Annotated in this window: 46 protein-coding genes and 3 pseudogenes (2 of these 49 cut by a window edge); 26 read left to right on the top strand and 23 right to left on the bottom strand. The window is 60.1% G+C overall.

The features are described from left to right. From J7E41_RS01595 to J7E41_RS01550, 10 genes and pseudogenes are all read left to right on the top strand, one after another. Positions 1-166, top strand: the end of a protein-coding gene (locus J7E41_RS01595) for a choline ABC transporter substrate-binding protein (RefSeq protein WP_214989663.1). Its footprint begins 782 nt before the window's first position; the window shows 166 of its 948 coding nt (coding positions 783-948); its start codon lies beyond the left edge, outside the window; its stop codon occupies positions 164-166. Between the two features lie 155 nt (positions 167-321). Beyond that, entirely contained in the window at positions 322-1257 is a 936-nt protein-coding gene (locus tag J7E41_RS01590; RefSeq protein ID WP_214989662.1) for an alpha/beta hydrolase, read from the top strand. Positions 1258-1360: 103 nt separating this feature from the next. After that, positions 1361-2332: a prolyl aminopeptidase gene (pip, locus tag J7E41_RS01585; RefSeq protein ID WP_214989661.1), complete on the top strand. Its 972-nt coding sequence runs from the start codon at positions 1361-1363 to the stop codon at positions 2330-2332. Beyond that, positions 2329-2766 (top strand): D-aminoacyl-tRNA deacylase, encoded by a 438-nt coding sequence (gene dtd / locus J7E41_RS01580; protein WP_214989660.1) that lies wholly within the window; start codon positions 2329-2331, stop codon positions 2764-2766. Before pip ends, dtd begins: the two co-directional genes overlap by 4 nt. Before the next feature lie 267 nt (positions 2767-3033). Beyond that, positions 3034-4794 carry a glucan biosynthesis protein gene (locus tag J7E41_RS01575; protein WP_214989659.1) on the top strand — a complete coding sequence of 587 codons (1761 nt, stop codon included), beginning with the start codon at positions 3034-3036 and terminating at the stop codon, positions 4792-4794. After that, positions 4787-7377, top strand: a pseudogene (mdoH, locus tag J7E41_RS01570) (glucans biosynthesis glucosyltransferase MdoH). Before J7E41_RS01575 ends, mdoH begins: the two are co-directional and overlap by 8 nt. Positions 7378-7597: 220 nt before the next feature. After that, entirely contained in the window at positions 7598-8398 is an 801-nt protein-coding gene (locus tag J7E41_RS01565; RefSeq protein ID WP_214989657.1) for a transporter substrate-binding domain-containing protein, read from the top strand. A gap of 220 nt (positions 8399-8618) precedes the next feature. Beyond that, complete coding sequence (locus J7E41_RS01560) at positions 8619-9416, top strand: transporter substrate-binding domain-containing protein (protein WP_214989656.1); 798 nt, start codon at positions 8619-8621, stop codon at positions 9414-9416. Positions 9417-9555: 139 nt separating this feature from the next. Next, positions 9556-10515: an amino acid ABC transporter permease gene (locus J7E41_RS01555; protein WP_214989655.1), complete on the top strand. Its 960-nt coding sequence runs from the start codon at positions 9556-9558 to the stop codon at positions 10513-10515. Then, the gene (locus tag J7E41_RS01550) at positions 10508-11242 is read left to right on the top strand and encodes an amino acid ABC transporter ATP-binding protein (protein WP_088423043.1); all 735 of its coding nucleotides are present in this window, start codon (positions 10508-10510) and stop codon (positions 11240-11242) included. The genes J7E41_RS01555 and J7E41_RS01550 overlap by 8 nt, the downstream gene beginning before the upstream one ends. 4 nt (positions 11243-11246) lie before the next feature. On the opposite strand, the gene J7E41_RS01545 is transcribed toward J7E41_RS01550, so the two are convergent. The 11 genes from J7E41_RS01545 to ubiE all read right to left on the bottom strand — a co-directional run bounded on the left by J7E41_RS01545 (position 11247) and on the right by ubiE (position 21494). Then, a complete protein-coding gene (locus J7E41_RS01545) occupies positions 11247-13151 on the bottom strand; it encodes a methyl-accepting chemotaxis protein (protein ID WP_214989654.1) in 1905 nt (634 codons plus the stop codon). Positions 13152-13322: 171 nt separating this feature from the next. Continuing rightward, positions 13323-15239 (bottom strand): methyl-accepting chemotaxis protein, encoded by a 1917-nt coding sequence (locus tag J7E41_RS01540; protein ID WP_214989653.1) that lies wholly within the window; start codon positions 15237-15239, stop codon positions 13323-13325. Between the two features lie 223 nt (positions 15240-15462). Beyond that, positions 15463-16170, bottom strand: a complete 708-nt coding sequence (locus J7E41_RS01535; protein ID WP_214989652.1) for a 16S rRNA (uracil(1498)-N(3))-methyltransferase — start codon at positions 16168-16170, stop codon at positions 15463-15465. Then, positions 16167-16958 carry a twin-arginine translocase subunit TatC gene (gene tatC, locus J7E41_RS01530; protein WP_169357484.1) on the bottom strand — a complete coding sequence of 264 codons (792 nt, stop codon included), beginning with the start codon at positions 16956-16958 and terminating at the stop codon, positions 16167-16169. The genes J7E41_RS01535 and tatC overlap by 4 nt, the downstream gene beginning before the upstream one ends. Further along, on the bottom strand, positions 16955-17392 hold the full coding sequence (tatB, locus tag J7E41_RS01525; protein ID WP_214989651.1) for a Sec-independent protein translocase protein TatB: 438 nt from the start codon (positions 17390-17392) through the stop codon (positions 16955-16957). Before tatB ends, tatC begins: the two co-directional genes overlap by 4 nt. A gap of 10 nt (positions 17393-17402) precedes the next feature. Further along, complete coding sequence (locus tag J7E41_RS01520) at positions 17403-17681, bottom strand: twin-arginine translocase TatA/TatE family subunit (RefSeq protein WP_214989650.1); 279 nt, start codon at positions 17679-17681, stop codon at positions 17403-17405. Positions 17682-17706: 25 nt separating this feature from the next. Further along, on the bottom strand, positions 17707-18039 hold the full coding sequence (locus tag J7E41_RS01515; RefSeq protein WP_149411274.1) for a phosphoribosyl-ATP diphosphatase: 333 nt from the start codon (positions 18037-18039) through the stop codon (positions 17707-17709). A 2-nt stretch (positions 18040-18041) separates the two neighbouring features. Continuing rightward, the gene (gene hisI, locus J7E41_RS01510; protein WP_155582909.1) at positions 18042-18434 is read right to left on the bottom strand and encodes a phosphoribosyl-AMP cyclohydrolase; all 393 of its coding nucleotides are present in this window, start codon (positions 18432-18434) and stop codon (positions 18042-18044) included. A 65-nt stretch (positions 18435-18499) separates the two neighbouring features. Beyond that, positions 18500-20104, bottom strand: coding sequence for a ubiquinone biosynthesis regulatory protein kinase UbiB (ubiB, locus tag J7E41_RS01505; RefSeq protein WP_214989649.1), 1605 nt, complete (start codon positions 20102-20104; stop codon positions 18500-18502). Further along, on the bottom strand, positions 20101-20724 hold the full coding sequence (locus J7E41_RS01500) for a ubiquinone biosynthesis accessory factor UbiJ (protein ID WP_214989648.1): 624 nt from the start codon (positions 20722-20724) through the stop codon (positions 20101-20103). The genes ubiB and J7E41_RS01500 overlap by 4 nt, the downstream gene beginning before the upstream one ends. Then, positions 20724-21494, bottom strand: a complete 771-nt coding sequence (gene ubiE, locus J7E41_RS01495; RefSeq protein WP_003209306.1) for a bifunctional demethylmenaquinone methyltransferase/2-methoxy-6-polyprenyl-1,4-benzoquinol methylase UbiE — start codon at positions 21492-21494, stop codon at positions 20724-20726. The genes J7E41_RS01500 and ubiE overlap by 1 nt, the downstream gene beginning before the upstream one ends. Positions 21495-21637: 143 nt before the next feature. On the opposite strand from ubiE, the gene J7E41_RS01490 reads away from it, so the two are divergent. The 3 genes from J7E41_RS01490 (at position 21638) to J7E41_RS01480 (ending at position 23467) form a co-directional block, all read left to right on the top strand. Beyond that, complete coding sequence (locus J7E41_RS01490; protein ID WP_214989647.1) at positions 21638-21913, top strand: polyhydroxyalkanoic acid system family protein; 276 nt, start codon at positions 21638-21640, stop codon at positions 21911-21913. Positions 21914-22018: 105 nt separating this feature from the next. Further along, positions 22019-22441, top strand: a complete 423-nt coding sequence (locus J7E41_RS01485; RefSeq protein ID WP_214989646.1) for a phasin family protein — start codon at positions 22019-22021, stop codon at positions 22439-22441. Between the two features lie 12 nt (positions 22442-22453). Further along, on the top strand, positions 22454-23467 hold the full coding sequence (locus tag J7E41_RS01480) for a phasin family protein (protein ID WP_214989645.1): 1014 nt from the start codon (positions 22454-22456) through the stop codon (positions 23465-23467). A 136-nt stretch (positions 23468-23603) separates the two neighbouring features. Here the strand turns inward: J7E41_RS01480 and J7E41_RS01475 are convergent, their stop codons facing one another. The 10 genes from J7E41_RS01475 to J7E41_RS01430 all read right to left on the bottom strand — a co-directional run bounded on the left by J7E41_RS01475 (position 23604) and on the right by J7E41_RS01430 (position 36475). Beyond that, a complete protein-coding gene (locus J7E41_RS01475) occupies positions 23604-24224 on the bottom strand; it encodes a TetR/AcrR family transcriptional regulator (protein WP_214989644.1) in 621 nt (206 codons plus the stop codon). 33 nt (positions 24225-24257) lie between these two features. Further along, the gene (phaC, locus tag J7E41_RS01470) at positions 24258-25940 is read right to left on the bottom strand and encodes a class II poly(R)-hydroxyalkanoic acid synthase (RefSeq protein WP_214989643.1); all 1683 of its coding nucleotides are present in this window, start codon (positions 25938-25940) and stop codon (positions 24258-24260) included. Positions 25941-26111: 171 nt separating this feature from the next. Beyond that, positions 26112-26957 (bottom strand): poly(3-hydroxyalkanoate) depolymerase, encoded by an 846-nt coding sequence (gene phaZ / locus J7E41_RS01465; RefSeq protein WP_214989642.1) that lies wholly within the window; start codon positions 26955-26957, stop codon positions 26112-26114. Positions 26958-27074: 117 nt separating this feature from the next. Continuing rightward, positions 27075-28754 carry a class II poly(R)-hydroxyalkanoic acid synthase gene (gene phaC / locus J7E41_RS01460; RefSeq protein WP_214989641.1) on the bottom strand — a complete coding sequence of 560 codons (1680 nt, stop codon included), beginning with the start codon at positions 28752-28754 and terminating at the stop codon, positions 27075-27077. A 249-nt stretch (positions 28755-29003) separates the two neighbouring features. Next, positions 29004-29381, bottom strand: coding sequence for a gamma-butyrobetaine hydroxylase-like domain-containing protein (locus J7E41_RS01455; protein WP_214989640.1), 378 nt, complete (start codon positions 29379-29381; stop codon positions 29004-29006). 137 nt (positions 29382-29518) lie between these two features. Then, on the bottom strand, positions 29519-30856 hold the full coding sequence (gene hslU / locus J7E41_RS01450) for an ATP-dependent protease ATPase subunit HslU (protein WP_214989639.1): 1338 nt from the start codon (positions 30854-30856) through the stop codon (positions 29519-29521). Positions 30857-30894: 38 nt separating this feature from the next. Beyond that, entirely contained in the window at positions 30895-31425 is a 531-nt protein-coding gene (gene hslV, locus J7E41_RS01445) for an ATP-dependent protease subunit HslV (RefSeq protein ID WP_155582897.1), read from the bottom strand. Between the two features lie 249 nt (positions 31426-31674). Next, entirely contained in the window at positions 31675-32385 is a 711-nt protein-coding gene (locus tag J7E41_RS01440) for an SPOR domain-containing protein (RefSeq protein WP_214989638.1), read from the bottom strand. A gap of 1 nt (position 32386) precedes the next feature. Continuing rightward, positions 32387-34123 (bottom strand): arginine--tRNA ligase, encoded by a 1737-nt coding sequence (argS, locus tag J7E41_RS01435; RefSeq protein WP_214989637.1) that lies wholly within the window; start codon positions 34121-34123, stop codon positions 32387-32389. Between the two features lie 132 nt (positions 34124-34255). Next, entirely contained in the window at positions 34256-36475 is a 2220-nt protein-coding gene (locus tag J7E41_RS01430; RefSeq protein ID WP_214989636.1) for a primosomal protein N', read from the bottom strand. Positions 36476-36697: 222 nt separating this feature from the next. Between J7E41_RS01430 and rpmE the strand changes: the two genes are divergently transcribed. The 3 genes from rpmE to J7E41_RS01415 all read left to right on the top strand — a co-directional run bounded on the left by rpmE (position 36698) and on the right by J7E41_RS01415 (position 39199). After that, positions 36698-36928: a 50S ribosomal protein L31 gene (gene rpmE, locus J7E41_RS01425; protein ID WP_155582893.1), complete on the top strand. Its 231-nt coding sequence runs from the start codon at positions 36698-36700 to the stop codon at positions 36926-36928. 14 nt (positions 36929-36942) lie between these two features. Beyond that, positions 36943-37749, top strand: a complete 807-nt coding sequence (locus J7E41_RS01420; protein ID WP_214989635.1) for a thermonuclease family protein — start codon at positions 36943-36945, stop codon at positions 37747-37749. A 181-nt stretch (positions 37750-37930) separates the two neighbouring features. Beyond that, complete coding sequence (locus tag J7E41_RS01415) at positions 37931-39199, top strand: malic enzyme-like NAD(P)-binding protein (protein ID WP_214989634.1); 1269 nt, start codon at positions 37931-37933, stop codon at positions 39197-39199. 213 nt (positions 39200-39412) lie between these two features. On the opposite strand, the gene J7E41_RS01410 is transcribed toward J7E41_RS01415, so the two are convergent. Continuing rightward, on the bottom strand, positions 39413-41878 hold the full coding sequence (locus J7E41_RS01410; RefSeq protein WP_435304109.1) for a penicillin-binding protein 1A: 2466 nt from the start codon (positions 41876-41878) through the stop codon (positions 39413-39415). Between the two features lie 222 nt (positions 41879-42100). Between J7E41_RS01410 and pilM the strand changes: the two genes are divergently transcribed. From pilM to hemE, 10 genes and pseudogenes are all read left to right on the top strand, one after another. Continuing rightward, complete coding sequence (gene pilM / locus J7E41_RS01405; protein ID WP_214989632.1) at positions 42101-42754, top strand: type IV pilus biogenesis protein PilM; 654 nt, start codon at positions 42101-42103, stop codon at positions 42752-42754. Beyond that, entirely contained in the window at positions 42754-43305 is a 552-nt protein-coding gene (locus J7E41_RS01400; protein WP_214989631.1) for a PilN domain-containing protein, read from the top strand. The genes pilM and J7E41_RS01400 overlap by 1 nt, the downstream gene beginning before the upstream one ends. Further along, positions 43302-44423: pseudogene (locus J7E41_RS28500) on the top strand (pilus assembly protein PilP). Before J7E41_RS01400 ends, J7E41_RS28500 begins: the two are co-directional and overlap by 4 nt. 141 nt (positions 44424-44564) lie before the next feature. Further along, a pseudogene (locus tag J7E41_RS01385) lies at positions 44565-45830 on the top strand (type IV pilus secretin PilQ); the annotation flags it as partial. Positions 45831-45834: 4 nt separating this feature from the next. After that, on the top strand, positions 45835-46353 hold the full coding sequence (gene aroK, locus J7E41_RS01380) for a shikimate kinase AroK (protein WP_003187914.1): 519 nt from the start codon (positions 45835-45837) through the stop codon (positions 46351-46353). A 148-nt stretch (positions 46354-46501) separates the two neighbouring features. Further along, positions 46502-47602: a 3-dehydroquinate synthase gene (gene aroB, locus J7E41_RS01375; protein WP_214989629.1), complete on the top strand. Its 1101-nt coding sequence runs from the start codon at positions 46502-46504 to the stop codon at positions 47600-47602. 10 nt (positions 47603-47612) lie between these two features. Then, positions 47613-49169 carry an SPOR domain-containing protein gene (locus J7E41_RS01370; protein WP_214989628.1) on the top strand — a complete coding sequence of 519 codons (1557 nt, stop codon included), beginning with the start codon at positions 47613-47615 and terminating at the stop codon, positions 49167-49169. Positions 49170-49517: 348 nt separating this feature from the next. Beyond that, positions 49518-53963 (top strand): glutamate synthase large subunit, encoded by a 4446-nt coding sequence (gene gltB, locus J7E41_RS01365; RefSeq protein ID WP_214989627.1) that lies wholly within the window; start codon positions 49518-49520, stop codon positions 53961-53963. 32 nt (positions 53964-53995) lie between these two features. Then, positions 53996-55414, top strand: a complete 1419-nt coding sequence (locus tag J7E41_RS01360; RefSeq protein ID WP_003209353.1) for an FAD-dependent oxidoreductase — start codon at positions 53996-53998, stop codon at positions 55412-55414. 243 nt (positions 55415-55657) lie between these two features. After that, on the top strand, positions 55658-56725 hold the full coding sequence (gene hemE, locus J7E41_RS01355) for a uroporphyrinogen decarboxylase (RefSeq protein ID WP_087692524.1): 1068 nt from the start codon (positions 55658-55660) through the stop codon (positions 56723-56725). Between the two features lie 54 nt (positions 56726-56779). Here hemE and J7E41_RS01350 read toward each other — a convergent pair whose 3' ends face one another. After that, on the bottom strand, positions 56780-57671 hold the 3' portion of the coding sequence (locus J7E41_RS01350) for an MFS transporter (RefSeq protein WP_251029303.1). Its footprint extends 335 nt past the window's final position; 892 of the gene's 1227 nt are visible here — the last part of the coding sequence; its start codon lies beyond the right edge, outside the window; it ends in the stop codon at positions 56780-56782.

The following is a 57671-nucleotide window of genomic DNA, read 5'->3' as shown; positions in this document are numbered from 1 at the left end:
GGAAAGCCAACTGATGGTACCGATCATGGACCGCAAGACGCCTCAGGACGTGGCCAAGCAATGGCTGCGCGATAATCCTGAGGATTTGCAGCGCTGGTTGGTGGGCGTGACGACGCTTGACGGGAAAGATGGCGTAGCGGCCGTACAGGCCAGCCTCAAGCCCTGATCGAATGAGGACAAAATGTGGGAGCGGGCTTGCTCGCGAAGGCGGTGTATCAGTTGATACGTGTGCAAGCTGACACACCGCCTTCGCGAGCAAGCCCGCTCCCACATTGGATCTGTGGTGGCTGTTAAATCTTTGTCTTCAGGACGATCTCTTTCATGTCCCATTACCCGATATCACAGCAACTCTCAGCCTTCATCGAAAAAACCGAATCCTTCACCAGCAGCGATACCTCCCTGGCCGGTTTGCGCCAGGGTTACGACCGCATGTGCCGAGCCTTCACCCCGAGCCAGCCCGAAGGGTTGCAGGTGTCAGACTTTTCCTTGGCCGGTATCGGTGTTCGCGGCTATCAACCATCGGCACCAACGCCTCCCTCCGGCTGGCCCTGCATCCTTTATATGCACGGCGGCGGCTGGGTGGTTGGTGGTCTGGACTCCCATGACTTCATCTGCCTTGAACTGGCCAGTGCGTTACACGTTCTAGTGATCGCTATTGACTACCGGTTGGCCCCTGAACATCCGTTTCCAGCCGCGTACGAGGATTGCCGGGCCATCTGGCAGGCCATTCAGTTGTGCGAAACGCCCTACAAGATCGACCTCCAGCGGCAGGTGGTTGTCGGCGACAGTGCCGGTGGCAACCTTGCAGCGGCCTTGTGCCTTGGTTTACGGGATGACCGGCAACCGCTGCCTCGGGGCCAGGTGCTGATCTATCCGGGCCTGGGCGGCGCTGCCGACTTACCCTCCCGGCGCGATTGCTTTGATGCGCCGCTACTCAGTACCAGCGACACCGAGTGTTACCTGGCGCTCTATCTGCGAGGCCCGGGAAAACCGTCACCTTACGCCATGCCGCTGCTGGCCGAGGACTTCAGCGGCTTGCCTGCGGCGCTGATCGCCGTGGCGCAGTTCGACCCGCTGCGCGACGACGGCATGCTCTACGCCGAACGCCTGCAGGGGGCAGGCGTGGCCGCTACGTTGTATCCGGGGAAAGGGTTGATTCATGGCTGTTTGCGAGCAAGGGGGCAGGTGCCTGAGGTGGATCGGTTGTACGAATATCTGCTGGGCTACCTGCGCGAGGTTCTGTTGACGCAGGTCTGAAGCGTCAAGGACATGCTCATTGCACCATTCGGGTTTATGATGCCAGACGGCAAAATAATAGATGTCCCCTCAGGGATGAACTCGACCCCTTACGGAGCGCGCAATGCAGACTTTGTACCCGCAGATCAAACCCTACGCCCGGCACGATCTGGCCGTCGACGAGACCCACGTGCTGTATGTCGACGAAAGCGGTTCCCCGGAAGGTTTGCCCGTTGTGTTCATCCATGGCGGCCCCGGTGCCGGGTGCGACGCCAACAGCCGCTGCTATTTTGATCCCAACCTGTACCGCATTGTCACTTTCGATCAGCGTGGTTGCGGGCGTTCCACCCCGCGGGCCAGCCTGGAAAACAACACCACCTGGGACCTGGTGGCCGACCTTGAGCGGATTCGCGAGCACCTGGGTATCGAAAAGTGGGTGTTGTTCGGTGGCTCGTGGGGTTCGACCCTGGCCCTGGCCTACGCGCAAACTCACCCGGAGCGCGTGCATGGCCTGATCGTGCGCGGCATTTTCCTTGCCCGTCCCCAGGATATTCAGTGGTTCTACCAGGCTGGCGCGAGCCGTCTGTTTCCGGATTACTGGCAGGACTACCTCGCCCCGATCCCCCAGGAAGAGCGCCACGACCTGCTCAGTGCCTACCACAAACGCCTCACCGGTAATGACCAGATTGCCCAGATGCACGCCGCCAAGGCGTGGTCCACCTGGGAAGGCCGTATGTTGGGCCTGTGCCCGAACCCACAGTTGATCGAGCGTTTTTCCGAGCCCCAGCGCGCCTTGTCAATTGCCCGTATCGAATGCCACTACTTCACCAACAACTCGTTCCTTGAACCGAACCAGTTGATTCGCGACATGCACAAGATCGCCCATTTGCCTGGCGTAATCGTGCATGGCCGCTACGATATGATCTGCCCGTTGGATAACGCTTGGGAGTTGCATCAGGCTTGGCCCAACAGCGAGCTGCAGATTATCCGCGAGGCTGGCCATGCGGCTTCCGAGCCTGGAATCACCGATGCGCTGGTGCGTGCGGCCAGTGAAATGGCACGACGCCTGCTTGATCTACCGCCTGAAGAAGCATGAAAGGGCTTTTGCAACGGGTGCGAGGTGCCCGGGTCGAGGTAGAAGGGGAGGTTGTGGGGTCGATTGACCAGGGTTTGCTGGTGCTGGTGGCCGTCGAACCTTCAGATACTCAGGCTTGTGCCGACAAACTGCTGCACAAGCTGCTTAACTATCGGGTGTTCAGCGACGACGAGGGCAAGATGAACCTGTCCTTGAAGGACATTGGTGGCGGTTTGCTGCTGGTGTCGCAGTTCACGTTAGCCGCAGACACCAAGAGTGGCCTGCGCCCCAGCTTCTCCACGGCGGCTCCACCTGCCTTGGGAGAGGCACTTTTCGACTACCTGCTGTTACAAGCGCAACAATTGCATGGCACGGTGGCGTCGGGACGTTTTGGCGCGGATATGCAGGTGCATTTGGTCAATGATGGGCCAGTCACCTTCCTGTTACAGACCTGAATGTACTAAAAACGACGTTTAATGCCTAAAAACACAGGTTTTCGCTACAAATACTTCGCTGTCCCTGATGCGTTGTCTCGCGGCCTACTAGATAATCGCGCGCTACGGGGATCAGCGTTGTTTGGTCCATTTTTGACTTAAGTAGAGCCTTGTCTGACAGCCTTTGGGGAATCATTTAGCCTCATCGGAGTCGGAACATTGCTCGCCAACCTGGCATATAGATAGCTGGCCGTTGGTTTTTTGATCTGTTTTCGGCGAGGGTTGCTCGTGATTGTTAGTCCCTGTAATGCACCAAAATTGTCTGCCAAACGGTTACGAAATGCACTGGTAGCGGGCTCCGCCCTGTTTTGCCTGTTCGGCGCCGGTCAACTGTGGGCATTCAGTCTGGATGATGTGTCGGCCAAGGCAAAAGAGCTGGCCGGGCAGAAATACGAAGCCCCGCGCAGCAATTTGCCTAACGAATTCCGCGAAATGAAATTCGCTGATTACCAGAAAATTCGTTTCCGCAACGAGAAAGCCGAGTGGGCCGATCAGAAAACCCCGTTCAAGCTGTCCTTCTATCACCAGGGTATGCACTTTGATACGCCGGTGAAGATCAACGAAGTCACCGCCGATAGCGTCCACGAAATCAAGTACGATCCGGCACGTTTCGATTTCGGCGACGTCAAGGTTGATCCCAAGGCTACCGAACAGTTGGGTTATGCTGGCTTTCGCGTCCTGTACCCGATCAACAAGGACGACAAGCAAGACGAAATCATGACCATGCTCGGCGCCAGCTACTTCCGCGTCGTGGGTAAAGATCAGGTGTATGGCTTGTCCGCCCGTGGCATGGCTATCGACACCGCCTTGCCGTCCGGCGAAGAATTCCCGCGCTTCACCGAGTTCTGGATCGAGCGTCCAAAACCGGGTGACAAGCACCTGGTGATCTTTGCCTTGCTGGATTCGCCGCGAGCCACTGGCGCCTACCGTCTGATCCTGCGTCCAGGCACCGATACGGTGGTCGACGTCAAATCCCAGATGTTCCTGCGTGACAAAGTCACCAAGCTGGGCATCGCTCCGCTGACCAGCATGTTCCTGTTCGGCGCCAATCAGCCGTCCAAGGTCCTCAACTACCGTCGTGAACTGCACGACTCCAGCGGTCTGTCGATCCATGCCGGTAACGGCGAGTGGATCTGGCGCCCGTTGAACAACCCTAAACACCTGTCGGTCAGCAACTTCACCGTGGAAAACCCGCGTGGTTTCGGCCTGTTGCAGCGTGGTCGCAACTTCAGCCACTACGAAGACCTCGATGACAACTACGACAAGCGCCCAAGCGCCTGGATCGAGCCTGAGGGCGATTGGGGCAAGGGTTCCGTCGACCTGGTGGAAATCCCGACCGCCGATGAAACCAACGACAACATCGTTGCGTTCTGGAGCCCGGAAAAACTGCCGGAGCCAGGCAAACCGCTGGATGTCAGCTACCGCCTGCATTGGACCCTGGACGACGCGGCCTATCACTCGCCTGAAAGCGCCTGGGTCAAGCAAACCCTGCGCTCGACCGGCGACGTCAAGCAGTCGAACCTGATTCGCCAACCGGATGGCAGCGTGGCTTACCTGGTGGACTTCGAGGGACCTGCTCTCAAGAAACTGCTGGCAGATGCTCCGGTACGTAGCCAGGTCAGCGTCGGCGACAACGCCGAGATCGTCGAAAACAGCGTGCGCTACAACCCGCACACCCAAGGCTGGCGCCTGACCCTGCGCTTGAAGATCAAGGACGCGGGCAAGCCTACCGAGATGCGTGCGGCCCTGGTGCAGGACATCGTCATCCCTGAGCCCGAGAAGGCTTCAAACCAGGTGCTCAAGGCTGACAAGGTCTTGGCCAAGCAGCACGAGAAGCAGGCCAAGAAAGACGCCAAGGAAGCTAAAGACGCCAAGGTCAAGGACGCCAAGCAGCCTGAAGAGGCTGCTCCAGCCACAACACCAGAACCGAACAAGACCGAACAAGTCCTGAGCGAGACCTGGAGCTATCAGTTGCCTGCCGATGAGTAATTTACAAGCCCAGCCAGAAACTCTTGCCGAGTACCTGGCGCACCTCCCGATGACTGATGAGCAGCGCGCCGAACTGGCGGGCTGCACGTCCTTCTCCGAACTGCACGAGCGTCTGTCGTCGAGCACCTTCGACGCGCCTGTCGACGCGGCTCAAGCGTCGGTAGGCCGTCGGCTGACCCTGAACAGCGCCGAAGAACTGCAAGATGCCGAAATGCTGGCGTTAGACGCCAGTGGTCGGGTCTGCCTCAAGGCCACGCCGCCGATCCGTCGGACCAAGGTGGTGCCTGAGCCGTGGCGTACCAATATTCTGGTCCGTGGCTGGCGTCGCCTGACCGGTCGCACCAATCCTCCGGCACCGCCGAAGGACGAACGTGTGTTGCCGGCTGCCCGCTGGCGCACCGTCGGTTCGATTCGTCGCTATATCCTGCTGGTGTTGATGCTCGGTCAGACCATCGTCGCGGGCTGGTACATGAAAGGCATCATGCCCTACCAGGGCTGGTCCTTCGTCGACCTGGACGAGATCCGCAATCAGACCTTGCTGCAGACGGCCACCCAGGTGCTGCCTTATGCCCTACAGACCAGCATCCTGATTCTGTTCGGGATTCTGTTCTGCTGGGTCTCGGCCGGTTTCTGGACCGCGCTGATGGGCTTCCTGGAACTGCTGACCGGTCACGATAAGTACCGTATCTCCGGGAAAAGTGCCGGTAACGAGCCGATTGCGAAAGAAGCGCGCACCGCCTTGGTAATGCCGATCTGCAACGAAGACGTGCCCCGGGTATTTGCCGGCTTGCGTGCGACCTTCGAGTCGGTTGCCGCTACCGGTAACCTGGATCGCTTCGACTTCTTCGTCCTCAGTGACAGTAACGACGCCGATATCTGCATCGCCGAGCAACAAGCCTGGCTCGACGTGTGCCGCGAGGCCGGTGGGTTCGGCAAGATTTTCTATCGCCGCCGTCGACGTCGCGTCAAACGCAAGAGCGGCAACCTCGATGACTTCTGCCGTCGTTGGGGTGGTGACTACAAGTACATGGTGGTCCTCGACGCCGATAGCGTAATGAGCGGCGAATGCCTGACCAGCCTGGTGCGCTTGATGGAAGCCACGCCGGACGCAGGGATCATCCAGACCGCGCCACGGGCGTCGGGCATGGACACCCTGTATGCGCGCATGCAGCAGTTCGCCACTCGCGTTTATGGCCCGCTGTTCACCGCAGGCCTGCACTTCTGGCAGTTGGGTGAATCCCACTACTGGGGGCACAACGCCATTATCCGCATGAAGCCGTTTATCGAGCACTGCGCCCTGGCGCCGTTGCCGGGTAAAGGCGCGTTTGCGGGGGCGATCCTCTCCCACGACTTCGTTGAAGCCGCGCTGATGCGCCGTGCCGGCTGGGGCGTGTGGATTGCCTATGACTTGCCGGGCAGCTACGAAGAACTGCCGCCGAACCTGCTGGATGAACTCAAGCGTGACCGTCGCTGGTGCCACGGTAACCTGATGAACTTCCGCCTGTTTCTGGTCAAGGGCATGCACCCGGTGCACCGTGCGGTGTTCCTGACCGGGGTGATGTCGTACCTGTCGGCGCCGCTGTGGTTCTTCTTCCTGGTGCTGTCGACGGCACTGTTGGCGGTCAACACGCTGATGGAGCCGCAGTACTTCATGGCCCCACGGCAGTTGTACCCGCTGTGGCCGCAATGGCACCCGGACAAGGCGGTGGCGCTGTTCTCCACCACCATCGTGCTGCTGTTCCTGCCTAAATTGCTGAGCATCATCTTGATCTGGGCCAAGGGCGCGAAAGAGTTCGGTGGCAAGTTCAAGGTGACCCTGTCGATGCTGCTGGAGATGTTGTTCTCCATGCTGCTGGCGCCGGTGCGGATGATTTTCCACACCCGCTTTGTGCTCGCCGCGTTCCTCGGCTGGGCCGCGACCTGGAACTCGCCGCAGCGTGACGACGACTCCACACCATGGAGTGAAGCGGTCAAGCGTCACGGCCCACAAACCTTGCTCGGTTTTTTCTGGGCATTGTTGGTGGTGTGGTTGAACCCAAGCTTCTTGTGGTGGTTGGTGCCGATTGTCGGCTCGCTGATGCTGTCGATCCCGGTGTCGGTGATCTCCAGTCGGGTCAAGCTGGGTCTCAAGTCTCGCGACGAGAGCCTGTTTCTGATCCCTGAGGAGTACAACCCGCCGCAGGCGCTGCTGTCGACTGACCAATACACCCACGAAAACCGTTGGCACGCGCTCAATGACGGCTTTGTGCGGGCGGTGGTCGACCCTCAGCAAAACGCCTTGGCCTGCGCCCTGGCGACCTCCCGTCATGGTCAGGCCGAGCCGATTGAGTGGCTGCGCATCGAGCGTGTTCGTCATGCGTTGAAAGTCGGCCCCGCCGGCCTCAACAACGGCGAGCGCCTGGCCTTGCTCAGCGATCCGGTCGCCCTGGCTCGCTTGCATGAACAGGTCTGGAGCGAAGGTAACGCCGAATGGCTGGCGGCTTGGCGTACCTCGGTCAAGGCCGACCCGCATGCGCCATTGCTGCCCCTGAAACCGCAGTCGTCCCAGGCCCTGCCAGCCTGAATCTGACGCCCCCGAGCTAGCGTCTCGGGGGCGTTCGATAGCCCCTTCCTACAGTGTTTTTCCCTTCTGTTGCATTGCGCCAACCCCTTGTTATTTCGAAACAAAAGTCCCTCGTCTGGCCCGTACTTCCCGGCAGGGGAGTGGGTTAGGATCGCCCCCAAAATCTGACTCGTCTTTTCCTGTTTTGCACTGAGGGTGCGGGGACAGGTGCGCGAGTGCTTAATGGAATAGGGGCATTTGATGATCAAAAGGTATTTGTCGGCGCTGCTGCTTGGCATTGTTGTGCTTTCCCACGGCGGCCTGGCGCTGGCGGGTGCGATTGATGAGGCCGTCCGGCGTGGGGTGCTGAAAGTCGGGACTAATCCCACTTATGTGCCTTTCGAAATGACCGATAAGCGGGGCCGTGTCGTCGGTTTTGAAATCGATCTGCTGCGAGAGATGAGCAAGTCCCTGGGGGTGAAGCTGGAGTTGGTAACGGTGGCTTACACGGACTTGCTTCCGGGGTTGATGGCCAATCAGTTCGACATGATTGGCAGCGGCATGACCGTGACCCAGGAGCGTAACCTCGCGCTCAATTTCAGTGATTCGTTCATCATCGTCGGGCAGACGGTACTGTTTCATCCTCGGTTGGCAGGCAAGGTGGGTAGCATCGAAGACTTGAACGAAGCGGGGTATCGGATCGTTGCAACCGAAGGCACCACAGGGGAGGCGGCGGCCAAACGGTTTCTTGGCACTGCACAACTGAACAGTTTTCCAACACCGGAAGAGGGTGTTCGCCAGGTGGTCGAGGGCAAGGCCGACGCCTTTATCCATGACGCGCCCTATAACCTGATCGCCATCGCCAGGGCGCAAAACAGCCAACTGTTGGCGTTGGAGCAACCGTTCACCTACGAGCCCCTGGCGTTTGGCCTGAAAAAAGGCGATTACGACAGCCTCAACTGGATCAATCACTTTCTCAACCAGATTGCCCAGGATGGCACCTACGATCGCCTGCACGACAAGTGGTTCAAGGACACGGATTGGCTGGCGGAAATTGATTGAAGGTCATAACTACTTACACATATGAAGAGTCTTGAGCGATCACGGCGAACGGTCTACCCACGCGGTCTTCGCCGTATTTGTGGGCTTTTTCTGTCATATCCGCCAACAAACGTGGGCTAGACCTTTGTGCTATTGAGCGAGTGGGTTAGCATCGCACCCCGAAATGGTGCAGCCCTTTGCGCGCCGACCTCACAATAAAATGAGTTCAGGGGACTTGATGATGAAAAAGTATCTTTCGATGCTGCTGCTTGGCGTCTCGGCGCTGGTGGCGGTCAATGCGGCCCACGCCGGAGCCATCGATGATGCCGTCAAGCGCGGGACACTGAAAGTCGGCATGGACCCGACCTACATGCCCTTTCAGATGACCAACAAACGCGGTGAAATCATCGGCTTTGAAGTCGACATCCTCAAGGCCATGGCCAAGTCCATGGGCGTCAAGTTCGAGCCGATCTCCACCGGCTATGACGGCATCATCCCGGCATTGCTGACCAACAAGTTCGACATGATCGGCAGCGGCATGACCCTGACCCAGGAGCGCAACCTGCGCCTGAACTTCAGCGAACCCTTCATCGTCGTCGGCCAGACCCTGCTGATTCGCAAGGAATTGGAAGGCACCATCAAGTCCTACAAAGACCTGAACGACGAGAAATACCGCCTGACCTCCAAGCTCGGCACCACCGGTGAGATGGTCGCCAAAAAGCTGATCGCCAAGGCCAAGTACCACGGCTACGACAACGAGCAGGAAGCCGTGCTCGACGTGGTCAACGGTAAGGCGGATGCCTTCGTCTATGACGCGCCATACAACGTGGTCGCGGAGAAAAAGGTAGGTAATGGCAAGCTGGTGTTCCTTGACGAGCCGTTCACCTTCGAACCCCTGGCATTCGGTTTGAAGAAAGGTGATTACGACAGCATCAACTTCATCAACAACTTCCTGCACCAGATCCGTAACGACGGCACCTACGATCGCATTCATGACAAGTGGTTCAAGAGCTCCGAGTGGCTCAAGGACATGGAATAAAGCTAACACCGCGTCGCTTTCATCGCAGGCAAGCCAGCTCCCACATTTGACCGAGTTCTCAGGATGGACATCGATCAAGGTGGGAGCTGGCTTGCCTGCGAAGGCGGCCTGACAGGCGACATAAATCCCGGAACCCGCAATGAAACAGAAAAAAGCCCAATGGCCCTGGCACCTGCTAACGGTGGTCGTGCTGGTTGGCCTGGCTGGCGCCTTGTATTACGCCACCTCGCTGATGTCCTACGAGTGGCGCTGGAACCGCGTGCCACAGTACTTCGTCTATCAGGCCGAAGAGTCCCAGCGGGCGGCGGATATTTCCACCGTCGTTGAACTGGTACGCAAAGGCGATGTGGCCGAAGTCACCCTGCGTAACGACGCTGGCGTCGAACAGCACCTGAGCGTTGCCGACAATAGCCTGCAAGTAGCGCGCGGCGACGACGTGGCCGAAGGCGATGTGGTGGGTGTGAACCGGCATTGGGCGCTAGGCCCGCTGATGTGGGGTTTGTGGACCACGCTATGGTTGTCGGTGGTTTCCGGGGTTCTGGGCCTGGCGATTGGCCTGGCCACCGGTTTGTGTCGTTTGTCCAGTAACCCGACCTTGCGGGATTTATCGACGATCTACGTTGAACTGGTGCGCGGTACGCCGCTATTGGTGCAGATTTTCATTTTCTACTTCTTCATCGGCACGGTGTTGAACCTGTCCCGAGAATTCGCCGGGATCGCCGCTTTGTCGCTGTTTACCGGTGCCTACGTGGCGGAAATCATCCGTGCCGGGGTGCAGTCGATTGCCCGTGGCCAGGGTGAAGCTGCCCGATCCCTGGGCCTGAGTGCCGGCCAGTCGATGCGTCATGTGGTACTGCCGCAAGCGCTCAAGCGTGTGCTGCCGCCACTGGCCGGGCAATTTATCAGTCTGGTGAAGGACACCTCCCTGGTGTCGGTCATCGCCATTACCGAACTGCTCAAGAGCGGACGCGAAGTGATCACCACCTCGTTCTCGCCGTTTGAGATTCTGTTCTGCGTGGCAGGCCTGTACCTGCTGATCAACCTGCCGCTGTCGAAAATCGCCAGCCGGCTTGAGCGGAGGCTCGCGCAAAGTGATTGAAGTCCGCGATCTGGTAAAAGTCTTCGACACCCGTGGGCACGTGGTCCGTGCGGTAGATAACGTCACCACCCAAGTGGCCAAGGGCGAAGTGTTGGTAGTGATCGGTCCTTCCGGCTCCGGCAAGTCGACCTTCCTGCGCTGCCTCAATGGCCTGGAGGAGTTCGACTCTGGCTCGGTGAGCATTGACGGCTTGCAATTGGCCGACCCGAAAACCGATGTGAACGCCTACCGCCGTGAAGTCGGCATGGTGTTCCAGCATTTCAACCTGTTCCCACACATGACCGTGCTGGAAAACCTCTGCCTGGCGCAAAAGGTCGTGCGCAAGCGCGGCAAGAAAGAGCGTGAAGCCAAGGCCTTGGCCTTGCTGGAAAAGGTCGGGATTGCCCAGAAAGCCAATGAGTTTCCGTCGCGGCTTTCCGGCGGTCAGCAGCAGCGCGTGGCCATTGCCCGGGCGCTGGCTATGGAACCCAAGGTGATGCTGTTCGACGAGCCCACCTCGGCGCTGGACCCGGAAATGGTCGGCGAAGTGCTGGACGTCATGAAGACCCTGGCCCTGGAAGGCATGACCATGGTCTGCGTGACCCACGAAATGGGCTTTGCCCGGGAAGTGGCGGACCGGGTGCTGTTCTTCGATCACGGCAAGCTGCTGGAGGACGCCGCTCCGGCGCAGTTCTTCGATGCGCCGAAGGATCCGCGAGCCCAGGCGTTCTTGCGTCAGGTCCTATAACAGGTCACACCTTGAACTTGCCCACCCACACCTGCAACTCCGCTCCCAGCCGCGCCAGTTCCACACTGGCGTCGGCGGTCTCCTGACTCGCGGCTGAGTTCTGTTCCGACACATCCTTGACCTTCAGCACGCTGCGATTGATTTCCTCGGCGACGGCTGTTTGCTCCTCGGCGGCGGCGATCTGTGGGTTCATTTCCTGGATCACCGACACGGTGTGGGTGATGCTGGACAGGGCGTCCCCCGCGCGGCGAGTCAGTTCGACACTGTTGTCGGTGAGGTTGCGGCTGTTATCCATGATATCCGCAACCTGCTGCGTACCCCTGTGCAAGCTGCCAATCAGCTCTTCGATTTCTTCGGCTGATTGCTGCGTACGTTGCGCCAAGCTGCGGACTTCATCAGCTACCACGGCAAACCCCCGGCCCGCCTCGCCGGCGCGAGCCGCTTCGATGGCCGCGTTGAGCGCCAGCAGATTGGTCTGTTCCGAGACGGATTTGATCACCTCCAATACGCTGCCAATCTTCTGACTTTCCTGTTTCAAACCTTGCATGGCCTGGCTTGAACGGGCCATTTCCTGGGCCAGATGCTCGATGTGGGCAATCGCTTCAGCCACGACTTGATCACCCATGCCCGCCTGCCGGTCAGCTTCGGTGGCAGCCGCCGAGGCTTGTTCCGCATGGCGCGCGACTTCCTGGGAGGTGGCGAGCATTTCGTTCATCGCGGTGGCGACTTGTTCGGTTTCCTGTTTCTGGTCGTTGATCCCGCTGCGGGTCTGTTTGGTGACGGCAGACAATTGTTCGGCGGCGCTGGCTATCTGGCGGGCGCTGTCGCTGATGCCGCCGATCAAGCCCCGCAGGTTGACGGTCATTTGCCCGATACTGCGTTGCAGCTGGCCCAATTCATCCCGGCGTGTGGTTTGAATGTCGTGGCTTAGGTCTCCTTGGGCAATCCGGTTGGCGCTCAACAGGGCATGGCGCAGCGGTGTGACGATTTGCCCGGAGATCAGCCACGCGGCCAGGGCGCCCATCAGCAGGGCGGCAGCGGTGACATTGAGCATTAGTGTACGAGCCAGGTCGGCTTCTTTGTCACGTTGTTCGGTCTGGTACTGGCTCAGCAGGTCGCTCTGCTTGAGCAATTGATCCAGCCATTGTTCCAGTTGATTCTGGGTAGTTTCGGTGGTGACTTGAGCGTCCTTGAGCCGGGCCAGTTGGGTGCGGTAGTCGGCCTCGGCGCTTTTAAGCGCCGTTGTGTCTACCGGCAGCGTCGCCACTACGGCCAGTGCGCTGTCGAGTGCCTGGAGTGTGTCGGTGACGGCTTGGGCATAGTCATCCAGTGAGGCGGCTGCCCAAGCGGGGCTCTGGGCGCTGTCTTCTGCTTTTTCCATGGCCTGACGCAGGTGTTCAATAGCGTCCAGCGCCTTCTCATCGTCCTGGTTGGGTAGATCGCTGGCCAACTGTGCGAGGGTGTCACTGGCTTGGACGGAGGCGCGTTTGAGCCGCTCACGTGCGTTTTCACGTTGTTCAATCAGATTGGGCAGGCCATTCAGGGCGGTTTTGAAACTGGTTGTCAGGCGGCTCGAGTCTTGTATCTGCCGCAGGCTGGCCGGGTGTTTCAGTCGATCGGAAAGTGCGGCCAAATAACTGTCTATTTTCTCCATGTGCAGACCGATCCTGGTCAGGCTTGCCGGGTCATTCAGGGTGCGATAGACAATCCGGTCAGCCCGCAGTTCTTCGCCCGTCACGGCCAATTGAGACAGGATGGTCAAAGATTGCGAGCGAAAGAGTGAAGCACTCAAGGCTTGCCAGCCCGTCAGGGCGATAGCCAGGCTCAGCGCCAATACCAGGGCGAAACCGAGGATGAGTTTGAGAGTGACGCTGGTGTTGCCTAATACGCCGGTCAGTGGACGAAACATGGTGAGCCTCCAACGAATCAAAGAGAGCGTTTCGACAATCCGGCTGACGCGGGTCAGGGGAGTTGAAACGCTACTTCTATTCGGCGCGAGGCGTGTAATCCGTGACCTGAAAAACGTGTAGGAAACTTCACAAGTTGTCAGGGCGGCAGCCATGATGGCCGCCGCGAGGGTTCAGGTCCTGAAACGGCCCACGAGGGTTTGCAGGTAGACCCCCAGCCGAGCCAATTCGGCACTGGAGGCGGCAGTTTCTTCGCTGGCGGCGGAGGTCTGTTCGGAAACGTCGCGCACGTTCAGGACGCTGCGGTTGATCTCTTCGGCCACGGCACTTTGTTGCTCGGCGGCGGTAGCGATCTGCTGGTTCATCGCCTGGATCGCCGAGACCGTGCGGGTGATGTTTTTCAAGGCGCTGCCGGCCCGGCGAGTCAGTTCGACACTGCTGTCGGTGAGGCCACGGCTGTTGTCCATGACGGTCGACACCTGCAGGGTGCCGGCTTGCAGGCCGATAATCAGCTCTTCGATTTCCTCGGTGGACTTTTGGGTGCGCTGGGCCAGGCTGCGGACCTCGTCGGCGACCACCGCGAAGCCACGCCCGGCTTCCCCTGCGCGGGCGGCTTCGATGGCCGCGTTGAGGGCCAGTAGGTTGGTTTGCTGGGCTACTGACTTGATCACGTCCAGCACACTGCCGATCTTGTCGCTTTCGCGCTTGAGGTGGCCCATGGCTTCGGTGGAATTACCCACTTCGCTGGCCAGCCGCTCAATCTGCGCGATGGCTTCGCCGACCACCTTGTCACCTTCACGAGCCTGCTGGTCAGCGGCGACGGCGGCTTCGGATGCCTCTTCAGCGTTGCGCGCGACTTCCTGTACCGTGGCGGCCATTTCGTTCATGGCGGTTGCCACTTGGTCGGTCTCGACTTTCTGACTGTTGACCCCTGCACTGGTCTGTTCGGTAACCGCCGACAGTTGCTCGGCAGCGCTGGCGATCTGGGTGACGCCATCACTGATGCCGCCAATCAATTCCCGCAGGCCCACGGTCATGCTTTGCATGGCTCGTTGCAGTTGGCCCAGTTCATCACGACGCAGGGACGTCAGGTTGTGGCTCAGGTCGCCAGAAGCCACCTGCTCGGCGACTTTGAGGGTCTGGTTCAGCGGAATGACGATCTGCCGAGTGATAGCCCATGCCGCCACTATGCCGAAGACCAGCGCCAGGGCGGTGGCCAGCAGCAACAGGTTCTTGGCCTGTGCCGTGTCGGTATCGCGGACCACCGTTTGCGAGGTGGTGAGTTTTTTACTGTGATCCAGCAGGATATTGCCTTGCTCGGCCATGACTTTCATCGCCGCCGTGCTGGCTACCTGTGAGTCTCGGTACTGACTGACAGCGGCGCGGTAGGCTTGCAGCGATACGCCGGCCTGTTGCAGGTTGGCCTGGTATTGCTCCGGCAATTGGCCGTTAAGGCTGGTGATTTTCTTCAGGGCGTTGTCGATGGCGTCCAGGGCCGGCTGTTCTGCCTCAACCTTGCCGCTGTAGGTATAACCGCGCACCTGGAAGCGTGCTTGCTGAATCAGCTTGCTCAGGTCGACCACGTTGTTGAATTGGCTGACGCTGTCGCCTTGCAGCAGCGACTTCTCGACCTCACCTATCTTGAGCACCGCGTTGTCGGCCGTATTCCCGAGCTTGCTGCGGGCGTCTTCGCGGTTGGCACCCGCCTGGGTCATAGTGGTAAACGCACGCTTGTATTGATCAACAGCGGCCAATTGCTCATCGATCAGGGCGATATCGGCCGGCTGTTCGATCAAGCTGCGAGCGGTTTTCAGGCCGCTGTCCAATTGGCCCAGCAAGTCGTTGACTGCCGCCGGTCCTTGTTCGCCACGGCGCATTTCATAGTCCAGGCGCGCCAGACGCAATTCCTGGGTCAGCTCATTGAGGCTGGAGATAAAGCCCAGCTTGTCCCCCCGGCTGATCACGCCGCCAAGGCCGGTCCAGCCGGTGAAGCTGATCAACAAGGTCAATACCAACACCAGGCCAAAGCCTATGCCCAGCTTGCGATTGACGCTCACATTTCCCAGATTCTCGGCTAACCAACGATACATGCTGCGAACTCCCTTTGAACAAGGCTTGGACTTATCCAAAGGCTATCGGCAGGAGCGCGGGATTCTGTAGGCGCTAAAGATTCTGTGGCGAGCGGGCTTGCCCGCGTTGGGCTGCGAAGCAGGCCCTCAAGTGGTTGAAGTATTTCAGGCAGGATCGCGTGACTGATTTCAGGGCTGCTGCGCAGCCCAACGCGGGCAAGGGGGATTATTGTCCCTGTGGTGGTCAGAAAAGGCGGGCGAGCAGTGCGGTGACGGCGGTTTCGACCCGCAGGATCCGGGCCCCAAGCTGCACCGGCTGTAAGCCGGCTTTGGTCAGTAGATCCACCTCGTAGGGGATCCAGCCGCCTTCCGGGCCGATGGCCAGGGTTACGGGCTCATCCAGGCCACGAGGGCAGGGAGGATAGTCGCCAGGGTGGCCGATCAGGCCGAGCGTGCCTTGGGCCAAGGCAGGCAAACGGTCCTCGACGAAGGGCTTGAAGCGCTTTTCGATGATGATCTCTGGCAGTGCTGTGTCTCGGGCTTGTTCCAGGCCAAGAATCAACTGCTCACGAACCGCGTCGGGCTCCAGGAACGGCGTCTGCCAGAAGCTCTTTTCCACCCGATAGCTGTTGACCAGCACCACCCGTGGCACGCCCATGGAGGCCACGGTTTGCAGGACGCGACGGAGCATTTTCGGGCGGGGCAGGGCCAGCAGCAGGGTCAGTGGCAGTTTCGTCGGTGGCGGCTGATCGAGGTTGACCCGCAGTTCCGCTTCATGGGCTTCCAGGCGCAGCAGCTCAGCGTTGCCCATCAACCCGCCAATCCGGCCGACCCGCAGACTGTCGCCCACTGCCGCACGATGAACTTCCTGCATATGCACCAGGCGCCGATCACGCAGGATCACCCGGTCGGCCGCGATAAAGTCGGCCTCTTCAAGCAGCAGCAGGTTCACGGCTGAGTCGCTGGCGGCTGGTCGTCGTCGGCGGGTTGGTCATCCGGGTGCTCGCCGCGCTTGCTCACCAGGCTGCCAAACAGGATGCCAATCTCGAACAGCATCCACATCGGTACGGCCAGCAAGGTTTGCGAGAAGATGTCCGGCGGGGTCAGGATCATGCCCACCACGAAGCAGCCGATGATCACGTACGGGCGGATCTTGCGCAGGTATTTGACGTCGACCACACCGATCCACACCAGCAGCACCACGGCCACCGGAATCTCGAAGGCCACGCCAAAGGCGAAGAATAGCGTCATCACGAAGTCGAGGTAACTGGTGATGTCGGTCATCATCTCCACACCGGCCGGGGTAGCGGCAGCGAAGAATTTGAAGATCAGCGGGAACACCAGGAAGTAGGCGAAGGCCATGCCGGTGTAGAACAGCAGGATGCTGGAGACCAGCAGCGGCACCGCAATGCGCTTCTCATGCTTGTACAGGCCCGGCGCGATAAAGCCCCAGATCTGATGCAGGATCACCGGGATAGCCAGAAACAGCGAGACCATCATCGTCAGCTTCAACGGCGTGAGGAACGGTGACGACACATCGGTGGCGATCATCGTCGCGCCGACCGGCAGGTAGTCGCGCAGCGGCGTGGAGACGAAGGTGTAGATCTGCTGGGTGAAGGCAAACAGCCCGGCAAAGATCACGAAGATTGCCGCGACACACCGCAGCAGGCGGGTGCGCAACTCGGTGAGGTGCGAGACCAGCGGCATGTGCTGGTCGTTTTCCGGTTTATCAGCGCTCATGGGGCTCGCGGCGGCAATGTAGGGTCGTGGGGAGCGGGCGCTGTAGCGGGCGCCGGCGCGGGTTCTGTCGGGCCGGCGGGTGCAGGCTCTGCGGCGTGCACGGGTTCGACAACCGGTGTCGGCGTTGGCGCAACGGGTGGTGCAATGGAGGGCTCGGCCATGGGTTCAACCGGCTTGGGCGTTTCCTGCACCGGAGAGAGAATCTTCCGTGCCTCCTGTTCCAACGACAGAATGTGCTCGTTGTGCAGTTGCCGGCGAATCTCGTCGGCACCGATTTCCCGTTCAACTTCCTGTTTGATGGCGTTGAAACTGCGTTTCAGGCGCCCGATCCACAGGCCGGCCGTACGTGCGGCACCGGGCAGGCGTTCCGGCCCCAGCACCAACAGGGCAACGAGGCCGACGAGCAGCAGTTCAGAGAAGCTGATACCAAACATTAGTCAGTGCTCACGAGTCTTTGCGGGTCGGCTCTTGGACTTTCTCGGCCTGCACGTCGAAGGTGCGACGCTCGGTGATCGGCTGAGCGGCCTGCGGGTGCGCAGGCTGCGCCGGTGGAACCGGGCTGGCGGCAGGGTCGGCCGGTTTTTCGTCGTCGTTCATGGCCTTGCGAAAGCCCTTGATGGATTCGCCGACGTCGGTGCCCAGGTTCTTCAACTTCTTGGTGCCGAACACCAGTACAACCACTACCAGAATGACGATCCAGTGTTTCCAGTCAAAAATGCCCATGCTGCAATTCCTCTCTAAAGTTTATTCAGGCGGACGGGCGCGAGGCCTTTTCAGTGTGCCCGGACAAGCCGAAGCGACGGTCCAGTTCATCAAGCACGGCCTGTGGATGCTGCCCCAGTTGGGCAAGCATCACCAGGCTGTGGAACCACAGGTCGGCGGTTTCGTAGATCACATCGCTGCAGTCGCCGCTGATTTGTGCGTCCTTGGCAGCAATAATAGTCTCGACGGATTCTTCGCCAAGCTTTTCCAGAATCTTGTTCAGACCCTTGTGGTACAAGCTGGCGACATAGGAACTGTCGGCGGCCGCGCCTTTGCGGTCTTCCAGCACCTGGGCCAGGCGGTTCAGGGTGTCAGTCATGTTCAGTGTCCTGCCGAATAGATTGCGTGCGGGTCTTTGAGCACGGGCTCGACGGTCTTCCACTCGCCGTTCTCGAACACGCGATAGAAGCAACTGTGACGGCCGGTGTGACAGGCAATACCGCCGATCTGCTCGACCTTGAGGATCACCACATCGGCATCGCAGTCGATGCGCATCTCGTGCAGGGTTTGCACATGCCCGGACTCTTCGCCCTTGCGCCACAGTTTGCCACGCGAACGTGACCAGTAGATGGCACGGTTCTCGGCGGCGGTGAGGCTCAGGGCCTCGCGGTTCATCCAGGCCATCATCAGCACGCGCCCGGTCTTGTAGTCCTGGGCAATGGCCGGCACCAGGCCGTCACTGTCCCACTTGATCTCGTCCAGCCAGTCTTTCATGTTCGACTCCGACAACCGGGCCCTGTCTAGCCTCGGCGATTTACGACAGTGTATAACCGGACGGGCTATCGGCGCACGATCAGATACACACCCACGGCGACCATGATCCCCGCCGGCCAGTGGCCCAACTCGTTCAGCGGCCCGCCAGCGGCGAGGATCGCGCCGCCGGTCAGGTGGGCGGCGCCCAACAGGCGCAGGAACCAGTCGTCTCGACGCTTGTGCCACGGCGGCGCCGGGTCCTTGGCGTGGGGTTGGGACATGCGCTCCAGCAGGTCGCGGGTCATGTTGGCCAGGTGCGGCAGCTGCTCGACCTGGCTTTGCAGGTTGCCCAGCAGGGCTTTCGGGCTGACTCGCTCGCGCATCCAGCGTTCGAGGAACGGTTGGGCGGTGTTCCACAGGTCCAGGTCCGGGTACAACTGACGGCCCAGGCCTTCGATGTTCAGCAGGGTTTTCTGCAGCAGGACCAGTTGCGGCTGCACTTCCATATTGAAGCGCCGGGCGGTCTGGAACAGGCGCATCAACACCTGGCCGAAGGAAATATCTTTTAACGGTTTTTCAAAGATCGGCTCGCACACGGTGCGGATTGCCGCTTCGAACTCGTTGAGCTTGGTTTCAGCCGGCACCCAGCCCGAATCAATGTGCAGTTGCGCCACGCGGCGGTAGTCGCGCTTGAAGAAGGCGAACAGGTTGCGGGCCAGGTAATCCTGGTCTTCCGGCGTGAGGCTGCCGACGATCCCGCAGTCGATCGCGATGTACTGCGGGCTCCACGGGCTCACCGTGCTGACGAAGATATTGCCGGGGTGCATGTCGGCGTGGAAGAAGCTGTCGCGGAACACCTGGGTGAAGAAGATTTCCACGCCGCGCTCGGCGAGCATTTTCATGTCGGTGCGCTGGTCGGCCAGGGTCGCAAGATCGGTGACTTGAACGCCGTAGATGCGCTCCATCACCAGCACTTTTGGGCGGCACCAGTCCCAATAGACTTGCGGCACGTACAGCAGCGGCGAACCTTCGAAGTTGCGCTTGAGCTGGCTGGCATTGGCGGCTTCGCGCAGCAGGTCGAGTTCGTCGTAGATGGTTTTTTCGTAGTCGGCGACCACGTCCATCGGGTGCAGCAAGCGCGCATCGGCGGAGAAACGTTCGGCGGCGCGGGCGAGGATGAACAGCCATGCCAGGTCCTGGCCGATGATCGGCTTGAGGCCCGGGCGGATCACCTTGACCACCACTTCTTCGCCCGTCTTGAGCTGGGCGGCATGAACCTGGGCCACCGAGGCCGAGGCCAGAGGTTCGATGTCGAAGCGGCTGAAGACTTCGCTGATCTTCTTGCCCAGTTGCTCTTCGATCAGCTTGACCGACTGCTGCGAATCGAACGGCGGTACGCGGTCTTGCAACAGCATCAGTTCGTCGGCGATGTCTTCGGGCAACAGGTCGCGGCGGGTGGACAGGATTTGTCCGAACTTGATGAAGATCGGCCCAAGGTCCTGCAACGCCAGGCGCAGGCGGGCGCCACGGCTCAAGTCCAGGGTCTTGCGCGGGAACCAGCGCCACGGCAGTACATAGCGCACCGCCAACAAAAACCATGGCAGCGGCAGTGCGAACAGCAGGTCATCAAGGCGGTAGCGGATTACGACGCGCTGGATACGAAACAAACGGCGGACGGCAAGCAGCTTCATGCTTTATCGCTTGAATCAAGGGATTGGCTCAGGCGCTCGAAGCGCGCCTCAAGCCGTTCCAGGTCGAGTTTGGCCTGGTCGAGTTCACGAAAGCGCGCTTCGGCCTCCCGTTGTCCGACCAGGGTGCGCGATTCTTCGCTCAGGTATTCGGCAAGGTTCTGGTTCAGGCTGGCGAAGCCCTGCTGGTACCAGCGTGTGCGGCTACGCAGGTGGCCACTGATCAGTTGCGTGGCGACCGGGCCGAGCCAGCGGGACAGTTCGTATTCCCAGTCCAGCTCCAGGTCCTGCAGCACGGCGGCCAGGTCCATCAGCACCGTACTGTCACCTTCGAGCATGACGTCCGGGCCGTGGAGGATCGCCGTTTTGTCACGACTCAACGCCAGGCGCAACAGGTTGGACGCGGACGCGCGCAGGGTGCAGTCGGCATCGGCGGCCCATTGGGTTGCCAGCAGCAGGCCTTCATCGCTGGGCAGGATAAACAGCTGCAAGGTGGGGCTGCTGCAGTCGACGGCGATGATCTTGCCGTTCAAATGCGCCAGCCGCGCCAGGGCGGTGCTGTCCAGGCGCAGGACACGGTTGAGGCCGTGTTCAACGCTGGCGAGCAGGCCTGCGAACAGCATCAGGGCTTGATACCGCGGTGCAGGGCGACGATACCCGAGGTCATGTTGTGGTAGGTCACACGGTCGAAACCGGCTTCTACCATCATCGACTTCAGGGTTTCCTGGTTGGGGTGCATGCGGATCGATTCGGCCAGGTAACGGTAGCTTTCGGCGTCATTGGTGATCAGCTTGCCCATCAGCGGCATGAAGGCGAACGAGTAGGTGTCGTAGACCTTGGACATCAACGCGTTGGTCGGCTTGGAGAACTCCAGCACCAGCAGGCGACCGCCGGGCTTGAGCACCCGCAGCATGGAGCGCAGCGCGTCTTCCTTGTGGGTCACATTGCGCAGGCCGAAGGCGATGGTCACGCAGTCGAAATGATTGTCCGGGAACGGCAGCTTTTCAGCGTCAGCTTGGACGAACTCGATGTTGCCGGCCACGCCTTTGTCCAGCAGGCGATCGCGCCCGACCTTGAGCATCGAGCCATTGATGTCGGCCAGTACCACTTGGCCGGTAGGGCCAACCAGTTTCGAGAACTTGGCCGCCAGATCGCCCGTACCACCAGCGATATCCAGCACGCGGTTACCGGTGCGTACGCCGGACAACTCGATGGTGAAGCGCTTCCACAGGCGGTGCATGCCGCCGGACAGCACGTCATTCATCAGGTCGTACTTGGCCGCCACCGAGTGGAACACCTCAGCGACTTTTTCCGCTTTCTGGCTTTCCGGGACGTTCTTGAAGCCGAAGTGAGTGGTGGGTTCGGCATCGCTGCCTTTGCGCTGATCAGTCATATCGCTGTCACCAAAAGAGAATGGGGGCATTCTAATCCCCAGGGCATGCTTTGTCTTGGCAAGGGTGAAGGTAAGATAGGCCATCCCCGAGACCTTTTGCCGCATGGAAGGTTTTCAAGTCTCTATAAAGAGGAGTCATTGCAATGGCCCGTATACACGTTGAGCGTGCCCACACTCTTGGTAAAGAAGCTGCCCGGGCCAAGGCCGACAAGTTGGCGAAAAAACTCAAGGATCAATATGGCCTGGAGCCGTCGTGGTCCGGCGACACGTTGAACCTCAAGCGCTCGGGGGTAAAAGGTACCCTGAAAGTAGCGGAAGACTCTCTGCGTATCGACGTTGAACTGGGCCTGTTGATGTCGGCCATGAGCGGCAGCATCAAGTCCGAAATCGAGAAGGCTTTGGATAAGGCCCTGGCTTGATACCGACCTGCTTAGGGTGCCGTTTCTAATTTTTCTGCCTACTTTGTGCCTGAGCCCTCAACTCCTGTGGGCAGTTCCTCCACCCGTTTATGCGTGAGGTGCACCATGGCCAAAGTTATTTTGAAGAAAAAAATCGACACCCAGACCGCCGTTCTGAGTGACGTTAAAACCTATGCCCGCAAGATCTGGCTGGCGGGTCTTGGTGCCTACGCAAAGGTCGGAAGCGAGGGCGGCGAGTATTTCAAAGACCTGGTTAAATCCGGGCAACATGTTGAAAGTAAAGGTAAAAAAGTTGCAACTGAACAACTTGATGCCACCAGCAGTCAGATTGACCATGTAAAGAGTAATGCCCGCGTTATCAAAGGTCTGGTAGAAGTTCAGCTGGATAAAGTTGAAAAAGCTTTTGATACTCGTGTTGCAAGTGCCTTGAATCGAATCGGCATTGCGTCTAAACATGACGTGGAGACACTCTCTGCTAAGCTCGAAGAGCTGACGGCATTGCTCGAACGTGTCGCGCGTAAACACTAAGGAGACATCGGGATGGCTGTTAAAAAGACTACTCAGAAAGAAGGCAGCTCGTGGGTCGGGAAAGTTGAAGAATATTCCCGCAAGATCTGGCTGGCCGGTTTAGGCGTTTACTCGAAGATCGACAGTGACGGTAGTAAACTCTTTGAGACTTTGGTTAAAGACGGAGAGAAGGCCGAGAAAGTCGCCAATAGCGCAGTCGGTAAAAAAGTTACTGCTGCCAAGGCGACCGCCGGTTCGCGCATCAGTGATGCGAAGAAACAGGTACTGGGTACTTGGGGTGAGCTCGAAGGAGCTTTGGACAAGCGCCTCAACAGTGCCATTTCGCGACTGGGCGTACCTAGCCGTACAGAAGTGAAAGCGCTGCACAGCAAGGTCGATACCCTGACCAAGCAAATCGAAAAACTCACCGGTGCCAAAGTGACTCCGGTGAAAACCGCAGCCGCCAAACCTGCCGCTAAACCTGCGGCTAAAACCGCGGCGGCCAAACCTGCCGCGAAAGTCGCAGCCAAACCCCTGGTAAAAGCTGCCGCCAAGCCGGCTGCCAAACCTGCGGCCAAGGCACCCGCAAAAGCCGCAGCTAAACCTGCAGCCAAGCCAGCGGCCAAATCTGCAGCTGCCAAACCGGCTGCCAAGCCTGCCGCTAAGCCAGTGGCCGCTAAAGCCGCTGCCAAGCCTGCTGCTAAACCCGCAGCTAAACCTGCAGCGAAGACGGTAGCCAAGCCGGCCGCCAAGCCAGCTGCTAAAACTGCAGCCGCCAAACCTGCTGCCAAATCGGCCGCTGCGAAACCTGTAGCCAAGCCAGCCACCGCTAAACCGGCTGCCAAGCCAGCAGCCGCCAAGCCAGCGGCAAAACCCGTTGTAGCCAAGAAGCCCGCCGTAGCCAAGAAGCCTGCTGCGCCCAAGCCAGCCGTTGCGGCCAAGCCGGCAACCTCGGCTCCATCGACCAACTCGGTCTCTGCGCCGACACCGACCACCGCCACCTCGACTGCATCGTCGGCCACCCCGACGCCTTCCAGTCAGTCCTGATTTCACGGGACACACAAAAACGCCCGGCCTGTGAAGGTCGGGCGTTTTTGTGGATGCGGTCCACGGCACAATACATAACCAATGTGGGAGCGGCGGTGCGACGATTCGACTTGCTCGCACCGCCGCTCCCACATTTTTATTGCGCGTCATCCGAATAGCGCAGCGCGAACCTCTCCGTTGCCTGCCTCGCCGGCAACACCAAATGCGGCGCCACCAGCATCATGATCTGGTACACCACCACTCGTACCTCGCCTTCGCGGTCGAGAATCCGCTGGTAGTCCAGGGAAAACAGCAGAGTCATGGTGATCTGCTCCACCAGTTGCCCCAGCGCCTGGGTATCACTGACAAGTTGCCCCTCGGTCTTGAGCCGTGCCAACAGCGAGGCCAGCGTGCGCTTCAGTGCAGTCAGCAGGTTGCGAATGCCCTTGGCCAATTTTGGTAGACGGCCCGCCAGGTTCGACAGGTCCTGGAACAGGAACCGATAGTGCGCCATGCGCTCGATGATCAGGTGCAGAAACAGCCAGTAATCCTCGGGTGCCAATTGCACGTCCGCTGGCGGATCAAGCAACGGCGCCAGTTCCCCCTGAAAGCGCTCGAACAGCCCGAGCACCAGCGGTTCTTTGCCATGGAAGTGGTAGTAGAGGTTGCCGGGGCTGATCCCCATTTCATTGGCCACCTCCATGGTTGACACGTTCGGTTCGCCCTTGTGGTTGAACAACTGCAGGGCACATTCAAGGATACGGTCGCGGGTTTTCATCCAGTCTTCTTAGGTGATCGGTGAGCCGAGGTGTCAGCGCACCCGCACATAAGTGCCAGGCGCCGCTTCCATCGGTGGGTAGTTCTGGTTGCCCAGGGCGGTCAGGGTTTCGCGCTGCACGCCGGAGCGCTGCTGGATCCACTCCAGCCATTGTGGCCACCAACTGCCTTCGATGTGGCTGGCATCGTAGTACCAGGCGCGTGGATCGCTGCTCAGCTTGGGGTTCTCGACGAAGTTGGCCTTGGGATTACCCGGTGGGTTGAGAATGCTCTGGATATGCCCGCTGTTGGACAATACGAAACGTTTGTCGCCGCCCAGCAGCAAGGTCGAACGGTAGACCGCATCCCACGGTGTGATGTGGTCGTTGATCCCGGCCACGCTGAAGCTGTCCACCGTGACCTTCTGCAGGTCGATGGGCGTGCCGCACACTTCCAGGCCACCGGGATGGCTCAGCGGGTTGTGCTTGAAGAAGTCCAGCAGGTCGCCATGCAGGGCGGCCGGCAGGCGTGTGTTGTCGTTGTTCCAGTACAGAATGTCGAAGGCCGGCGGTTCCTTGCCCAGCAGGTAATTGTTGATCCAGTAGTTCCAGATCAGGTCATTGGGGCGCATCCAGGCAAATACCTTGGCCATGTCCCGACCATCCAGCACCCCTTGCTGGTAGGAGCGGCGTTTGGCGGCTTCCAGGGTCTGTTCGTCGGCGAACAGCGTGGCAGGGCTTTCGATCTGGCTGTCCAGCAGGCTCACCAGGTAACTGGCACTGGAGATCCGCCGCAGCTGACGCTTGGCTTGCAGGTGGCCTTGCAGTGCGGCGATGGTCAGGCCGCCGGCGCAGGCGCCCATCAGGTTGACCTCGCGGGCGCCGGTGATCGCCCGGCACACATTTAACGCTTCCTCCAGGGCGGCGACGTAAGTGGAGAGGCCCCATTCGCGGTGCCGCACGTCCGGGTTGCGCCAACTGACCATAAACACTTGCAGGCCGTTTTTCAGTGCGTATTGGACGAAGCTGTTGGCCGGGCTCAGGTCGAAAATGTAGTACTTGTTGATTTGCGGCGGCACTACCAGCAGCGGCTTGGCGTACTGTTTTTCGCTCATGGGCTTGTACTGGATCAGTTCCAGCAACTCGCTGCGAAACACCACCGAGCCGGGCGTCGTGGCCACCGTCTTGCCGACTTCAAAGGCCTGTTTGGTGACTTGGCGCGGCAAACCGTTGTTGTGCAACAGGTCGTCAAACAGGTTGCTGACGCCACGTACCACACTGTTGCCGCCGGAGTTGAGCAGTTCCTTGATCGCCAGCGGGTTGAGCAGGGTATTGGAGGGCGACACGGCATCGTTGAGCAGGGAAAAGGCAAAGTGCGCCCGTGCGCGGTCGTCGGCGCTCAGGGCGCTGTCATCGATCCAGTGGCGAGTCTGTTTCTGCCAGCTCAAATAGGCTTGCAGGCTGCGCCGATAGAAGGGGTTGAGTTTCCAGGTGGGGTCGGCGAAGCGGCTGTCACGAGGGTTGGGCTCGTGTACGGTTTCACCCAGCAACACCCGGCCTAACTGTCCGCTCAGGGCCATGGCATGCCGTGCGCTGTGCAGCGGGTTGCGCAGGCTATGGGCGGCGACGCTGCGCAAGGTCGACAGCAAATCCCGGCCACGCAGGCCAGTGATTGCACTTTGTGCATTGATGAACGCGGCGGGGGTGGGTACCGCGTCCTTCATGGGTTTGTCTCGCATGAGTCAACACTCCTTCGTCAAACCATCAACAAGCACGCCAATTCAGAACCATAGTCGGTCTGTAGCCGCTGTCGAGGAACGAGGCTGCGATGCGCTCCGCAGGAGTGCCCTTGGGGGCCGCTGCGTCGAATGCCGCACCAAGCCCATCGCAGCCTCGTTCCTCGACAGCGGCTACAGGGCCGGCTGCGGATGAATCACCGCACGCAAACGCTCTTCCTGAAGAAACTTCATGATGATCGGCGCCACGGCTTCGGCCCGGGTAATCAAGAACAGATGGCCGTCGTCGATGATGTGCAGTTGGGCGTTGGGAATGCGCCAGGCCAACATGCGCATATTGATCAACGGGATCAACGGATCGTCATCGCCTGCCAGTACCAGCGTGGGTTGCTTGATCTTGTGCAGCCAGTGGATGCTGGTCCAGCCCAGGCCTGCGAACAGTTGCCAGTAATAGCCCAGCTTGCCGGCCGAACGCACTTTGCTCGCATGTTCGGCCGCCAGTTTTGAATCCCGGCGAAACGAGCCGCCATAGATCATTGGTGCAATGCGTACCACATGGGAGGGTTGGATATAGCGTCGAGGGCTCGCCATCAGCCACAGCACCTTTGGCTTGCCGGGGACCATGAAAGCCCCGGCGGCCGTCGCCGCGAGGATCAGCTTCTTGCAGCGTTCCGGATAGTCGTAGGCAAACTGCTGCGCCAGCGCTCCGCCCCATGAAACCCCCACCGCGTTGACCTGGCCATAGTCCAGGTAATCGAGCATACGGGCGGTGAGTTTGGCCAGGCCGGGGAAGCGATAAGGACGATTGGGTGTAGACGAACCGCCAACCCCCGGTACATCAAAGGCAATGACTTCCAGGTCCGGGTCCAGTGCCTGGACGAACGGAAACACCAGCTCAAGATTGGCGCCGATGCCGTTGAAAATCAGCAGCGGCGTCAAGTGAGACTTGCCCGGGCGGACCGCCGTGCGGATGGTTTGGCCATCCAGGTCGATGGTACGAAAGATGAACGGTTGCGGCATGCTCAAGCCCTGTGAAATGGCGCGTTATTTCCCTGTCGAAACTCGGTCAATGTGGGAGCTGGCTTGTGTGGGAGTTCCCACATTCGATCCCATTCCAGTCACAAAAATGTGTGTGCGCTAGCGTTCATGTACATAGGTACCCGGTGCCGCTTCAGCTGCTGCATGCGCCTTGTTACCCAGCGCCGTCGGCGCCTTCTTCAACTTGCCCGACCGCTCCGCCTGCCAGGCCTGCCAATGCAGCCACCAGGAATCGGTGTGCTTGGTGGCGTTTTCCTGCCAGTCCAATGCCTTGCCCGGCATCGTGTCGCTGGTCTGGTAGCGCGACTTGGGGTTGCCCGGCGGGTTAAGAATGCTCTGGATGTGACCGCTGCTGGACAGCACGAATTCCACCTTGCCACCAAACAGTTGCGCCGACTTGTAGCAGGACTGCCAAGGTGTGATGTGGTCGTTGGTACCCGCCAGGGAATAGATGTCCGCCGTCACTTGCTTGAGATCAATTGGCGTGCCGCACACTTCCAGTGCGTTGGCACGCACCAGCGGGTTGTTTTTGAACAATTCGATCAAGTCGCCATGGAAGGCGGCCGGCAAACGGGTGGTGTCGTTGTTCCAGAACAGGATGTCGAACACCGGCGGCTCGTTACCCAGCAGGTAATTGTTGACCCAGTAATTCCAGATCAGATCGTTGGGGCGCATCCAGGCGAACACTTTGGCCATGTCGCGACCTTCCAACACGCCAGCCTGATAGGAATGACGCTTGGCCGCTTCCAGGGTCTGCTCGTCGACGAACAGCGCCACCTGGGTGTCCAGGGTGGTGTCCAGCACGCTCACCAGCAGGGTCAAGGCGTTGACCTTCTTCTCTCCCAGCGCCGCGTAATGGCCCAGCAGCGCGGTGCAGGTAATACCGCCGGAGCAGGCACCGAGCATGTTGACGTCTTTGCTGCCGGTGATAGCTGTGACCACGTCGACGGCTTCTTTCAGCGCTTCGATATAGGTCGACAGCCCCCACTCACGCTGGGCTTTGGTCGGGTTGCGCCAACTGACGATAAAGGTCTGCTGGTTATTGCGCAGGCAGAAACGCGCCAGGCTCTTATCCGGGCTCAGGTCGAAGACATAGAATTTGTTGATCTGCGGCGGCACCACCAGCAGCGGGCGCTCATGGACCTGCTCGGTGATCGGTTTGTACTGGATCAACTCCAGCACGTCGTTGCGAAACACCACGGCGCCTTCGGTGGTGCCCAGGCTCTTGCCCACTTCGAAGGCGTCCATGTTGACCTGGCTCGGCATGCCACCGTTGTGTACTAAATCCTTGGCCAAGTGCGACAGGCCATCCAGCAGGCTTTTGCCGCCCGTCTCGAAGAAACGTTTGACCGCCGCCGGGTTGGCAGCGCTGTTGGTCGGGGCCATGGCTTCGGTCATCAGGTTGATCACGAAGTGCCCGCGGCTGATGTCGTGTTCCGACAGGTTGCTATCGCCAATCCAGTCGTGCAGCTCCTTGCGCCACGCCAGATAGGTTTGCAGGTAGCGTTTATAGAGCGGGTTCTGGCTCCACGCCGGGTCGTTGAAGCGACGGTCATCGCTCTCGGGTGCCAGCGCTGATTTGCCGAACACCACGTTCTTCAGCTCGACGCCAAAGTGGGCGACATGCTTGACGCTGTGTAACGGTTGCTTGATGGCTTGGGTCAGCACCATCTTTGCTGAGGCCAATAAATCCTTTTTGCGTAACGCGATGATCGGGTTCAGCCCCAGGGTGTTTTCCGAGGCCTGGCGTTTCAAGTCATCGTTATTCTTGTTACTCATCTACGACGCTCCATTGTCCGAAAGACGAGTACCGGGTACCGCTGTGTCCTTGCTCTTGCGACACAGCACAAGCCAGGTACTGCTGCTCGGATGACCGTTGATACCGCATCGTCAAATGCAGGGAACTTGCCAGTTCCATTGGTTACCCGAGTTTAAATTTTTTCGCAAGCGGGCCAATCGTTGGCCACGCGACAGGGCATTCAAGCAGATGAAATTAGAAAATGCCCACTAATGAGCAAGAGGCTTGAGTTAGAGCATCAGCCTGACGACCGACTCGCTCGGATCGCGGGTTTTTCCGGCGGCTTTGAGCTCAGCCAGGTAATCGGCCCACAAAGCGTCCTGACGCACGGCGAGCTGATAGAGGTAGTCCCAGGTGAACAATCCGCTGTCATGACCGTCGTCGAAGGTCAATTTCAGTGCGTACTGGCCGGCGGGTTCGATCTTGGTCAAACCGACATTGAGCTTGCCGAATTGCAGGATCGGTTTGCCGTGGCCCTGGACCTCGGCGGAAGGCGAATGCACCCGCAGTAGTTCCGCGGGGAGGTGATAGACCTCGTCCGGGCCGTAGGTCAGCGACAGGGTCTTGGAGGCTTTGTGCAGGTTGATGGCGGTGGGCATTTTAGACATTGGGGGAACCGCTCATGGATGATCCTGAAGGAACCGGCTGCAAAATGTGGGAGCGGGCTTGCTCGCGATAGCGGTGGATCAGTCGCTACCTCAGTGACCGGCACACCGCTATCGCGAGCAAGCCCGCTCCCACAGGCTTACAGGATATAACGAGACAGATCTTCGTTCTGCGCCAATTCGCCCAAGTGGCCATTGACGTAGTCGGCGTCGATCTTGATCGCCTCGCCATTCTGCGCTCCGGCCATGTCACCAGCGCTGAAGGACACTTCCTCCAGCAGGCGCTCAAGCAAGGTGTGCAGACGGCGGGCACCGATGTTCTCGGTCTTCTCGTTGACCTGCCAGGCGATCTCCGCCAGGCGCTTGATACCGTCCGGCAGGAACTCGATGGCCAGGCCTTCGGTTTTCAGCAGCTCACGGTACTGCTCGGTCAGCGACGCGTGTGGCTCGCTGAGGATGCGTTCGAAGTCGCCAGGGGTCAGCGCCTTGAGTTCCACGCGAATCGGCAGGCGGCCTTGCAGCTCCGGCACCAGGTCGCTTGGCTTGCTCAGGTGGAACGCACCGGAGGCGATAAACAGGATGTGGTCGGTCTTGACCATGCCCAGCTTGGTGTTGACAGTGCAGCCTTCGATCAGCGGCAGCAGGTCGCGCTGTACGCCTTCACGGGACACGTCAACGCCACCGGAGTTGCCGCGCTTGGCCACCTTGTCGATCTCATCGATAAACACGATACCGTGCTGCTCGACTGCTTCCAGGGCCTTGGCCTTGAGTTCTTCCTCGTTGACCAGGCGCCCGGCTTCTTCATCACGCACCAGTTTCAGCGCTTCTTTCACCTTGAGCTTGCGGCTTTTTTTCTTGCCCTTGCCCATATTGGCGAACAGGTTCTGCAACTGGCTGGTCATTTCTTCCATGCCAGGTGGCGCGGAGATGTCGACACCGGACACTTCGGCGACTTCGATCTCGATTTCCTTGTCGTCCAGTTGGCCTTCACGCAGGCGCTTGCGGAACAGCTGGCGGGTGTTGGAATCCGAGGTTGGCGCCGCGTCTTCGTTGAAACCCATGCGTGCCGGTGGCAGCAGGGCGTCGAGGATGCGTTCTTCGGCGGCGTCTTCAGCGCGGTGGCTGACCTTGGTCATTTCCTGTTCGCGCAACAACTTCAGGGCGGCGTCGGCCAGATCACGGATGATCGATTCGACGTCACGGCCCACATAGCCGACTTCGGTGAACTTGGTCGCTTCAACCTTGATGAACGGTGCGTTGGCCAGTTTGGCCAGGCGGCGGGCGATCTCGGTTTTACCGACACCAGTAGGCCCGATCATCAGGATGTTCTTGGGGGTTACTTCAACACGCAATTCTTCGGGCAGTTGCATCCGGCGCCAGCGGTTACGCAGGGCAATGGCAACGGCGCGCTTGGCATCGTCCTGGCCGATGATATGGCGGTTGAGTTCGTGGACGATTTCGCGGGGAGTCATGGACATAATAATAGGTGGTCCTCAAGCAAGAAAAAGCCGACGGCTTATTCTGCGAGGTCCTGCTCCTCAATGGTGAAGTTGTGGTTGGTGAAGACACAGATGTCGCCGGCGATACCGAGGGCTGTTTCGACGATTTCACGGGCCGACAGATCGGTTTTCTTCAACAGTGCGCTGGCCGCAGCCTGGGCGTAGCCACCGCCGGAGCCCATGGCAATCAGGCCGTGCTCTGGTTCTACCACATCGCCGTTCCCGGTGATGATCAGGGAGGCGTCTTTGTTGGCGACCGCCAGCATGGCTTCAAGGCGGCTGAGGGAGCGGTCGGTGCGCCATTCTTTGGCGAGCTCGACGGCGGCGCGAACCAAGTGGCCCTGGTGTTTCTCAAGTTGGCCTTCGAAACGCTCGAACAGGGTAAAAGCGTCAGCGGTGGCCCCCGCAAAACCTGCGAGGACCTGGCCGTGGTACAGGCGACGCACTTTTTTGGCGTTGCCTTTCATCACGGTATTGCCAAGGGAAACCTGGCCGTCGCCGCCCATGACGACTATGCCGTGGCGGCGAACTGAAACGATGGTGGTCAAGGGGAGAGTCTCCACGCTGCGGGGCGAAAATGCCCTGATGGAACTCATATGGGGGTGGCGAGGGGGATTTCAACTGTAGGAAGGGAGGACTGTAGCCGCTGCCGAGGCACGAGGCTGCGATGCGTGTCCGCAGGACCGCCCCTGGGGCCGCTGCGCAGCCCATCGCAGCCTAGCGGCTACAACTGCATTCGCGAGCAAGTCGAATCGTCGCACCGCCGCTCCCACATTGGGTTCGCGTTTAGCCTGGAATCAGCGCGTCTGGCGCTGTTGTAACAACAGGTTGCTAAACCCTGCGCCAGCCAGTTGTTTCTGAGCGACGGTCAGTTGCTCGCGGTTGCTGAACGGTCCTACAAGCACCCGATACCACGTCGCTTCCTTCACCGTCCCGGACTCCACTGTCACCGATTGCCCGAGCAGGATAATCTGCGCCCGCACCCGATCAGCATCCGCCTGTTTGGGGAACGAACCCGCCTGCAGGAAGAACTTGGTCACCGGCGCCGCCTTGGTGGTAGCGACAGGCGGCGGTGGCGGCGGGGTAATCCCGGCCAGCGCGGCCTGGGCTCGTGCAGTGTCGATTTTTGCCGCTTCTGCCGGCGTCACAGGGGTGGTTGGAACCACGGGTATCTGTGGCGTCGGCAAGGTTTTCTCTGGTACGGCCTCCTGCGGCACAATCACTTCCGATTCCGGCAGCAGCGTGTAGAAGTCGTATTTAGGCTTCACTGGCGCAGTAGGGCTCGGCGGCGTTTTGTTCGCTTCGGCCATTTTCGTGGCTTTCTGCTGCTCCTGCTTGACCCGTTTGACGTCATCGCCCTTGCCTGGCTCCAGCTTCATCAGAAACACGATAAACGCGCCGACGGTCAGGCCGATGGCCATCCACAACCAGCCCGGAATGGGCTTCTTCGCCGGTGCCTGGTAGCGGCTGGCGCCGCGCTTGGGTGCAGGTTTTTTCTTGGCAGCCAACTTACATACGCTCCAGAGTTTCCAGGCCCAACAGCTCCAGGCCTTGCTTGAGGGTCCGTCCAGCCAGTGCGGCGAGGCGCAGGCGGCTTTGCTTTTGCGCTTCGTTGTCGGCAGTCAGGATCGGGCAGTTCTCGTAGAAGCTGGAGAACAACCCGGCGACTTCGTACAAATAGGTGCAGAGGATATGCGGTGTGCCTTTCTCGCCCACGCTGTTCAGCACTTCGCCGAACTGCGCCAGCTTGGCCGCCAGTTCGTGTTCCTGTGGCGCTTCAAGGTTGATCTGGCCTTGGACTTCACTGAAGTCCTTGCCCAGCTTGCGGAACACACCGGCTACCCGAGTGTAGGCATACAGCAAGTACGGTGCAGTGTTGCCTTCGAAGTTGAGCATCAACTCGAAGTTGAAGCTGTAGTCGCTGGTGCGGTGCTTGGACAAGTCGGCGTATTTCACTGCGCCGATGCCTACTACACGGGCAATGTTGCGCAGGTCGGCTTCGGCCAGTTCCGGGTTCTTTTCCTTCACCAGGGTGTAGGCGCGTTCCTGGGCTTCGTTCAGCAGGTCGATCAGCTTCACGGTGCCGCCGTCGCGGGTTTTGAACGGGCGACCATCGGCGCCGTTCATGGTGCCGAAGCCCATGTGTTCCATGTGCATCGGGTGGGTGACGAAACCGGCGCGGCGCGCCACTTCGAACACTTGCTGGAAGTGCAGGGCCTGGCGCTGGTCGACGAAATACAGAGCGCGGTCGGCTTTCAGCACGCCGCTGCGGTAGCGCACGGCGGCCAGGTCGGTGGTGGCGTAGAGGTAGCCGCCATCGGCCTTGACGATGATCACTGGCAGCGGCTCGCCATCGGCGGTCTTGAATTCTTCGAGAAACACGCACTGGGCGCCGTTGCTTTCTACCAGCAGGCCCTTGGCCTTGAGCGCGTTGACCACGTTGATCAAGTCATCGTTGTAGGCGCTTTCGCCCATCACGTCGGCCGGGGTCAACTTGACGTTGAGCAGCTCGTAGATTTCCTGGCAGTGCGACAGCGAGATATCGCGGAAGCGGCTCCACAGCGCGAGGCACTCTGGGTCACCAGCCTGCAGCTTGACCACCAGGCTACGGGCGCGGTCGGCGAAGTCTTCGGATTCGTCGAAACGCTTCTTGGCGGCGCGGTAGAAGTTTTCCAGGTCGGCCAGTTCGTTGCTGGTGACCGGGTTTTCTTGCAGGTACGCCATCAGCATGCCGAACTGGGTGCCCCAGTCGCCCACGTGGTTCTGACGGATCACCGTGTCACCGAGAAACTCCAGGACCCGTGCCACGCCGTCGCCAATGATGGTCGAGCGCAAGTGGCCAACGTGCATTTCCTTGGCCAGGTTGGGTGCCGACAGGTCGACCGCCACACGCTGGACAGGGCCGGCCTTGCGCACACCGATGTTGGCGTCGGCCAGGGCTGTGTCCAGGCGCGAAGCCAGGGCCTGGGTGTTCTGGAAGATATTGATAAAGCCCGGGCCGGCGATTTCGGCCTTGCTGACTTGCGGGTCGGCGGGCAGCGCGGCGATGATTTTTTCCGCCAGGTCGCGAGGTTTCATGCCCGCAGGCTTGGCCAGCATCATGGCGATGTTGCTGGCAAAGTCACCGTGGGTCTTGTCGCGGGTGTTTTCCACCTGGATCGCCGGCGTCAGGCCTTCAGGCAACACACCTTCGTTGACGAGTTGGGTGATGGCTTGTTGGATCAGCTGGCGAATGGTGTCTTTCATGGTCTTCTCTTTCGACCGCAAGCGGCGGCGCGTCGATGCGCAGGTGGAAAAACTGGGCATTATCCGTGGCGAGGGCGGGCTTGCCAACCTTCGTGGATCCCTGACGGACGATTAACCGCCCGTGAAGCCGACTTAGTACAAATCTACAGGATCCACATCCAGCGACCAGCGCACCTGCCGCCCGCTGGGCATTTGCTCCAGGGCCAGCAGCCAACTGCTTAATAAACGATGCAAGGGGGCCCGGGCGGTTGCTTGCAAGAGTAGCTGCGCTCGATAACGTCCGGCGCGGCGCTCCATGGGCGCCGGCACCGGGCCCAGCAACTCGATGCCGGTCAGTCCCAGTTCACCCAGCAAACGTTCAGCCTCGCTGCAGGCTTCGTCCAGGAAGCCTTCGGCTTGGCCGGGCTTGTGGGCTTCAGCCCGTAGCAGCGCGAGGTGGGAGAACGGCGGCAAACCGGCGGAGCGACGCTCGCTCAACGCCTGCTCGGCGAAGGCGAAGTAGCCTTGTTCAGTCAGCTGGATCAGCAGCGGATGGTCGGCGAGGTGGGTCTGGATGATCACTCTACCGGGTTCTTCGGCGCGTCCGGCGCGCCCTGCCACCTGGACGATCAACTGCGCCATGCGCTCGCTGGCGCGAAAGTCCCCGGAAAACAGCCCGCCGTCGGCATCCAGGATCGACACCAGGGTCACCCGCGGGAAGTGGTGCCCTTTGGCGAGCATCTGCGTGCCCACCAAAATGCACGGCTGGCCCTTTTGAATGGTGGCGAACAACTGATTCATCGCGTCCTTGCGCGACGTACTGTCGCGGTCGACGCGCAATACCGGGAAATCCGGAAACAGAATCCCCAACCGTTCCTCGGCGCGCTCGGTGCCGGCACCCACGGGGCGCAGGTCAACCTTGCCGCATTGCGGGCAATGGCGCGGCACTCGTTCCACGTGCCCGCAGTGGTGGCAGCGCAGCTCGCCGGAGCGTTGATGCACGGTCATGCGCGCGTCACAGCGGTTGCACTCGGACATCCAGCCGCAGTCGTGGCACAGCAGTGTCGGTGCAAACCCTCGGCGGTTGAGGAACACCAATACTTGCTGGCCGGCCGCCAGGGTTTGGCCAATGGCTTGCTGCATGGGGCCGGAAATGCCGCTGTCCAGCGGGCGACTTTTGACGTCCAGGCGTAAGAAGCGTGGTTGCTTGGCGCCGCCTGCGCGTTCATTCAGGCGCAGCAGGCCGTAGCGCCCGGTGTAGGCGTTGTGCAGGCTTTCCAGGGAAGGCGTAGCCGAGCCCAGCACAATCGGGATGTTTTCCTGGCGCGCCCGCACCAGGGCCAGGTCGCGGGCGTGGTAGCGCAGGCCTTCCTGCTGTTTATAAGAGCCGTCGTGTTCTTCATCAATAATGATCAGCCCCGGATTTTTCATCGGGGTGAACAGCGCTGAACGGGTGCCGATAATAATGTCGGCCTCGCCGTCTCGTGCCGCCAGCCACGACTCGAGGCGTTCGCGGTCGTTGACTGCCGAGTGCACCAGGGCAATGCGCGCGTTGAAGCGTTGCTCGAAGCGCGCCAGGGTTTGCGGCCCAAGGTTGATCTCGGGGATCAGCACCAGCGCCTGCTTGCCGGCTTCGAGGGTCTCGCGGATCAGTTGCAAATAGACTTCGGTCTTGCCGCTGCCGGTGACGCCGGCCAGCAGGAACGCGTGGAAACTATCGAAGCCTGCGCGAATCGCTTCAAAGGCGGCGCGCTGTTCCGGGTTCAGTGGCAGTTCCGGTTGGGCCAGCCAGTGTTCGTGACGCTCCCTTGGCGCGTGTTTGCGGATCTCCACCTGCACCAGGCCCTTGGCGAGCAGCAGGTCCAGGCTGTCCTTGCTCAACATCAGCTTGCTTAATAGCGGGTGGGCTACGCCATGGGGATGCTGGGCCAGGGTGGCCAGGGCCTCCCGCTGGCGTGGGGCACGCGCGATACGCGGGTCGTCCAGGCGGGCGCCGGGGACCATCGACCAGAAGCGTTCCTGTCGGGCTTCGGCCAGTTCGCCCTGGCGCAACAGCACTGGCAGCGCCCAGCTCAGGGTGTCGCCCAGGCTGTGTTGGTAGTACTGGGAGGTCCACAGGCACAGCTTGAACAGCGAAGGCGGCAAAGGCGGCGTGGCGTCCAGCAGGGCCAGGGCCGGCTTGAGCTTTTCGGCGGGCACTTCACTGTGGTCAGTGACTTCCACCAGAATGCCGATCATCTCGCGCCGTCCGAACGGCACCCGCACGCGCATCCCCGGCTGCAACTGCGACCGCAGCACGCCGGCGGGTGCGCGGTAGTCGAACAGGCGGCGCAGGGGCGAGGGCAGGGCGAGGCGCAAAATGGCGTCGGGCACGCGGGAGGTTCTCATATGGCGGGCGGTGAAGAAGGGCGCGAGCCTAGCAGACGAGTGGTGGAAGTGTCCTGTGTGGGAGCAAGCCCACTCTCACAATTTCTGATGAAAGGGGCTATGGAGCCGCTTGCGCGTTTAAAAAGGTCTGGTAGAATCCGCGGCCTAATTACGTGCGGTATTCGACAATAGTGTCGAGTGGCGGCACGCTAGCCTGAGGAATACACCATGAAAGCCGATATCCATCCAGCGTACGAAACTATCGAAGTAACTTGCAGCTGCGGCAACAAGTTCGAAACCCGTTCGAACCTGTGCAAGCCACTGGGTACTGACGTATGCAACGAGTGCCACCCGTTCTACACCGGTAAGCAGAAGACTCTGGATACTGGCGGTCGTGTACAGCGCTTCGCAGACCGTTTCGGTGCTTTTGGCAAAGCCAAGACTCCTGCTGCAGAGTAAGGCTGAAGAGCCCGATGGGCTGTTCCCTGCTGTTAAAAAAGGCGTCCCTTGCGGGCGCCTTTTTTGTGTCTGCGATTTGGCTGGCGCCCGTCCAGGCGCAGGTGTTTTGTCCAGCTCCCAGCGCCGTCGACACCTTTGAGGTGCAGCGCGTGGTGGATGGCGATACGGTTCGCCTGAAAGATGGTCGCAGTGTACGCATGATTGGCGTCAACACCCCGGAAACCGGTAAGAAGGGTCGTTCCGACGAGCCTTTTGCCGTGGCTGCGCGGGAGCGCTTGCAAGGCATGGTGGATGCCAGCAGCGGTCGGGTGGGCGTGGTGCTCGGTCGTGAGAGCAAAGATCACTACGGACGCACCCTGGCCCATCTCTATGGCACCAATGGGGCAAACCTGGAGGCGCAATTACTCGCCGCTGGCCTGGGTTTTCAGGTGGCTGTTGCACCCAATGTCGAACTCGTCGCCTGCCAACAGGCCGCCGAACAGAGTGCCCGACAGGCCCACCTTGGGCTGTGGCGCCAGTCACCGGTTGTAAGTGCGGCGCAGATTAAGCGGTCCGGCTTTGCCATCGTCAGCGGGCAGGTGAGTAAAATCGAACGCAATCGTGGGGGTGTCTGGATCGAATTGCAGGGCTCGCTGGTATTACGTATTGCGCCCAATCTGCTCAAGCGTTTCGACAGCGGCCGGTTGAGTCGTCTACAGGGCCGGGAAATCGAAGCCCGTGGTTGGGTGGTGGATCGATCCCGCCGAGGAGGCCTGGAAAAAAGCCAAGCCCGTTGGCTTCTGCCATTGACCGATCCTGGCATGTTGCAACTGGCGCCATAAGAAAAAATTGTAGACATTTTTTATTGCAATTGTGAACAGTTGAGCCCTTGTATCTCGCGGCTCTTGGCCAAAAGTCGTAGGGTAGGGCCCTTGACACCTGTGACCGCCCAGTCTTGTAGGGACTTTGCGACACGCGTATCCTCGGCGGTCCGTCGTCCAACAGTAAAAGCGGAATGCCGATATGTCTGATTTGAAAACTGCCGCTCTCGAATATCACGCCCATCCTCGTCCAGGAAAGCTGAGTGTCGAGCTCACCAAAGCCACTGCTACCGCCCGCGACCTGTCGCTGGCCTACAGCCCCGGTGTAGCAGAGCCCGTGCGTGAAATCGCCCGCGACCCTGAGCTGGCCTACAAGTACACCGGCAAGGGCAATCTGGTTGCAGTGATTTCTGATGGCACCGCGATTCTCGGCCTGGGTAACCTTGGCCCATTGGCTTCCAAGCCGGTCATGGAAGGCAAGGGCGTGCTGTTCAAGCGCTTTGCTGGCATCGACGTATTCGACATCGAAGTCGACTCCGAAAGCCCGCAGGCTTTCATCGACACCGTAAAACGCATCTCCATCACGTTCGGTGGTATCAACCTGGAAGACATCAAGGCACCTGAGTGCTTCGAGATCGAAAAGGCCCTGATCGAACAGTGCGACATTCCGGTATTCCACGATGACCAACACGGCACCGCGATCGTTACTGCCGCCGGCATGATCAACGCCCTGGAAATCGCTGGCAAAACCCTCGGCGAAGCCAAGATCGTCTGCCTGGGCGCTGGCGCTGCGGCCATCTCCTGCATGAAGCTGATCGTGAGCATGGGCGCCAAGCTGGAAAACATCTTCATGGTCGACAGCAAGGGCGTGATCCAGTCCGAGCGCACCGACCTGAACCAGTACAAGGCGATGTTTGCCCATCCGTCCGAGAAGCGTACCCTTGACGACGCCTTGAACGGTGCTGACGTATTCGTTGGCCTGTCCGGTCCGAACCTGCTGAGCGCCGAAGGCCTGAAGCTGATGGCGGCCAACCCGATCGTGTTCGCTTGCTCCAATCCGGATCCGGAAATTGCTCCGGCCCTGGCTCACGCTACCCGTGATGACGTGATCATGGCCACCGGTCGTTCGGATTACCCGAACCAGGTCAACAACGTACTGGGCTTCCCGTTCATCTTCCGTGGTGCTCTGGACGTTCGCGCCAAGCGCATCAACGAAGAGATGAAAGTAGCCGCCGCCAACGCCCTGCGCGAACTGGCCAAGCTGCCGGTACCTCAGGAAGTGTGCGACGCCTACGGCGGTATCAAACTGGAATTCGGTCGTGAGTACATCATTCCGAAACCAATGGATGCCCGCCTGATCACCGTGATCTCCGATGCCGTGGCTAAAGCGGCCATCGAGACCGGCGTTGCAACCCTGCCGTATCCGAAGAACTACCCGCTGAAAAGCGTGGATGATGTGTTCAACGGCTAAGCCGTTGTAGCGCACCAACAAAAAGCCCCGGCTCGGATGAGTCGGGGCTTTTTTGTGGCCTGTCGATTACTGGCGTCTGGTGCAGAACCAAATGTGGGAGCGGGCTTGCTCGCGAATGCGGTGTGTCAGCCAATGCATCTGTGACTGAAACACCGCATTCGCGAGCAAGCCCGCTCCCACATTGGATCTATGTCAGGCCATAGATCCTGGTTATCAGAACAAATCGATCGGAGCGCCCTCGTCTGCCGGTAAAGGGCTGCCCGGCACGGTGCCGTTACCCAGCTCATTGACCGACGGCGGCGTATCTTCGCTCTTGAACAGTTCGAAATACGCATTCGGCGTGCCCGGGACGGCGGCACGGCCGCTGACGGGGTCGACCCGCAGGCTGAGAAGACCTTCCGGCTCAGCCTGGCTGTGGGGTGGCATGTCCTTGAGGGCTGCGCCCATGTAGCTCATCCAGATCGGCAACGCGACAGTGCCGCCGAATTCACGACGGCCAAGGCTTTCCGGTTTATCGTAGCCGGTCCAGACGGTGGTCACGTAGTCGGCGTTGTAGCCGGAGAACCAGGCGTCCTTGGATTCGTTGGTGGTACCCGTCTTGCCTGCCAGGTCCGTACGGCCCAAGGCCAGGGCGCGACGACCGGTGCCTTTCTTGATGACGTCCTCCAGGATGCTGTTGAGGATATAGGTGGTGCGGCCGTCCACCACCCGCTCGGCCACTGCTGGCGCTTGCGGGGCGGGCGGGGTTGCGGGTGCGCCAGCGGTCGGTGTTGCATCCGGTGTTGTTTCGATGGTGATGTCGCCATTGGTCGGTGCTGCCACGCCATCGGTAGCCGCGACGCCATTGACCACGTCTCCCGGCACGCGCGGCGGGTTGGCTGTGAACAGCGTCTCCCCGTTGCGGCTTTCGATCTTGTCGATCAGGTACGGCGTGATCTTGTAGCCGCCGTTGGCAAAGGTGCTCCAGCCCGTGGCGATTTCCATCGGCGTGAGGGTGGCGGTACCGAGGGCCAGGGACAGGTTGGGCGGCAGATCCTGCTTGTTGAAGCCAAAGCGGGTCATGTAATTGATGGTCTTGCTCACACCCATCGCCTGCAGCAGGCGAATCGACACCAGGTTGCGGGACTTGTACAGCGCCTCACGGATTCGGATCGGGCCGAGGAACGTGTTGGTGTCGTTCTTTGGTCGCCAGACCTTGTCCAGGTACTCGTCGACAAACACGATCGGTGCATCATTGACCAGGCTGGCGGCGGTGTAGCCGTTATCCAGGGCCGCGCTATAGACGAATGGCTTGAAGCTGGAACCCGGTTGGCGCTTGGCTTGGGTCGCGCGGTTGTAGTTGCTCTGCTCGAAGGCAAAACCACCCACCAGGGCGCGAATCGCGCCGTTTTGCGGATCCAGCGACACCAGGGCGCCTTGTGCCACAGGCACCTGGCTGAATTTCAGGCTGTCGTCCTTCTGGCGCTGCACACGGATCAGGTCGCCGACCTGAGCCACGTCCGACGGCTGCTTGGGCATCGGGCCCATGCTGTTGGTGTTGAGGAATGGACGGGCCCATTTCATGCTGTCCCACGACACATGTTCTTCGCCGGTGCGGGTCAGCACCTGCACGCCATCTTTCTTCACCTGGGTGACGATAGCTGGCTCAAGGCCGCTGATTGCGCGCTGTTTGCCCAGCTCAACGGTCCAGGCACTCAGGGTCTTGCCCGGCAGGCGTGATTCGGGGCCGCGGTAGCCGTGGCGCTGGTCATAGGTGATCAGGCCTTCGTGCACCGAGTGGTTGGCGATTTCCTGCAAGTTGCTCGGAATGGTCGTAGTAACGCGGAAACCTTCGGTATAGGCGTCGCTGCCGTAACGGCCAACCATTTCGGCCCGGACCATTTCGGCGATGTACGGTGCGTTCACTTCAGGTGTCGGCACGTGATAGCTGGCGTTCAACGGTTCGGCCACGGCACCTTCATAGGCGGCCTGGTCGATCTTGCCCAGCTTGTACATGCGCCCCAGGATCCAGTCGCGACGCTCTTTGCTGCGCGCAGGGTTGGCCAGGGGGTTGAAGCGTGAAGGGGCCTTGGGCAGGCCGGCAATCATGGCCATCTGCGCAAGGCTGGCGTCGCGAATCGACTTGCCGTAGTACACCTGCGAAGCCGCCTCGATCCCGTAGGCGCGGTTGCCCAGGTAGATCTTGTTGACGTACAGCTCCAGGATCTCGTCCTTGGTCAATTGCCGTTCGATCTGCAGCGCCAGGAGAATTTCCGTGGCCTTGCGGGAGAAGCTGCGCTCGCTGGTGAGGAAGAAGTTCTTCGCCACCTGCATGGTGATGGTGCTGCCGCCGGACTGAATGTGTCCGCTTTTTACCAATTGAGTGGCTGCACGCACCAGGCTGCTGGGGTCGACGCCATAGTGATTGGCGAAGTTGTCGTCTTCGGCCGACAACAGGGCGTTGATGAAATTGGGTGGAATGTCGGCGAAACGGATCGGGGTGCGGCGCATTTCGCCGAACTCCGCGATCAGTTTTTCATCGCTGCTGTAGACCCGCAAAGGAATCTGCAACTGGATACTTCTCAGGGCCTCTACCGAGGGCAATCCCGGACTAAGGTAGAGGTAGGCCCCGCTGAGAACGAGCATTAGGCCGCAGACGATAGCGACAATGGAGTACCCGAAAAACTTCAGCAGACGAATCAAGGCTTTTGGATTTCCAGAGAAAAGAATGAGTTAGGCGTCGGGGCATACACGACAAACGATGGAGCACCCCGGCCTGCGGATAAAAAAGCGGGAAAAAACGCTGGGCATTAAAGCATTTTCGGCTCGAGGCGTCATTCGCGCCTCTCCAACAAGCCGACCGAATGCATCGATCCAGACTGACAGTCAGGCCGTAAGACAGGGAAAGTTTTGGGGAGTTTTATGAGAAAAGGATTTTTCACGCAAAAAACCGATGCCGTCCTGGGTGTCGACATCAATGATGCCGCAGTGAGGCTGGTGGAGCTGGAGCGCTCAGGTGCGGGTTACACGGTGCGGGCCTATGGCATTCAACACCTGCCGGCCCATGCCGTGATCGACAGCACGCTGGTTGATCTTGACGCCGTGGGGCTGGCACTTTCCAAGGCGTTGTCACAAGCCTGTACATCCCTGAAAAGCGCAGCGGTTGCTGTAGCCGGGTCGTCGGTGATCACTCGGGTGATCGAGATGGACGCGGGGCTCAGCGATGACGAAATGGTGCACCGAATCAATCTGGAGGCGGACCAGTACATTCCCTATCCACTGGATGAGGTGGCAATCGATTTTCAGGTCCAGGGTATCTCGGCCCTTGATCCGCAGCGCATCGAGGTACTGCTCGTCGCCTGTCTCAAGGAGCAGGTCGAAGCCCGTGAGGCAGTGCTGGCCCTGGCGGGGCTGGTGACGCGGGTAGTGGATGTCGAAGCGTTTGCATTGGCCCGCGCCAGTGGTCAGGCTTTCGACAGCATCGCGCCAGGCCATCGAGTCGATGGTGTGCAGTGGGCCACCGATGCCCAAGGGATGGGAGTTGCTTGCGGCTTGGCCCTGAGGAGTTTCGATTGATGACACGTATCAACCTTTTGCCTTGGCGCGAAGAGCGGGCCAAGCGTCGACGCCAATATTTCCTGACGTTTTTGTTCGCGATGGCGGGTGTGGCGCTGGCGGCGGTGTGGCTGGCGGATCGGGTGATCGACCGGGCGATTGATCGGCAAGTGACCCGTAGCAGCCACTTGAGCAAGGCAGTGACGGTGCTTGATTCGCAGATCAAGACTATTGATGAACTGCGCGAGCAGCGCTTGCAGCTTGTGGAGCGAATGAAGGTCGTCCAGGGGCTGCAAGCCGATCGTTCGGCTGGCGCCTTGCTGTTCGACCAACTGGCTCGTGCCGTGCCGGATGGCGTGCAACTGCGCGAAGTCATTGTCGAGGGTGACAATGTCGGGGTCCGAGGTGGCGCCGAGTCGAATCAGGACATCGCCCGGTTCCTGCGCGGCCTCGAGGCGAGTAATGCCTTGCAGGCACCTCGGCTGCAGCATGTGCAGGCCGACGACGAGGGCGGTGGCAGTGGCTTCCAGTTGATGGTTCGCCAGAGAGCGTCTGCCGAGGCGTCGCAATGAGCCTGTCAACGAGCCTCGAATTCTCCGCACTCTACCGCAACGCACCGAACTGGTCTTTGTCTCGACAAGCACTTTTGGGCCTCGGACTGATCTGCCTGTTGCTGGTGTTGGCTGACATTTTCTATCTGAGTAATTCGCGGGAGAAGTTACGCCAGCAAGAGGCACAGGAAGTGGTCCTGCTACAGCGACTTGCCCTGAAGTCGCCCCTTGCCGCCAACCTTGAGGCCTATACCCTCCAGCTCCAGGGCATGCGGGAGGCGTTTGCCAAGCTGTTGCAGCAGTTACCAACCGCTACTGAAGTGCCGGGCCTGCTTGAAGACATCACTCGACTGGGCATGGTCAACGGCTTGGCATTCGAGGAAATCAAGCTGCTGGACGAGCGGCTTCAGCCGCTCTATATCGAGTTGCCCTTGCAGATTGGCGTCACCGGTGCCTATCACGACCTGGCGATGTTCATCAGCACCCTGGTCGGATTGCCAAGGGTTATTACCTTGCATGACTTGACCATCAGGCCAGCCAATCCGCAGGCAGGACCGCTATTAAGGCTTGAGCTGCTGGCCAAGACCTACCGCTACAACGAACAAGGGTTATTGCCATGAGCCGCTTCAAAGGTGTGGGCCTGGCCTTGGGCCTGGTATCGCTGGTCGGTTGTGGCGGTGGTGATGACGTGCAGGCATTGGAGGCTCAGTTGCGCGAGATTCGCCAACGGCCGCCGGCGCCCATAGAGGGGGTGCCGCAGCCTGTCAGTCGCCAGCGCTTTGTCTACGATCCGGCGTCCCTGCGTGATCCTTTCCAGCCGCCGTCTCGACAGGTCGAGCGTGCTACAGGGCGCTCGGCGCTCAAGCCTGATCCCGAGCGTTTGCGAGGGTTTCTGGAAGGTTTTGCCATCGAGCAATTCGAAATGGTCGGTACCTTGTCCCGCGGGGGGGCAAACCTTTGCCCTGTTGCGGGGTGCTACGGCGGTGCATCGTCTTGCGGTGGGCGATTATCTGGGGGCGGATCACGGACAGGTGACGGCCATTCATGACTCACACATCGAGCTCGTCGAGCTCTTCCCGGATGGCGAGGGCGCGTGGCTGGAACGCTCGCGAACCCTTGCCTTGAACGTGCATTTATAACGGAATCAAACAATGAAACGGACTTTTTCGTCCCTCGGTGTGGCGCTATGGATAGCGTTCATGGCACCGATGGCCAAGGCTGTGCCCAACCGGGTCGACCTGATTCACCTGCCGCCGCCTGGCGGTGCACCACTCACTACCGAGCGTGCTGCGTTCAGTGGCGATAAGTTAAGCCTTAATTTCCAGAACATCGAAGTGCGGGTCGTCTTGCAGCAGATTGCCGACGTTGCCGGCCTGAACCTGGTGGCCAGTGATGAGGTGCAGGGTTCGATTACGTTGCGTCTCAAGGACGTGCCTTGGGATCAGGCCCTGGATCTGGTGCTGCAGACGAAGGGGTTGGACAAGCGCGTGACCGCCAACGTGCTACTGGTTGCCCCCGCCGAGGAGCTGGCGGCACGTGAGCTGCTGGTTCTGGAGTCGCGCAAACAGGTGGCCGAGCTGACGCCGTTGCGCCGTGAGTTGCTCCAGGTGAACTACGCCAAGGCTTCTGACCTTGCCAGGCTGTTCCAGTCGGTGACGGACGGTGAGGGCACCACCGAAGAGCGCGGTTCGGTCGCGGTGGATGACCGGACCAACAATATCATCGCCTACCAGACTCAGGAACGCCTGGACGAATTGCGGCGGATCGTGGCGCAACTGGATATTCCGGTGCGCCAGGTAATGATCGAAGCGCGGATTGTCGAGGCCAATGTCGATTACGACAAAAGCCTGGGTGTGCGTTGGGGTGGGCGGCTCAACCGGGGTAATTGGAGCGCTGGCGGGATCAATAAACCCGCGGCCGAAGGTGTAGAGCTGCCGGAGAATCTGCCCAGCTCACCCTTTGTTGACCTGGGGGCTATCAACGGCACGTCAGGCTTGGGCATTGCCTTTATTACCGACAATATTCTGCTGGACCTGGAGCTGACCGCCATGGAGAAAACCGGTAACGGCGAAATTGTCTCGCAGCCCAAGGTCGTCACCTCCGACAAAGAAACCGCTCGAATCCTCAAGGGCACCGAGATTCCCTACCAGGAATCCAGTTCCAGCGGCGCCACATCGGTGTCGTTCAAGGAGGCCTCGTTGTCCCTGGAAGTCACGCCGCAGATTACCCCGGATGACCGGGTAATCATGGAGGTCAAGGTCACCAAGGATGAGCCCGACTACCTGAACAAGCTCAATGACGTGCCGCCGATCAAGAAAAACGAGGTCAACGCCAAGGTGTTGGTCAAGGATGGTGAGACCATCGTCATTGGCGGGGTTTTTTCCAATACCCAGAGCAAGGTGGTAGATAAAGTGCCATTTTTGGGCGATCTGCCGTATCTTGGCCGCCTTTTCCGGCGGGATGTGGTTTCGGAGAAAAAATCCGAGCTGCTGGTGTTCCTGACTCCGCGTATTATGAATAACCAGGCGATTGCTGTGAGTCGTTGATTCTGTGCGAAATTTGATTCTTGTAGGACCGATGGGGGCTGGAAAAAGCACCATCGGCCGTTTGCTGGCCAAAGAGCTGCGCCTGCCATTCAAAGACTCCGATAAGGAAATTGAATTGCGCACGGGCGCCAATATCCCGTGGATCTTCGATAAGGAAGGCGAACTGGGCTTTCGTGACCGTGAGCAGGCAATGATTGCTGAGCTGTGTGGCTGCGATGGCGTGGTATTGGCCACCGGCGGCGGCGCGGTGATGCGCGATGAAAACCGTCGTGCGCTGCATGCCGGCGGTCGGGTGGTCTACCTGCATGCGTCGGTTGAGCAGCAGGTCGGCCGCACGGCCCGCGATCGCAATCGTCCATTGCTGCGAACGGCGGACCCGGCGAAAACCCTGCGGGATTTGCTGGCGCTGCGGGATCCGCTGTATCGGGAGATCGCCGATCTGGTGGTGGAAACCGATGAACGGCCACCACGAATGGTCGTACTCGACATTCTGGAACGCTTGCAGCGGCTGCCCCCCCGTTAAAGCCTGGCTCGAAATGCGCTATCCTCGGCGTCGCGTCATGGCCGGTAGAGTTGTGGCGTAGAGCCATCAGGTGGCGTCAGATCTCGACGTTGCCGACAAACGTAAATGTAGGGCAGGACACCTGCTTCCATCTTCAACGCGGGGAAACATGCAGACACTTAAGGTCGATCTAGGCGAGCGCAGCTACCCGATCCACATTGGCGAAGGTTTGTTGGACCAGCCCGAGTTGCTCGCACCGCATATTGCCGGGCGACAAGTGGCGATTATCTCCAACGAGACAGTGGCGCCGCTTTATCTTGAGCGTCTGAGCCGCAGCCTTGAGGCGTTTTCCGTTATTTCGGTAGTGTTGCCCGATGGCGAAGCCTTCAAGAACTGGGAAACCCTGCAACTGATCTTTGATGGCCTGCTGACTGCTCGTCACGACCGTCGCACCACTGTGGTTGCACTCGGCGGCGGCGTCATTGGCGATATGGCGGGTTTCGCGGCGGCTTGTTACCAACGCGGTGTGGACTTTATCCAGGTGCCCACCACTCTGTTGTCCCAGGTCGACTCGTCGGTAGGCGGCAAGACCGGCATCAACCATCCGCTGGGCAAGAACATGGTCGGTGCGTTCTATCAGCCCAACGTGGTACTGATCGACACCGCCACCCTCAATACGTTGCCGCCCCGCGAGCTGTCGGCGGGTTTGGCGGAAGTCATCAAGTACGGGCTGATCTGCGACGAACCGTTCCTTACCTGGCTGGAAGAGCACGTCGATGCCCTGCGTGCCCTGGACCAGGTGGCGTTGACCGAAGCCATTTCCCGCTCCTGTGCCGCCAAGGCGCTGGTGGTCAATGCCGACGAGCGGGAGTCCGGTGTGCGCGCCACGTTGAACCTGGGCCATACCTTCGGCCATGCGATCGAAACGCACATGGGCTATGGTGTGTGGTTGCATGGGGAAGCTGTAGCGGCTGGCACAGTGATGGCGTTGGAGATGTCGCAACGCCTGGGCTGGATCAGCGCCCAGGAGCGGGATCGTGGTATCCGCCTGTTCCAGCGCGCCGGTTTGCCGGTCATTCCTCCCGAGGAGATGACTGAGGCTGATTTTCTCGAACACATGGCGATAGACAAGAAAGTGATCGACGGTCGACTGCGACTGGTGCTGTTGCGCCGAATGGGCGAAGCGGTAGTGACCGACGATTATCCAAAAGAGATTTTACAGGCCACGCTGGGAGCGGACTACCGCGCCCTGGCCCAGCTCAAAGGTTAATAAGATCCCGATGACTAGTTTGCATGCCGACGAGGCCTTCCTCGGCCATTTCCAGTTAAGCCATGACCCTTTTGCTCCACGGGTGCCTGGTTTCAAATTCTTCCCTGCGCAACGCAAGCCGGTGTTGGGCCAGTTGCATCACCTGGCACGCTACAGCCAGTTGCTGCTGGTGGTCACGGGCCCGCTGGGCAGCGGCAAGACATTGCTGCGCCAGGCGCTTGTCGCCAGTACCAACAAGCAGTCGGTACAAAGCGTAGTGGTTTCGGCCCGTGGCGCCGGTGATGCGGCGGGCGTGTTGCGTCAGGTCGCCCAGGCCCTGGACGTGGCCAATGCCGAGCCGAACGCGATCCTCAAGCAGGTGGTGCAACTGGGTCTGACGGGCCAGGAAGTCTACTTGCTGGTGGACGACGCCGAGCAACTCGACGAGTCCGCGCTCGAAGCGTTGCTGGCGCTGGCAGCGGGCACGCCCGAAGGTCGCCCGCACGTATTCCTGTTCGGCGAATCGTCGCTGATTGCCGAGCTTGAGCATCTCAGTGGCGAGGAAGAGCGCTTCCACGTCATCGAATTGCAACCTTACGAAGAGGAAGAAACTCGCGAGTACCTGGCTCAACGTCTTGAAGGCGCCGGTCAGGGCATCGAACTTTTCTCCGCTGCGCAGATCTCTGATATTCACGAAAGCTCCGACGGCTGGCCTGGCACCATCAACCAGGTCGCCCGGGATGCCATGATCGAAGCCATGATTGCCAGCCGCTCAGCGGTGAAGCGTCCAAAGATGGGGTTCACCATGCCGAAGAAACACGTATTGGCGATTTCCGCAGTTGTCGTAGTTGCCGTTGCCGCCGCCTGGTTGATCCCGGGTCGCAGCAAGGCACCGGCCACCGGCGAGCCAACCGAACAAGCGCAGTTGCCATTGGGCAAGCCTACCCCGAACGTCGAGTTTGCCAACTCCGGCCAACCCACCAACTTGCCGATGGTCGGCCAGCCAGTGATGCGCGGCCCATTGGCCGAAGCCGCTGGGGGTATCTCCGAAGGTGACGACGGCGTGCCGGTGGAAGGCTCCAGTGCTACACCGCCGACCGTTACCACCACCGCGCCACCTGCCGGCATTCCAGCAGGCCCTGCGCCGACACCAGCGGCCAAACCGACCCCGGCACCTGTCCAGGTCGCCACTGCCAAGCCAGCGCCTGTCGCCAAGCCGGCTCCGGCACCTGTGGCCAAACCGGCTCCAGCGGCCAAGCCGGTTGAAAAACCGGTCACCGTCGCAAAAGCAGCCGCTACCGGCGGCAGTTGGTACACCAGCCAACCCGCGGGTCACTACGTGGTGCAGATCCTCGGCACCAGCTCCGAAGCCAACGCTCAGAGCTTCGTGAAAGAGCAGGGCGGCGAGTACCGTTATTTCAAGAAAGTCCTCAACGGCAAGCCGCTTTACGTGATCACTTACGGCAACTTCCCTAGCCGTGCAGCAGCCGATACCGCTATCAAGGCCTTGCCAGCGAAGGTTCAGGCTGGTAAACCTTGGCCTCGCACTGTCGCCAGCGTCCAACAGGAACTGGCAGCAACTCGCTGAAGATTCGGTGGCCTTACCCAGGCCGCCTCTCCCGGCACCTCAAAAAAAACGCAAGGCGTGCTGCCCTCAAGGCCGCGCGCTTTGTGGTGTCTGCGCACGTCGCTTTTGAGTCGTAGCAGTCAGAATTAAAAAAGTTTTGACTAGCACAGCATATCGATTTAAACCTTTCATAAATGCGACATAGATTTGCGACATTTCGTCGCTAAATTTGTGAGCGTCTGTGTCGGTGTGTACAATGACCTCCCTTTTGCCCCCGCTAAGCCGGCGTACGTTCGGCGTGGAAGGTAACCGGTTGAATTGAAAAGAAATTTGCCTCATGAAAAGAGGCAGCCTGGTGAGAAAGTGTCTATGAAAGCAGGTCTGTACCAACCCGATGAATTCAAGGATAACTGTGGTTTCGGCCTGATAGCCCATATGCAGGGCGAGCCCAGTCATACCCTTTTGCAAACGGCCATCGAGGCCCTGACCTGCATGACCCACCGCGGTGGGATCAACGCCGACGGCAAGACCGGTGACGGTTGTGGCTTGCTGATTCAAAAGCCCGACCAGTTCCTGCGCGCCGTTGCCAAAGAGCATTTCGGCGCCGATTTGCCCAAGCAGTACGCCGTGGGGATGGTGTTTTTCAACCAGGACCCGGTCAAAGCCGAAGCCGCTCGCGAGAACATGAACCGCGAGATTCTGGCCGCAGGCCTAACGCTCGTCGGCTGGCGCAAAGTGCCGATCGACACCAGCGTCCTTGGCCGCCTGGCCCTTGAGCGCCTGCCGCAGATCGAACAAGTGTTCATCGCAGGCGATGGCCTGAGCGATCAGGACATGGCGATCAAGCTGTTCACCTCCCGTCGTCGCTCGTCCGTGGCCAACGCCTTGGACACTGACCACTACATCTGCAGCTTTTCCCACAAGACCATCATTTATAAAGGCCTGATGATGCCGGCGGATTTGACCGCCTTCTATCCAGACCTGAGCGACGAGCGCCTGCAAACCGCGATCTGCGTGTTCCACCAGCGCTTCTCCACCAATACCCTGCCGAAATGGCCGTTGGCCCAGCCATTCCGCTTCCTCGCCCACAACGGCGAGATCAACACCATTACCGGCAACCGCAACTGGGCTGTGGCCCGTCGCACCAAGTTCGCCAACGATTTGATGGACCTGGAAGAGCTCGGCCCGCTGGTCAACCGCGTCGGTTCCGACTCCTCCAGCATGGACAACATGCTCGAACTGATGGTTACCGGCGGGATTGACCTGTTCCGTGGCGTGCGCATGATCATTCCGCCTGCGTGGCAGAACGTCGAAACCATGGACCCCGATCTGCGGGCGTTCTATGAGTACAACTCGATGCACATGGAGCCGTGGGACGGCCCGGCCGGTGTGGTCATGACCGACGGTCGTTACGCCGTCTGCCTGCTCGACCGTAACGGTCTGCGCCCGGCGCGTTGGGTCACCACCACCAATGGTTTCATCACCCTGGCGTCGGAAATCGGCGTGTGGAACTACCAACCCGAAGACGTCATCGCCAAAGGTCGCGTAGGTCCTGGCCAGATCCTGGCCGTGGACACCGAAACCGGTCAGATCCTCGACACCGACGCCATCGACAACCGCTTGAAGTCCCGTCACCCGTATAAGCAATGGCTGCGCAAGAACGCTCTGCGCATCCAGGCGACCATGGAAGACAACGACCACGGTTCGGCTTTCTACGATGTCGACCAGCTCAAGCAGTACATGAAGATGTACCAGGTCACTTTCGAGGAGCGTGATCAGGTGCTGCGTCCATTGGGCGAGCAAGGTTACGAGGCCGTCGGCTCCATGGGCGATGACACGCCAATGGCCGTGCTGTCCCAGCGCGTGCGCACGCCATACGACTATTTCCGCCAGCAGTTCGCGCAGGTAACCAACCCGCCGATCGACCCGCTGCGCGAAGCCATCGTCATGTCCCTGGAAGTGTGCCTCGGTGCCGAGCGCAACATCTTCCAGGAATCGCCAGAGCACGCTTCCCGCGTGATCCTCAGCTCGCCGGTCATTTCCCCGGCCAAGTGGCGTTCGTTGATGACCCTGGACCGCCCGGGCTTCGACCGGCAGATCATCGACCTGAACTACGACGAGAGCCTCGGCCTGGAAGCCGCTGTGCGTAATGTTGCCGATCAGGCTGAAGAAGCCGTGCGTGCCGGTCGTACCCAGATCGTGCTGACCGACCGTCACATTGCGCCAGGCAAGTTGCCGATCCACGCCTCGCTGGCCACCGGCGCGGTGCACCACCGCCTGACCGAAAAAGGCCTGCGCTGCGACTCCAACATCCTCGTCGAAACCGCCACCGCCCGCGACCCGCACCACTTCGCGGTGTTGATCGGTTTCGGCGCCTCGGCGGTGTACCCGTTCCTGGCGTACGAAGTGCTCGGCGACCTGATCCGTACCGGCGAAGTCCTGGGCGACCTCTACGAGGTGTTCAAGAACTACCGTAAAGGCATCACCAAGGGCCTGCTGAAGATCCTGTCGAAGATGGGCATCTCCACCGTTACGTCCTACCGCGGTGCGCAGTTGTTCGAAGCCATCGGCCTGTCGGAAGAAGTCTGCGACATGAGCTTCCGCGGTGTGCCGAGCCGTATCAAGGGCGCGCGTTTCGTCGACATCGAAGCCGAACAGAAAGCCCTGGCGGCCGAAGCCTGGAGTGCGCGCAAGCCGATCCAGCAAGGCGGCCTGCTGAAGTTCGTCCACGGTGGCGAATACCACGCCTACAACCCGGACGTGGTCAGCACTCTGCAAGCTGCCGTGCAGCAAGGCGACTACGCCAAGTTCAAGGAATACACCGCGCTGGTGGATAACCGCCCGGTGTCGATGATCCGCGACCTGTTCAAGGTGAAAACCCTGGACACGCCGTTGGCCATCAGTGAGATCGAACCCCTGGAGTCGATCCTCAAGCGTTTCGACTCCGCCGGCATTTCCCTGGGCGCTCTGTCGCCTGAGGCTCACGAAGCCCTGGCCGAAGCCATGAACCGCCTGGGTGCGCGTTCCAACTCCGGCGAAGGCGGTGAAGACCCGGCGCGTTACGGCACCATCAAGAGTTCGAAAATCAAGCAGGTCGCCACTGGCCGCTTTGGTGTGACCCCCGAATACCTGGTCAACGCCGAAGTGCTGCAGATCAAGGTTGCTCAGGGCGCCAAGCCGGGTGAGGGTGGTCAACTGCCCGGCGGCAAGGTCAACGGTTTGATCGCCAAGCTGCGTTACGCAGTGCCGGGTGTGACCCTGATTTCGCCTCCGCCGCACCACGACATCTACTCCATCGAGGATTTGTCGCAGCTGATTTTCGACTTGAAACAAGTCAACCCCAAGGCTCTGGTCTCGGTGAAACTGGTAGCAGAAGCCGGCGTCGGCACCATCGCCGCCGGTGTGGCCAAGGCCTATGCCGACCTGATCACCATCTCCGGCTACGACGGCGGCACCGGCGCATCGCCGCTGACCTCCATCAAATACGCCGGCGCGCCATGGGAACTGGGCCTGGCTGAAACCCACCAGACCCTGCGCGGCAACGACCTGCGCGGCAAGGTCCGGGTACAGACCGACGGCGGCCTGAAAACCGGCCTCGACGTGATCAAGGCCGCGATCCTCGGCGCCGAAAGCTTCGGCTTCGGCACCGCGCCAATGATCGCCCTGGGTTGCAAATACCTGCGCATCTGCCACCTGAACAACTGCGCCACCGGCGTCGCGACTCAGAACGAGAAGCTGCGCAAGGATCACTACATCGGTACCGTCGACATGGTGGTGAATTTCTTCACCTATGTCGCCGAAGAAACCCGTGAGTGGCTGGCCAAGTTGGGCGTGCGTTCGCTGGAAGAGCTGATCGGCCGTACCGATCTGCTGGACATCCTCGAGGGTCAGACCGCCAAGCAACAGCACCTGGACCTGACGCCGCTGTTGGGCAGCGATCACATCCCGGCAGACAAGCCACAATTCTGCCAGGTGGAGCGCAACCCGCCGTTCGACAAAGGCTTGCTGGCCGAGAAGATGGTTGAGATGGCCAGCTCTTCGATCAACGACGCCAGCGGTGGTGAGTTCGCCCTGGATATCTGCAACTGCGACCGTTCCATCGGCGCGCGGATCTCCGGCGAAATCGCACGCAAGCACGGCAACCAAGGCATGGCCAAGGCGCCAATCACCTTCCGCTTCAAAGGCACTGCGGGCCAGAGTTTCGGTGTGTGGAACGCCGGTGGCCTGAGCATGTACCTGGAAGGCGACGCCAACGACTACGTGGGTAAGGGTATGACTGGCGGCAAGCTGGTGATCGTCCCGCCTGTCGGCAGTGTCTACAAGACTCAAGACAGTGCCATCATCGGCAACACCTGCCTGTATGGCGCAACCGGCGGCAAGCTGTTTGCGGCCGGTACTGCCGGTGAGCGTTTCGCGGTGCGTAACTCCGGTGCTCACACAGTTGTGGAAGGCACAGGCGATCACTGCTGCGAGTACATGACCGGTGGCTTCGTCGCGGTGCTGGGCAAGACCGGCTACAACTTCGGTTCGGGCATGACTGGCGGTTTCGCCTACGTGCTGGACCAGGACAACACCTTCGTCGACAAGGTCAACCACGAGTTGGTGGAGATCCAGCGGATCAGCGGCGAAGCGATGGAATCCTATCGCAACCACTTGCAGCATGTGCTGGACGAATATGTCGAGGAAACCAACAGCGAATGGGGTCGTAACCTCGCTGAAAACCTCGATGACTACCTGCGTCGTTTCTGGCTGGTCAAGCCCAAGGCTGCCAACCTGAAATCGTTGCTTTCCAGCATCCGTGCCAATCCGCAGTGATATGCGCCTGAAGAGTTTGATGAGGTTTTAACATGGCTGAACGTCTGAATAACGACTTCCAGTTCATCGATGTCGGGCGCAAAGATCCGAAGAAGAAACTGTTGCGTCAACGCAAGAAAGAGTTCGTGGAAATCTACGAGCCCTTCAAACCCCAGCACTCGGCTGACCAGGCCCACCGCTGCCTGGGGTGCGGTAACCCGTATTGCGAATGGAAGTGCCCGGTGCACAACTTCATTCCCAACTGGCTCAAATTGGTGGCCGAGGGCAACATCCTCGCGGCCGCCGAACTGTCGCACCAGACCAATACCTTGCCGGAAGTCTGCGGCCGGGTGTGCCCACAGGATCGTCTGTGCGAGGGTGCCTGCACCCTTAACGACGGCTTTGGCGCGGTGACCATCGGTTCGGTGGAGAAGTACATCACCGACACCGCGTTCGCCATGGGCTGGCGCCCGGACATGTCCAAGGTCAAGCCGACCGGCAAACGTGTGGCGATCATCGGTGCGGGCCCTGCGGGCCTGGGCTGTGCCGACGTGCTGGTGCGTGGCGGCGTGACCCCGGTGGTGTTCGACAAGAACCCGGAAATCGGTGGCTTGCTGACCTTCGGCATCCCCGAGTTCAAGCTGGAAAAGACCGTACTGAGCCATCGTCGCGAAGTCTTCACCGGCATGGGCATCGAGTTCCGTCTCAACACCGAGATCGGCAAAGACGTGACCATGGAGCAATTGCTCGAAGAATACGATGCCGTGTTCATGGGCATGGGCACTTACACCTACATGAAGGGCGGCTTTGCCGGTGAGGACCTGCCGGGCGTGTACGACGCTTTGGACTTCCTGATCGCCAACGTCAACCGCAATCTGGGCTTTGAAAAGTCGCCGGAAGATTTCGTCGACATGAAAGGCAAGAAGGTCGTGGTACTGGGCGGTGGTGACACCGCGATGGACTGCAACCGTACCTCGATTCGCCAGGGCGCCAAGTCGGTGACCTGTGCGTATCGTCGTGACGAGGCCAACATGCCGGGCTCGCGCAAAGAGGTGAAGAACGCCAAGGAAGAAGGCGTGAAATTCCTCTACAACCGCCAGCCGATCGCCATTGTTGGCGAGGACCGTGTCGAAGGCGTGAAAGTGGTCGAGACCCGTCTCGGCGAACCGGATGCCCGTGGCCGTCGCAGCCCTGAGCCGATCCCGGGTTCCGAAGAGATCATCCCGGCTGACGCTGTGGTCATCGCCTTCGGTTTCCGTCCAAGCCCGGCGCCATGGTTTGAGCAGTTCGAGATCCAGACCGACAGCCAGGGCCGCGTCGTGGCCCCGGAACAAGGCCAGTACAAGCACCAGACCAGCAATCCGAAAATCTTCGCCGGTGGCGATATGGTTCGCGGTTCTGATCTGGTGGTAACCGCGATCTTCGAAGGGCGCAATGCCGCGGAAGGGATCCTGGATTACCTGCAGGTCTGACCTGATCCCGAGTTGAAATGGGATCAAAATGTCGGAGCAGGCTTGCTCGCGAATGCGGTTTATCAGCCACCATATGTATTGGCTGCCCCACCGCTTTCGCGAGCAAGCCCGCTCCCACATTTGTTTTGCGGTGTGTTCAAGCTACCGCGACAAATTGACCCGATAGACAAAAGGCACAGCTCTTGCCGTGCCTTTTGCGTCGCGCTCTGAGAAAATGCCCGCACTTTTTTTGCGGATGCCGACATGACTGCCCTCAAGAACGACCGTTTCCTTCGTGCCCTGCTCAAGCAACCCGTGGACGTCACCCCTGTGTGGATGATGCGTCAGGCCGGTCGCTACCTGCCGGAATACCGCGCCAGTCGCGCCCACGCCGGCGACTTCATGAGCCTGTGCATGAACCCGGAGTTCGCCTGCGAAGTCACGATGCAACCGCTGGACCGTTATCCACAACTGGATGCGGCCATCCTTTTCTCCGATATCCTGACCATCCCTGACGCCATGGGCCAGGGCCTGTACTTCGAAACCGGCGAAGGTCCGCGTTTCAAGAAGGTCGTCAGCACTCTGGCCGACATCGAAGCCCTGCCGATTCCTGACCCTCACAAGGACCTGGGCTACGTCATGGACGCCGTCAGCACCATCCGCCGCGAGCTCAATGGCCGCGTGCCGCTGATCGGCTTCTCCGGCAGCCCATGGACCCTGGCCACCTATATGGTCGAAGGCGGCTCGTCGAAAGACTTCCGCAAGACCAAAGCCATGCTCTACGACAACCCGCAAGCCATGCACCTGCTGCTGGACAAGCTGGCACAGTCGGTCACGTCCTACCTCAACGGCCAGATCATGGCCGGCGCCCAGGCCGTGCAGATCTTCGACACCTGGGGCGGCAACCTGTCGGCGGCGGCGTATCAGGAATTTTCCCTGGCCTACATGCGCAAAATCGTCAGCGGCCTGATCCGCGAACATGAGGGCCGAAAAGTGCCGGTCATCATGTTCACCAAGGGCGGTGGCCTGTGGTTGGAAAGCATCGCCGATGCGGGTGCTGATGCGTTGGGCCTGGACTGGACCTGCGACCTCGGCGAAGCCCGCCGTCGCGTGGGTAACAAGGTTGCGCTGCAGGGCAACATGGACCCGACCGTGCTCTACGCCAAGCCGGAAGCCATCCGCACTGAAGTCGGCCGTATCCTCGCCAGCTATGGCAAGGGCAGCGGCCATGTCTTCAACCTCGGTCACGGGATCACCCCGGAAGTGGATCCGGAGCACGCAGGCGCGTTCCTGCGGGCGGTGCATGAGTTGTCGGCGCAGTATCACGAGTGATCGTCGCCCAATAAAAAAAGCCCGGCTTATGCCGGGCTTTTTTATGACCGCGTGTCAGGCTTTCACTTCACCCAATGGCGGCAACTTCGCCAGCTTCAACGCCACCAGCAACGCGACGATCAACAATGCCACGATAAACGCACCAATTCCGTTCCATCCGGCGTAGTGCCAGAAGAACCCACCGGCGGTACCGGCAATACTGGACCCGACGTAGTAGCTGAACAGGTACAAGGACGATGCCTGCCCCTTGGCCTTTAGCGCTCGGCGGCCGATCCAGCTGCTGGCCACCGAGTGGGCGCCGAAGAAGCCGAACGTGAACATCAGCATGCCGATGACCACCAGCACCAGCGGCGTGAACAACGTCAGGGCGATACCGGCGAGCATCAGTACGATGGTGGCCCACAGCACACGGCGGCGGCCCAGGCGGTCAGCCAGGGAGCCAATCTTTGCCGAGCTGTAGATGCCCGAAAGGTACACCAGCGACAGCAATCCGACGACGGCTTGGCTCAGGTCATACGGGTCGGCCAGCAAACGATAGCCGATGTAGTTGAACAGGGTGACGAAGCTGCCCATCAGCAGGAAGGCTTCCAGGAACAGCCACGGCAGGCCGGCGTCCTTGAAGTGCATGACAAAGCCGTCCAGCAGGTTGCGGGGCTTGAGGCTGGTGGCGCGGAAGTTGCGCGATTCGGGGAGGATTTTCCAGAACACCGTGGCGGCGATCAGTGCCAAGGCGCCGATGATCAACATCGCCGTGTGCCAACTGACAAAGTCGATCAGCACGCCGATGATCAAGCGCCCGCTCATGCCGCCGATAGCGTTGCCGCCGATATACAGGCCCATCGCCAAGCCGATGTGTTGTGGGTGGATCTCTTCGCTCAGGTAGGTCATCGCCACCGCTGCCAGGCCACTGAGGGACAGGCCCAGCAGCGCCCGCATCAGCAGGATG

Source organism: Pseudomonas fluorescens, from assembly GCF_018614655.1.
Classification (GTDB): Bacteria; Pseudomonadota; Gammaproteobacteria; order Pseudomonadales; family Pseudomonadaceae; genus Aquipseudomonas; species Aquipseudomonas fluorescens_BX.
The sequence above is the reverse complement of the archived record's forward strand: the minus strand, read 5'-3'. Positions and strand labels throughout refer to the sequence as shown.

Coding starts and splice junctions, on each gene's coding strand:
- J7E41_RS01590 (WP_214989662.1), top strand. CDS start 322: ATGTCCCATTACCCGATATCACAGCAACTCTCAGCCTTCATCGAAAAA.
- pip (WP_214989661.1), top strand. CDS start 1,361: ATGCAGACTTTGTACCCGCAGATCAAACCCTACGCCCGGCACGATCTG.
- dtd (WP_214989660.1), top strand. CDS start 2,329: ATGAAAGGGCTTTTGCAACGGGTGCGAGGTGCCCGGGTCGAGGTAGAA.
- J7E41_RS01565 (WP_214989657.1), top strand. CDS start 7,598: ATGATCAAAAGGTATTTGTCGGCGCTGCTGCTTGGCATTGTTGTGCTT.
- J7E41_RS01560 (WP_214989656.1), top strand. CDS start 8,619: ATGAAAAAGTATCTTTCGATGCTGCTGCTTGGCGTCTCGGCGCTGGTG.
- J7E41_RS01555 (WP_214989655.1), top strand. CDS start 9,556: ATGAAACAGAAAAAAGCCCAATGGCCCTGGCACCTGCTAACGGTGGTC.
- J7E41_RS01545 (WP_214989654.1), bottom strand. CDS start 13,151: ATGTTTCGTCCACTGACCGGCGTATTAGGCAACACCAGCGTCACTCTC.
- J7E41_RS01540 (WP_214989653.1), bottom strand. CDS start 15,239: ATGTATCGTTGGTTAGCCGAGAATCTGGGAAATGTGAGCGTCAATCGC.
- tatC (WP_169357484.1), bottom strand. CDS start 16,958: ATGAGCGCTGATAAACCGGAAAACGACCAGCACATGCCGCTGGTCTCG.
- tatB (WP_214989651.1), bottom strand. CDS start 17,392: ATGTTTGGTATCAGCTTCTCTGAACTGCTGCTCGTCGGCCTCGTTGCC.
- J7E41_RS01520 (WP_214989650.1), bottom strand. CDS start 17,681: ATGGGCATTTTTGACTGGAAACACTGGATCGTCATTCTGGTAGTGGTT.
- J7E41_RS01515 (WP_149411274.1), bottom strand. CDS start 18,039: ATGACTGACACCCTGAACCGCCTGGCCCAGGTGCTGGAAGACCGCAAA.
- hisI (WP_155582909.1), bottom strand. CDS start 18,434: ATGAAAGACTGGCTGGACGAGATCAAGTGGGACAGTGACGGCCTGGTG.
- ubiB (WP_214989649.1), bottom strand. CDS start 20,104: ATGAAGCTGCTTGCCGTCCGCCGTTTGTTTCGTATCCAGCGCGTCGTA.
- J7E41_RS01500 (WP_214989648.1), bottom strand. CDS start 20,724: ATGCTGTTCGCAGGCCTGCTCGCCAGCGTTGAACACGGCCTCAACCGT.
- ubiE (WP_003209306.1), bottom strand. CDS start 21,494: ATGACTGATCAGCGCAAAGGCAGCGATGCCGAACCCACCACTCACTTC.
- J7E41_RS01490 (WP_214989647.1), top strand. CDS start 21,638: ATGGCCCGTATACACGTTGAGCGTGCCCACACTCTTGGTAAAGAAGCT.
- J7E41_RS01485 (WP_214989646.1), top strand. CDS start 22,019: ATGGCCAAAGTTATTTTGAAGAAAAAAATCGACACCCAGACCGCCGTT.
- J7E41_RS01480 (WP_214989645.1), top strand. CDS start 22,454: ATGGCTGTTAAAAAGACTACTCAGAAAGAAGGCAGCTCGTGGGTCGGG.
- J7E41_RS01475 (WP_214989644.1), bottom strand. CDS start 24,224: ATGAAAACCCGCGACCGTATCCTTGAATGTGCCCTGCAGTTGTTCAAC.
- phaC (WP_214989643.1), bottom strand. CDS start 25,940: ATGCGAGACAAACCCATGAAGGACGCGGTACCCACCCCCGCCGCGTTC.
- phaZ (WP_214989642.1), bottom strand. CDS start 26,957: ATGCCGCAACCGTTCATCTTTCGTACCATCGACCTGGATGGCCAAACC.
- phaC (WP_214989641.1), bottom strand. CDS start 28,754: ATGAGTAACAAGAATAACGATGACTTGAAACGCCAGGCCTCGGAAAAC.
- J7E41_RS01455 (WP_214989640.1), bottom strand. CDS start 29,381: ATGTCTAAAATGCCCACCGCCATCAACCTGCACAAAGCCTCCAAGACC.
- hslU (WP_214989639.1), bottom strand. CDS start 30,856: ATGTCCATGACTCCCCGCGAAATCGTCCACGAACTCAACCGCCATATC.
- argS (WP_214989637.1), bottom strand. CDS start 34,123: ATGAAAGACACCATTCGCCAGCTGATCCAACAAGCCATCACCCAACTC.
- rpmE (WP_155582893.1), top strand. CDS start 36,698: ATGAAAGCCGATATCCATCCAGCGTACGAAACTATCGAAGTAACTTGC.
- J7E41_RS01420 (WP_214989635.1), top strand. CDS start 36,943: ATGGGCTGTTCCCTGCTGTTAAAAAAGGCGTCCCTTGCGGGCGCCTTT.
- J7E41_RS01415 (WP_214989634.1), top strand. CDS start 37,931: ATGTCTGATTTGAAAACTGCCGCTCTCGAATATCACGCCCATCCTCGT.
- pilM (WP_214989632.1), top strand. CDS start 42,101: ATGAGAAAAGGATTTTTCACGCAAAAAACCGATGCCGTCCTGGGTGTC.
- J7E41_RS01400 (WP_214989631.1), top strand. CDS start 42,754: ATGACACGTATCAACCTTTTGCCTTGGCGCGAAGAGCGGGCCAAGCGT.
- aroB (WP_214989629.1), top strand. CDS start 46,502: ATGCAGACACTTAAGGTCGATCTAGGCGAGCGCAGCTACCCGATCCAC.
- J7E41_RS01370 (WP_214989628.1), top strand. CDS start 47,613: ATGACTAGTTTGCATGCCGACGAGGCCTTCCTCGGCCATTTCCAGTTA.
- gltB (WP_214989627.1), top strand. CDS start 49,518: ATGAAAGCAGGTCTGTACCAACCCGATGAATTCAAGGATAACTGTGGT.
- J7E41_RS01360 (WP_003209353.1), top strand. CDS start 53,996: ATGGCTGAACGTCTGAATAACGACTTCCAGTTCATCGATGTCGGGCGC.
- hemE (WP_087692524.1), top strand. CDS start 55,658: ATGACTGCCCTCAAGAACGACCGTTTCCTTCGTGCCCTGCTCAAGCAA.